The 56,899-nt window shown below is 69.6% G+C and carries 52 protein-coding genes and 7 pseudogenes (1 of these 59 cut by a window edge); 27 read left to right on the plus strand and 32 right to left on the minus strand.

What is annotated here, in order from left to right:
* Window positions 1–148: 148 nt before the first annotated feature.
* A complete protein-coding gene (locus tag CD790_RS22320; protein WP_260867785.1) occupies window positions 149–1,933 on the minus strand; it encodes a replication-relaxation family protein in 1,785 nt (594 codons plus the stop codon).
* On the opposite strand from CD790_RS22320, the gene CD790_RS22325 reads away from it, so the two are divergent.
* Window positions 1,932–2,480: a hypothetical protein gene (locus CD790_RS22325; protein ID WP_260867786.1), complete on the plus strand. Its 549-nt coding sequence runs from the start codon at window positions 1,932–1,934 to the stop codon at window positions 2,478–2,480. The two genes, CD790_RS22320 and CD790_RS22325, sit on opposite strands and share 2 nt — an antisense overlap.
* A gap of 723 nt (window positions 2,481–3,203) precedes the next feature.
* On the opposite strand, the gene CD790_RS22330 is transcribed toward CD790_RS22325, so the two are convergent.
* The 5 genes from CD790_RS22330 to mobF form a co-directional block, all read right to left on the minus strand.
* Window positions 3,204–3,401, minus strand: coding sequence for a hypothetical protein (locus CD790_RS22330; protein ID WP_144385112.1), 198 nt, complete (start codon window positions 3,399–3,401; stop codon window positions 3,204–3,206).
* A gap of 204 nt (window positions 3,402–3,605) precedes the next feature.
* On the minus strand, window positions 3,606–4,337 hold the full coding sequence (locus tag CD790_RS22335) for a hypothetical protein (RefSeq protein WP_260867787.1): 732 nt from the start codon (window positions 4,335–4,337) through the stop codon (window positions 3,606–3,608).
* Between the two features lie 60 nt (window positions 4,338–4,397).
* The gene (locus CD790_RS22340) at window positions 4,398–4,895 is read right to left on the minus strand and encodes a hypothetical protein (protein ID WP_144385113.1); all 498 of its coding nucleotides are present in this window, start codon (window positions 4,893–4,895) and stop codon (window positions 4,398–4,400) included.
* A 204-nt stretch (window positions 4,896–5,099) separates the two neighbouring features.
* A complete protein-coding gene (locus CD790_RS36065) occupies window positions 5,100–5,342 on the minus strand; it encodes a hypothetical protein (RefSeq protein WP_260867788.1) in 243 nt (80 codons plus the stop codon).
* On the minus strand, window positions 5,291–7,003 hold the full coding sequence (gene mobF / locus CD790_RS22345) for a MobF family relaxase (protein WP_260867789.1): 1,713 nt from the start codon (window positions 7,001–7,003) through the stop codon (window positions 5,291–5,293). Before mobF ends, CD790_RS36065 begins: the two co-directional genes overlap by 52 nt.
* A gap of 338 nt (window positions 7,004–7,341) precedes the next feature.
* Between mobF and CD790_RS22350 the strand changes: the two genes are divergently transcribed.
* The 4 genes from CD790_RS22350 (at window position 7,342) to CD790_RS22360 (ending at window position 9,256) form a co-directional block, all read left to right on the plus strand.
* A complete protein-coding gene (locus CD790_RS22350) occupies window positions 7,342–7,632 on the plus strand; it encodes a hypothetical protein (protein WP_144385114.1) in 291 nt (96 codons plus the stop codon).
* 65 nt (window positions 7,633–7,697) lie between these two features.
* A complete protein-coding gene (locus tag CD790_RS34775; RefSeq protein ID WP_186319178.1) occupies window positions 7,698–7,850 on the plus strand; it encodes a hypothetical protein in 153 nt (50 codons plus the stop codon).
* Between the two features lie 357 nt (window positions 7,851–8,207).
* Window positions 8,208–8,393, plus strand: coding sequence for a hypothetical protein (locus CD790_RS22355; RefSeq protein WP_144385115.1), 186 nt, complete (start codon window positions 8,208–8,210; stop codon window positions 8,391–8,393).
* Between the two features lie 248 nt (window positions 8,394–8,641).
* The gene (locus tag CD790_RS22360) at window positions 8,642–9,256 is read left to right on the plus strand and encodes a hypothetical protein (RefSeq protein ID WP_144385116.1); all 615 of its coding nucleotides are present in this window, start codon (window positions 8,642–8,644) and stop codon (window positions 9,254–9,256) included.
* A 41-nt stretch (window positions 9,257–9,297) separates the two neighbouring features.
* Here the strand turns inward: CD790_RS22360 and CD790_RS22365 are convergent, their stop codons facing one another.
* Window positions 9,298–9,618 carry a hypothetical protein gene (locus tag CD790_RS22365; RefSeq protein WP_144385117.1) on the minus strand — a complete coding sequence of 107 codons (321 nt, stop codon included), beginning with the start codon at window positions 9,616–9,618 and terminating at the stop codon, window positions 9,298–9,300.
* A gap of 687 nt (window positions 9,619–10,305) precedes the next feature.
* On the opposite strand from CD790_RS22365, the gene CD790_RS36070 reads away from it, so the two are divergent.
* Window positions 10,306–10,821: a winged helix-turn-helix domain-containing protein gene (locus CD790_RS36070; RefSeq protein ID WP_260867790.1), complete on the plus strand. Its 516-nt coding sequence runs from the start codon at window positions 10,306–10,308 to the stop codon at window positions 10,819–10,821.
* 271 nt (window positions 10,822–11,092) lie between these two features.
* Window positions 11,093–11,440 (plus strand): DUF4190 domain-containing protein, encoded by a 348-nt coding sequence (locus CD790_RS22375; RefSeq protein WP_260867791.1) that lies wholly within the window; start codon window positions 11,093–11,095, stop codon window positions 11,438–11,440.
* A 276-nt stretch (window positions 11,441–11,716) separates the two neighbouring features.
* Here the strand turns inward: CD790_RS22375 and CD790_RS36075 are convergent, their stop codons facing one another.
* The 3 genes and pseudogenes from CD790_RS36075 to CD790_RS36955 all read right to left on the minus strand — a co-directional run.
* Window positions 11,717–11,851 carry a hypothetical protein gene (locus CD790_RS36075; protein ID WP_260867792.1) on the minus strand — a complete coding sequence of 45 codons (135 nt, stop codon included), beginning with the start codon at window positions 11,849–11,851 and terminating at the stop codon, window positions 11,717–11,719.
* A 50-nt stretch (window positions 11,852–11,901) separates the two neighbouring features.
* Window positions 11,902–12,429, minus strand: coding sequence for a kelch repeat-containing protein (locus CD790_RS36080; RefSeq protein ID WP_144385118.1), 528 nt, complete (start codon window positions 12,427–12,429; stop codon window positions 11,902–11,904).
* Window positions 12,396–12,926 (minus strand): annotated as a pseudogene (locus CD790_RS36955) (kelch repeat-containing protein); the annotation flags it as partial. The gene CD790_RS36080 and the pseudogene CD790_RS36955, both read right to left, overlap by 34 nt.
* Before the next feature lie 689 nt (window positions 12,927–13,615).
* Here CD790_RS36955 and CD790_RS22395 point away from each other — a divergent pair.
* A complete protein-coding gene (locus tag CD790_RS22395; protein WP_260867793.1) occupies window positions 13,616–14,500 on the plus strand; it encodes a site-specific integrase in 885 nt (294 codons plus the stop codon).
* Between the two features lie 451 nt (window positions 14,501–14,951).
* On the plus strand, window positions 14,952–15,200 hold the full coding sequence (locus CD790_RS22400; protein ID WP_144385120.1) for a hypothetical protein: 249 nt from the start codon (window positions 14,952–14,954) through the stop codon (window positions 15,198–15,200).
* Between the two features lie 857 nt (window positions 15,201–16,057).
* Here CD790_RS22400 and CD790_RS22410 read toward each other — a convergent pair.
* A complete protein-coding gene (locus CD790_RS22410; RefSeq protein ID WP_144385121.1) occupies window positions 16,058–16,594 on the minus strand; it encodes a hypothetical protein in 537 nt (178 codons plus the stop codon).
* Window positions 16,595–16,915: 321 nt separating this feature from the next.
* On the opposite strand from CD790_RS22410, the gene CD790_RS22415 reads away from it, so the two are divergent.
* Window positions 16,916–17,482 carry a DinB family protein gene (locus CD790_RS22415; protein WP_260867794.1) on the plus strand — a complete coding sequence of 189 codons (567 nt, stop codon included), beginning with the start codon at window positions 16,916–16,918 and terminating at the stop codon, window positions 17,480–17,482.
* A gap of 22 nt (window positions 17,483–17,504) precedes the next feature.
* On the opposite strand, the pseudogene CD790_RS22420 reads toward CD790_RS22415, so the two are convergent.
* From CD790_RS22420 to CD790_RS22435, 3 genes and pseudogenes are all read right to left on the minus strand, one after another.
* Window positions 17,505–18,096: pseudogene (locus CD790_RS22420) on the minus strand (IS5 family transposase); the annotation flags it as partial.
* A gap of 448 nt (window positions 18,097–18,544) precedes the next feature.
* Window positions 18,545–18,793 (minus strand): annotated as a pseudogene (locus CD790_RS22430) (transposase); the annotation flags it as partial.
* A 252-nt stretch (window positions 18,794–19,045) separates the two neighbouring features.
* Window positions 19,046–19,615, minus strand: coding sequence for a hypothetical protein (locus CD790_RS22435; RefSeq protein WP_144385123.1), 570 nt, complete (start codon window positions 19,613–19,615; stop codon window positions 19,046–19,048).
* Window positions 19,616–20,256: 641 nt separating this feature from the next.
* Between CD790_RS22435 and CD790_RS22440 the strand changes: the two are divergent.
* Both CD790_RS22440 and CD790_RS22450 read left to right on the plus strand, forming a co-directional pair.
* Window positions 20,257–21,481: pseudogene (locus CD790_RS22440) on the plus strand (hypothetical protein).
* A gap of 430 nt (window positions 21,482–21,911) precedes the next feature.
* Window positions 21,912–22,712, plus strand: coding sequence for a transposase family protein (locus tag CD790_RS22450; protein WP_399218052.1), 801 nt, complete (start codon window positions 21,912–21,914; stop codon window positions 22,710–22,712).
* Between the two features lie 103 nt (window positions 22,713–22,815).
* Here the strand turns inward: CD790_RS22450 and CD790_RS22455 are convergent, their stop codons facing one another.
* The 5 genes and pseudogenes from CD790_RS22455 to CD790_RS36090 all read right to left on the minus strand — a co-directional run.
* A complete protein-coding gene (locus CD790_RS22455; RefSeq protein WP_144385125.1) occupies window positions 22,816–23,790 on the minus strand; it encodes a CU044_5270 family protein in 975 nt (324 codons plus the stop codon).
* A complete protein-coding gene (locus CD790_RS22460; RefSeq protein WP_144385126.1) occupies window positions 23,783–24,394 on the minus strand; it encodes an RNA polymerase sigma factor in 612 nt (203 codons plus the stop codon). The genes CD790_RS22455 and CD790_RS22460 overlap by 8 nt, the downstream gene beginning before the upstream one ends.
* A 727-nt stretch (window positions 24,395–25,121) precedes the next feature.
* Complete coding sequence (locus tag CD790_RS22470) at window positions 25,122–25,448, minus strand: hypothetical protein (protein ID WP_144385127.1); 327 nt, start codon at window positions 25,446–25,448, stop codon at window positions 25,122–25,124.
* Between the two features lie 14 nt (window positions 25,449–25,462).
* Complete coding sequence (locus tag CD790_RS22475; protein ID WP_144385128.1) at window positions 25,463–25,795, minus strand: hypothetical protein; 333 nt, start codon at window positions 25,793–25,795, stop codon at window positions 25,463–25,465.
* A gap of 488 nt (window positions 25,796–26,283) precedes the next feature.
* Window positions 26,284–26,883, minus strand: a pseudogene (locus CD790_RS36090) (GlxA family transcriptional regulator); the annotation flags it as partial.
* Window positions 26,884–26,954: 71 nt separating this feature from the next.
* On the opposite strand from CD790_RS36090, the gene CD790_RS22485 reads away from it, so the two are divergent.
* The gene (locus CD790_RS22485; protein ID WP_144385129.1) at window positions 26,955–27,911 is read left to right on the plus strand and encodes an NADP-dependent oxidoreductase; all 957 of its coding nucleotides are present in this window, start codon (window positions 26,955–26,957) and stop codon (window positions 27,909–27,911) included.
* Window positions 27,912–27,999: 88 nt separating this feature from the next.
* On the opposite strand, the gene CD790_RS22490 is transcribed toward CD790_RS22485, so the two are convergent.
* On the minus strand, window positions 28,000–29,253 hold the full coding sequence (locus tag CD790_RS22490; protein WP_144385130.1) for a competence protein CoiA family protein: 1,254 nt from the start codon (window positions 29,251–29,253) through the stop codon (window positions 28,000–28,002).
* Between the two features lie 391 nt (window positions 29,254–29,644).
* On the opposite strand from CD790_RS22490, the gene CD790_RS22495 reads away from it, so the two are divergent.
* From CD790_RS22495 to CD790_RS22505, 3 genes and pseudogenes are all read left to right on the plus strand, one after another.
* Window positions 29,645–29,908: a hypothetical protein gene (locus tag CD790_RS22495; RefSeq protein WP_144385131.1), complete on the plus strand. Its 264-nt coding sequence runs from the start codon at window positions 29,645–29,647 to the stop codon at window positions 29,906–29,908.
* A gap of 49 nt (window positions 29,909–29,957) precedes the next feature.
* A pseudogene (locus CD790_RS22500) lies at window positions 29,958–30,107 on the plus strand (IS630 family transposase); the annotation flags it as partial.
* Window positions 30,108–30,253: 146 nt separating this feature from the next.
* Window positions 30,254–30,901: a hypothetical protein gene (locus CD790_RS22505; protein ID WP_144385132.1), complete on the plus strand. Its 648-nt coding sequence runs from the start codon at window positions 30,254–30,256 to the stop codon at window positions 30,899–30,901.
* A 1,499-nt stretch (window positions 30,902–32,400) separates the two neighbouring features.
* On the opposite strand, the gene CD790_RS22515 is transcribed toward CD790_RS22505, so the two are convergent.
* A complete protein-coding gene (locus tag CD790_RS22515) occupies window positions 32,401–33,645 on the minus strand; it encodes an FAD-dependent monooxygenase (RefSeq protein ID WP_313956532.1) in 1,245 nt (414 codons plus the stop codon).
* Window positions 33,646–33,735: 90 nt separating this feature from the next.
* Between CD790_RS22515 and CD790_RS22520 the strand changes: the two genes are divergently transcribed.
* The gene (locus CD790_RS22520; protein WP_144385133.1) at window positions 33,736–34,755 is read left to right on the plus strand and encodes a YafY family protein; all 1,020 of its coding nucleotides are present in this window, start codon (window positions 33,736–33,738) and stop codon (window positions 34,753–34,755) included.
* 432 nt (window positions 34,756–35,187) lie between these two features.
* Window positions 35,188–35,670, plus strand: coding sequence for a hypothetical protein (locus tag CD790_RS22525; protein ID WP_144385134.1), 483 nt, complete (start codon window positions 35,188–35,190; stop codon window positions 35,668–35,670).
* A 466-nt stretch (window positions 35,671–36,136) separates the two neighbouring features.
* Here CD790_RS22525 and CD790_RS22530 read toward each other — a convergent pair whose 3' ends face one another.
* Window positions 36,137–39,271: a CHAT domain-containing protein gene (locus CD790_RS22530; RefSeq protein ID WP_186319180.1), complete on the minus strand. Its 3,135-nt coding sequence runs from the start codon at window positions 39,269–39,271 to the stop codon at window positions 36,137–36,139.
* Between the two features lie 810 nt (window positions 39,272–40,081).
* On the opposite strand from CD790_RS22530, the gene CD790_RS22535 reads away from it, so the two are divergent.
* Window positions 40,082–41,053 carry a hypothetical protein gene (locus CD790_RS22535; RefSeq protein ID WP_144385136.1) on the plus strand — a complete coding sequence of 324 codons (972 nt, stop codon included), beginning with the start codon at window positions 40,082–40,084 and terminating at the stop codon, window positions 41,051–41,053.
* A 719-nt stretch (window positions 41,054–41,772) separates the two neighbouring features.
* Here the strand turns inward: CD790_RS22535 and CD790_RS22550 are convergent.
* The 3 genes and pseudogenes from CD790_RS22550 to CD790_RS22560 all read right to left on the minus strand — a co-directional run bounded on the left by CD790_RS22550 (window position 41,773) and on the right by CD790_RS22560 (window position 43,859).
* Window positions 41,773–42,255, minus strand: coding sequence for a hypothetical protein (locus tag CD790_RS22550; RefSeq protein WP_144385137.1), 483 nt, complete (start codon window positions 42,253–42,255; stop codon window positions 41,773–41,775).
* A gap of 82 nt (window positions 42,256–42,337) precedes the next feature.
* Window positions 42,338–43,024 (minus strand): annotated as a pseudogene (locus CD790_RS22555) (transposase); the annotation flags it as partial.
* Window positions 43,025–43,229: 205 nt separating this feature from the next.
* The gene (locus CD790_RS22560) at window positions 43,230–43,859 is read right to left on the minus strand and encodes a flavin reductase family protein (RefSeq protein WP_144385138.1); all 630 of its coding nucleotides are present in this window, start codon (window positions 43,857–43,859) and stop codon (window positions 43,230–43,232) included.
* Between the two features lie 29 nt (window positions 43,860–43,888).
* On the opposite strand from CD790_RS22560, the gene CD790_RS22565 reads away from it, so the two are divergent.
* Window positions 43,889–44,608: a helix-turn-helix transcriptional regulator gene (locus tag CD790_RS22565; RefSeq protein ID WP_144385139.1), complete on the plus strand. Its 720-nt coding sequence runs from the start codon at window positions 43,889–43,891 to the stop codon at window positions 44,606–44,608.
* Window positions 44,609–44,767: 159 nt separating this feature from the next.
* Here CD790_RS22565 and CD790_RS22570 read toward each other — a convergent pair whose 3' ends face one another.
* Both CD790_RS22570 and CD790_RS22580 read right to left on the minus strand, forming a co-directional pair.
* Window positions 44,768–45,277 carry a hypothetical protein gene (locus tag CD790_RS22570; RefSeq protein WP_144385140.1) on the minus strand — a complete coding sequence of 170 codons (510 nt, stop codon included), beginning with the start codon at window positions 45,275–45,277 and terminating at the stop codon, window positions 44,768–44,770.
* Window positions 45,278–46,083: 806 nt separating this feature from the next.
* Window positions 46,084–47,103, minus strand: coding sequence for a S1 RNA-binding domain-containing protein (locus tag CD790_RS22580; RefSeq protein WP_313956528.1), 1,020 nt, complete (start codon window positions 47,101–47,103; stop codon window positions 46,084–46,086).
* Window positions 47,104–47,506: 403 nt separating this feature from the next.
* Between CD790_RS22580 and CD790_RS22585 the strand changes: the two genes are divergently transcribed.
* Complete coding sequence (locus CD790_RS22585) at window positions 47,507–47,956, plus strand: hypothetical protein (RefSeq protein ID WP_144385141.1); 450 nt, start codon at window positions 47,507–47,509, stop codon at window positions 47,954–47,956.
* A gap of 397 nt (window positions 47,957–48,353) precedes the next feature.
* Here CD790_RS22585 and CD790_RS22590 read toward each other — a convergent pair whose 3' ends face one another.
* Entirely contained in the window at window positions 48,354–48,740 is a 387-nt protein-coding gene (locus CD790_RS22590) for a VOC family protein (RefSeq protein WP_144385142.1), read from the minus strand.
* A gap of 63 nt (window positions 48,741–48,803) precedes the next feature.
* Here CD790_RS22590 and CD790_RS22595 point away from each other — a divergent pair, with 63 nt between their 5' ends.
* From CD790_RS22595 to CD790_RS22605, 3 genes are all read left to right on the plus strand, one after another.
* Window positions 48,804–49,769 carry a YafY family protein gene (locus CD790_RS22595; protein ID WP_144385143.1) on the plus strand — a complete coding sequence of 322 codons (966 nt, stop codon included), beginning with the start codon at window positions 48,804–48,806 and terminating at the stop codon, window positions 49,767–49,769.
* Between the two features lie 272 nt (window positions 49,770–50,041).
* Complete coding sequence (locus CD790_RS36095; protein WP_260867798.1) at window positions 50,042–50,752, plus strand: SDR family NAD(P)-dependent oxidoreductase; 711 nt, start codon at window positions 50,042–50,044, stop codon at window positions 50,750–50,752.
* Between the two features lie 140 nt (window positions 50,753–50,892).
* Window positions 50,893–51,705 carry a phytanoyl-CoA dioxygenase family protein gene (locus tag CD790_RS22605; RefSeq protein ID WP_144385144.1) on the plus strand — a complete coding sequence of 271 codons (813 nt, stop codon included), beginning with the start codon at window positions 50,893–50,895 and terminating at the stop codon, window positions 51,703–51,705.
* A gap of 7 nt (window positions 51,706–51,712) precedes the next feature.
* On the opposite strand, the gene CD790_RS22610 is transcribed toward CD790_RS22605, so the two are convergent.
* From CD790_RS22610 to CD790_RS22620, 3 genes are all read right to left on the minus strand, one after another.
* Window positions 51,713–52,090, minus strand: a complete 378-nt coding sequence (locus CD790_RS22610; protein ID WP_144385145.1) for an ABC transporter ATP-binding protein — start codon at window positions 52,088–52,090, stop codon at window positions 51,713–51,715.
* Between the two features lie 409 nt (window positions 52,091–52,499).
* Window positions 52,500–53,180, minus strand: a complete 681-nt coding sequence (locus CD790_RS22615) for an LLM class flavin-dependent oxidoreductase (RefSeq protein ID WP_186319181.1) — start codon at window positions 53,178–53,180, stop codon at window positions 52,500–52,502.
* Window positions 53,177–53,590, minus strand: a complete 414-nt coding sequence (locus tag CD790_RS22620; RefSeq protein ID WP_144385147.1) for a lasso peptide biosynthesis B2 protein — start codon at window positions 53,588–53,590, stop codon at window positions 53,177–53,179. Before CD790_RS22620 ends, CD790_RS22615 begins: the two co-directional genes overlap by 4 nt.
* Before the next feature lie 4 nt (window positions 53,591–53,594).
* On the opposite strand from CD790_RS22620, the gene CD790_RS22625 reads away from it, so the two are divergent.
* The 3 genes from CD790_RS22625 (at window position 53,595) to CD790_RS22635 (ending at window position 55,983) form a co-directional block, all read left to right on the plus strand.
* Window positions 53,595–53,930, plus strand: a complete 336-nt coding sequence (locus CD790_RS22625; RefSeq protein WP_144385148.1) for a hypothetical protein — start codon at window positions 53,595–53,597, stop codon at window positions 53,928–53,930.
* Window positions 53,931–54,327: 397 nt separating this feature from the next.
* Entirely contained in the window at window positions 54,328–55,308 is a 981-nt protein-coding gene (locus tag CD790_RS22630; protein ID WP_144385149.1) for a helix-turn-helix domain-containing protein, read from the plus strand.
* 303 nt (window positions 55,309–55,611) lie between these two features.
* Window positions 55,612–55,983, plus strand: coding sequence for a hypothetical protein (locus CD790_RS22635; RefSeq protein ID WP_144385150.1), 372 nt, complete (start codon window positions 55,612–55,614; stop codon window positions 55,981–55,983).
* 362 nt (window positions 55,984–56,345) lie between these two features.
* Here CD790_RS22635 and CD790_RS22640 read toward each other — a convergent pair whose 3' ends face one another.
* Window positions 56,346–56,899: the 3' portion of a TIGR03620 family F420-dependent LLM class oxidoreductase gene (locus CD790_RS22640; protein ID WP_144385151.1), read on the minus strand. Its footprint extends 367 nt past the window's final position; only the last 554 of its 921 coding nucleotides appear in the window; the start codon falls outside the window, past its right edge; the stop codon is at window positions 56,346–56,348.

Here is a 56,899-nt window from a genome sequence, read left to right on the forward strand (position 1 = left end):
TCGAACCGCCAACTCCGCCTCTCAACGAACCCACAACACCCCAGGCCACCAACGACCCGGCACACCAACAAACCCCCCTCCGAGCGTTAGGTGCTCATCCTCGCCTCCGGCCAGGCCGCCTGTCCGGCCGGAGGCACAAGACGCCCGGCTACCGGCGGCGCCCGAGGCCGAACTTTCTGCGGGGCTTTCCGGTCGGCGCTTCGGCCGTCGCGCGTTCGGCTTCCTCCGCCTGCCGGCGCGCGACCCGCTCAGCCATGGCGCGGTCGGCGGCCTCCTTCGCGCACGACGCGCACAGGCCGGCCCACGTCCCCGGCCATGAGGACCGCTTCACCGACTGCCAGCGTTCGTCGGTGAACTTCGCTCCGCAGCACGTGCACACCGGCCGTTGCGCCTCCCGCACCGCGGCCTCGCGCTCCGCTTGCCGGCGGTAGGCTTCCTGCCGCTGCACGGCGTACAGGCGGTCGCCGTCCGGGTTGTCCAGGGCCTCGCCCAGCGTCTGCCACTCCTCCCGCCCCAGCCGTCGCCACACCTTCCCGGCCGCCCCGGCCGGGTCGGCACAGATCCGCTCCAGCTCGGTGACGACCACGGGCACCGCCCGGTGGTAGTCGACGGCCGTGATGCCCGCGCCCCTGCCCGGGTACGGCTCCCCGGCGAAGTAGCGGCGGGCGGCCTGCTCCAGCCGCAGCATCCGGCTCTCCCGCTGCGCGGCCGTCTTGCCCGTGAACACGAACGCCACCGGCACGTAGCCCTCGCGGCCGGTCGCCGGATAGATCCGCGACCACAGCCGGAAGTCGTGCACCGCCGCTCCCCGGGCCGCCCGCTCCTTGGCCGCGTCGGACTTCGGCGCCGGGAGCTCGAACCAGTCGTAGTAGCGGCGCAGCTTGTCTACGAGTTCGTCGACGGGCTCGTTGACGCGGTCGACCTCCAGGAGCATCGCGGGCACTCCGGCGTCCGGAGCGCGCATCGTCAGGTCGGCGTATTGGGTGTAGCCGTAAGGCAGCTTGTGGGCGATCTCGGTCTGCCACGACAGCGGGGTGCCGTACCCGGCTCCGGTGAGCACGGCGGCGGTCGAGGTGACGGCGGCGGCGTGCTCGTCGTAGCCGTCGGCTTGGACCGGCCGGCCTTCGTCGTCGAACTCGAGCTTGCGCAGCGCGGAGACCCGTACGTTCTTCGGCAGCAGCAGCTTGGCTTCCTTGTGGCCCTTCTCGGTAAGCACCCACAGCTGATGTCCCGACTGCAGTCGCGTCTCCACCCGGGTCAGGCCCGACTCCTTCAACGCGTTCAGGGTGTCCCTGGTGATCCGGTCATGCCGGTCCGTGGGGCGCAGCATCCGCCAGAGCTGATCGGCGGTAGCCCTCTGGAAGATTCCCAGAGCCCTCAGCACTTCCTTCCTTCGCACTCCGGTCGGCTTCCAGACCTGTGTCGACCTAGGAGGGTTGTCGAACGCGTCCCGGGACCTTGACTTCCCGGGCTGACCTGCGGAGACGCGACGGGCGAGCGAAGTGGCCGTGGAGGGGGCGATGGAGGGGCCCGTGGAGGGGGCCTGCGGGACCTGGCCGACGTCCTCGGAAGGCCGGCGGCCGCGGGCGGCGCGGTCCTCGTGGACGGGGTCGGGCGTGGGCTCGGTGGGCACGGTGTCCTCGGTTTCTCCGGCCTGCGGGCCGGGTCGGCAGTCGTCCGGCCCGCACGCGGATCTGCGCACGGGCCGGAGCCACCGTGTGAAGCCACCCCTTGTCTGCGGTCTGACGGCCACTGACAACAGACGCCCGATTCCTCCTCGGCCACCCCTTGCAGTCCGGATTTGTCCGTGACCGGAGTCACGGCCGCGCCGTGTCCAGGAGCACGGGCTCTGTCCACAGGACCGAGCGCGCACCGTAGGGCGATCGGCCGGGAGCAGCAGGCATCCGGTCAGCGAACAGCAAGGAGCCGTCATGGAGACGACGTCGCCCAAGGTGTCCCAGCTCGCCCCGGAGCAGATCCTGCGGGCCACTGACTACGTGGAGCTGGTCTGGCAGGAGCAGGGCAGCGAGGAGGAGAAGGCCGCGCTGGCGGAGTTCCATGCCGACGGCCCCGAGCTGGCGCGGCTGATTGGTGAGTTCGGTGCGCTGCTGCTGGCCGACTACCTCACCGCCGTGCCCGATGAGCACGCCGACTGCGAGTCCGCGTACGTCGCCGAGAAGCTGGTGACGGTGGCGAGCCGGTACCTCAAGCGGTGGTGCCTCGCGGGCGGCGGCGCACACACCGCGTGGATCGCGGCCAGGACTCCTGATCGAGTGCATGCAGGAGGTCGACCAAGTCCACCAGTTCCTCGCCGACATCCGCGGCGACGTCGGCGCCCGGTACGGGGCGGCCGCGGCCTGAGCCGAGCGGGAGGCCGGCGGCCAGTGGGCGACGCGCGCCACCGCACCGGATGTCCGGTGCGGTGGCGCGCGGGTGCGAACCGGCATGCCGCACGGTGCGTTGAGTTGTGGACGATGTAACGCACTTCCCCACCCGGTGGAGCGCACCGAGTGGACTCCACCCGCATCCGGTGGCCTCCACTCTCCACTCGGTGCGGACGATGTCGTGCGCTTCCACCCGGTGGAACGCACCGCGATGCGGGAGTGCACGGCATCGTCCGCGCCACGCATCGCCCCTACGGACGGTGACGGTGCGGGTGCGCGGGGAGGGAGAGATCTCCCCTCCCGCACCGGGCATCAAGGGCACGGTGCGGGGTGTCTCCGTGGTGGTAGCGGAGTGTGTCAAGGAAAAACGTCGAAGATCACGCGGAAACTCATGGGTGGACAAGGGTTGCTTTCCATCCGATGGGCTGGATGGAATCCGGCGGCCCACCTGGTCAAGGGGGGTGCATCGAGTGCACCGCATCCGATGCACCGTCGCCCTCTGTGGTCGCATCGGGTGGATCGTGCGGGAGTGGCGGCCACTCCGACGCGCGCCGGTGGAGCGTGCGGTGCGGCGCGCCGGTGCGGTGGGTGCGGCGCGCCGGTGCGGTGGTGCGGTGCACCGGTGCGGTGGCGGGAGTGCACGGCATCGTTGGCGGGCGCGCCGGTGCGCCCGATGCACCGCACCGAGCGCACCGGTTGCCGGGATGTTCTGCACTCCCCCACCGGGTGGAGCGCACCGAGTGGACGGCCCGATCCGCACCACCGTGGTCTCCACTCCCCTCCGTGCACGGGGCCCACGGTGGAGTCCACCGTGTCCACTCATCCCCGGCGGCGGCCCCGCGCGGTGCGCCACAGGTTCGGCCGGCCGCCGGGGTACTGCCGTGAGCGGGAGCGGCCCCGGACGGGCGGCGGCTTCGGCGACGGGTACAGCGCCATGCGCAGCCGGGCGGCGTCGGCGAGCTGCTCCAGGCGCTCGCGCTGCTCTGGCGAGAGAGACGGCCGGACCGGTTCAACCATGCGGGCCTCCATAGTCGGGTGTGGTCTTGCACCCTCGCCCCTGGCCGTCACCTCCAGGACGTGCGCGTCGGCCGCGTCCCGGCAGGTGCGCCGGCGACTTCGCCCTGTGTCCCGTGAGGCGGAGCGCGGCCGGTCCGGCCTCCCGGCGTACACGCGGACGCCCCACGGACGGCTGGTCCGTGAGGCGCCCGGATGTGGCGTTGGTCAGCTCCGCATCATGGCCTTGAGGTCGCTGAGCGACAGCTCGTTCGTGCCACGGTCCGCCGCCTTGCTCTGCGTCCAGGCAACGATCGACGGGTGCGCATCCTCGTACTGGGCGCCAGCGGTCGTGTGCTGCCCGTCGGTCGTGGCGACCTGGGTGAGGTAAGCGGCCAGAGCGTGCGGGCCGCCGCCGTTGTACCCGATCTCGTAGCCCAGGCCGTTCCTCCGGGGCAGGAACGACAGAACGCCCTTGTCCGTCCGGGCCCAGAACAGACCGCGACCGGTGTAGAAGCGGCTGAAGACGTCGTCCGGGCGCAGTTCGAGCGGCGCGTACGTCGTGTAGCTCCACTGGTCCGTGCCGCCCTCGCCACGGTGCTTGAAGTGCTCGCCCACGACGGGCAGCCCGAACTCGGGGTCGTAGAAGGTCCGGCGGCACAGGCAACCCGAGCCGCTGATCGCCGACGGGCTGCTGGGGTCCTCCGTGACGCACGGGTGGAACAGGGCCGGGATCTTCTTCGGCTCCACGAGCGTGCAGTGCATCGCGTTCGGCTCGCAGCGCACCAGCCTGCCCAGCCACTCCTGGAAGTGAGGTGTCACGGTCTGCTGCGCCTCGATGTCCAGCACTGCGTTCAGCGATGACGTGGCGGCGCCGCGCTGGGGCTCGGTGTAGAGGACGAAGTTCAGGTAGCCCTTCGTCGGATCGGTCAGGTTCAGATCGCGGGCCTCGTAGGGCAACGTGGCGCTCCAATGCGGGGGCTTGGCGGCCGGGACGCGACCGCGCGTGAATGGGGAGGGTCAGGAGAGGCGGTGTTCGGGGCGCAGGACCAGGCCGCGGTTGAAGAACTGCTCGGTGTCGTCCGGTCCGAGTCCGAGGGCGCGGGCGACGGCCGTGCCTTCCTCGTGGCGGACGAAGGTGAGCAGGACCTTGCGGCTGGCGGGGTCGGCCATGGTCCGGCGGGCTGCTTCGACGGTGTGGGCGACGCAGCCGGTGGTGCCGTCCTCGACGATGTCCCGGCGCGTCCTGTCGTCCCAGACGTTGAGCTGGAGGTTGGCGCCCTCGGTGGAACAGTCCTCCTTGGAGTCCGCACCGAGCACGCACCGCCCGAGCAGCGCGGCGTGGGCGTGGCGCTGGAGGTAGACGGCCGTTTCCAGGAGCCGGTCGACTTCCCTCTCCGTGTTCTCGCGGGCCTGCTCGGGGCTGACGAGTGCGATCTTCGGGTCGCGGGGCTGGACCCGGATCTTCAGCGCCGCCAGGCTGCGGGCGAGGTCGTCGGCGATGCTGAGCACGCTCACCAGGTTGATGTCGCCGCGCTGGCGGGGCGGGCGGGGGCAGTTCGTCGGGGTAACTCTCCAGCGGTTCCAGCGGTTCCAGCGGTTCGTGCAGGTCGGTCAAGGTTCCTCCCGTGCCGGGTACCAACGCCCCGATTCTCAGTCCGGGCCGCGCGGCGTCGCGGGTGAAGTCGCAGATCGGCCATCTCCTGGCCGGTTGGCACCTCCTCACCGGTCGTGGCCGGCTCCCCTGCCCTGGTCGGGCTGCGCCGTGTGGTGCTGCTGCTGCATGTCGGCGGCCGAAGCCTGCTTCGCCTGGTGCGCGTGCTTCGTCTGGTCCGCCTGTTCTTCGATCGTGCGGCCGCGGGCTTCGGATGCGCGGGTGAAGGCGGCGAGGCGAGCGAGGTTCTGCGGCGAGGTCAGCCAGGTCGCGGGGTCCGTCGTGCGGCCTTCCAGGTACTCCTGCGGCATCGCGGCCTGCTGGTGGGCGTGGATGGCGGCGGCTCGCTGTGCCGGAGTCTGAGCGGCATCCCGGCCTGGGGGTCGACGACGTGCGGCGGGGCCTGGTCGTGGTCGCCGGCGAACGGCGCGGTCGGTGCGACCGCGGCCGCGGTCGCGGCCGGCGCTTCGTCCCGTGCGGGCGGGTCAGTGAGGGCAGCGCGGATCGCGTTCTGCAGGGTCAGGCTGGCGACCCGGGCCCGCTCGTACCGGGTCGACTCCCGGGGCGGCTTCCCGTCGGTGCCCGCGATCCACCAACGGGTGGGCCAGGTGAAGTCGGCTGTGTAGGAGAGCTGATCCGGGGCCGGGGCCCGTCGGCCCTTCTGGGGCACGGTGAGCTGACGGCCGTAGCGCTCCAGCGCCCGGTCGGCGATGTGGCTGTCGATGCCGGGCACGTAGGCGCGGCCGCGCAGGGTCTCCAGCAGATGCCGGCGCGCTTCGGCCAGGACGTGGCGGCGGTAGAAGACTCCGCGCACGGTGAAGACGACCGCGGCGACGTCGACCGTGGCGAGTGCGGTGTCCACCCAGGGCCTCACCCTGGCCCGGATCGCCGCCCCGGCCGCCTGGCACCGCTGAAGCAGCCCGTCGACCATCCGCTGACCGAACTTCAGGAGCGCGGAGACACGCCACCACGCGAGCATCTGGTCCAGCGGGCGCGGGGTCTTCTTGTCCGGGCGGGTCTCCTGCGCCGCCCACCACGCCAGACCGTGGCGGGCTCGCTCGCCGGGCAGCCGGCCATGCTTCTTCACGTAGTCGTCGGTGAGGCCCTCGAGGACGTCCTCGATCCGGCGGCGGCGGGTGGAGGACCAGTCGATGAGCTCCTGGTCGACGCCGGCTATCTCCATCACCGGGCGCAGGCCCGGCGTCACCTCCCGGGGCACGGTCGCCAGCCCGAGCTTCTCGCACACCTCGGTGGTCATCTCCAGGGTGTACAGCGTGTCGGCCGCCACGACGTTCTTGTAGAGCCGGACCGTGTCCAGCGCGTACCAGGAGCCGTCCGGGCGCCGCACCCGGTTGGCGATCAGACAGTGCTCATGCAGGAGGGGAAATCCATTCCTGTTGTCGTAGTGCCGGAATGCCGCGACGACCAAGGCCGGGGTCTTCGCACGACCCCGGCCGGATGCCCACCGGGTCTGTGCGACCTCGTCCTCCAGCCAGCGCAGCGTCGTGGCGACAGCCCGCTCGTGCGCCCGCTCGATGATCCGGCGCGTCCGGTCGTCCCCCAGCGCCCACAGCACGACCAGTGATGCCTGCGGCCGGAACACGAAGTCCAGGGCGAGCAGCGGGGTCTGCTTGCGCTGCTCGATCTCCTCGATCGGCTGACCGAGGACGGTGGCCCGCCGTGCCATCTCCGGGTCGACGCCGTCGTCCAGGAGCTCGCGCTCCATGCGGTCGGCGTCCGGGTGCCGACCTTCCCCGAACAACAGCTTCATCTGCCGTTCCGTCACCACCCGCCCGATGGTGAGGCCAAGCGCGGACAGGCCGCGCCCCAACCACCTCCCGGGCGGGAGCCCGGCCATCTCCTGGGCGTCCTTCAACGACTGGCCGACGGGGCGGCGCCCGTCCCCGAACGCGACCCCGCGCACGTAGTACCGCCAGGCATTCCGTCGCTGCACCTTCGCAACACTGATCATCCCGGCAGCGAACACCGGCTCTGACCTGCGAAAAAGAGCGATCCCGTCAGGCGGGAGGGTTCACCGGAACTTCACGGTCGATCCCGCGCAGCGGGCGCCCAGCAACAAGACCGTGCCCGCCCGGTGGACACCACCAGGGCCATGCAAATGCTGCGCGGCACCCAGGCGCTCACGCCTCACACACCCCGAAAACCACCAGCAGACGACTTCACCGTCAACCAGCGCACATCTACGTACCGCTCCCCCACCCGACGGCCAAAGCCGCCACGCCCTGCACCACGTCACTGACTCTCCGCCCCCAGCACCGCCGGGGGCTTCTTGCTGCCTGGAGGACCGACGTGCCGACCTACGAGACCCTGCCCCGCTTCACCAACGACCTGGACCGCCTTACCCCTGAACAGCGCCGCCGCTTCCGCCAGGCCGTAGCCGCCTTCGTCGACGACCTGCGCACCGGACGCTTCCGCGCCGGCCTCCGCGTGAAAGGCGTCCAGCGCGCTCAGGGAGTCTTCGAGCTGACCTGGGACGGTGACGGCCGGGCCACGTGGTCCTACGGCCCACCGATAGTCACCGGCGAGCAGCACATCATCTGGCGCCGCATCGGCGGCCACGACATCTTTGCCGGGCCCTGATTCGACCGTGTGGCGTGCGAATTCGCACGCGACGGTAAGCCGCCGACGTGTGCACAATCCGCCGCATGACTACCGAACTGCTCATCGAGGACCAGGCCGTCGGGCGCGCGGCCGCGTCGGCGAGATCCGGGAAGCGGCTCTGCATGAGGCTGCCGCGGCGGGACTACACCAGCAGCGGGCCAGGCGCCGGCCACGGCGTGAAGACGATCGCCTGGTAGAGCGAGGACGAGGGGTGGTGCTGCGGCACTGGAGCGGCACGAGCCCGGCATGGTCTACCACGGTCAGGACCAGGGGACGAGCGCCAAGCTCGGCCTGGCCGTGCCGCTGCAAGAGCACCCGAGACGGAACCGCTGACGGCACGTGTCACCGATCAGGGGGCGGTGCCCACTGGGACGCGCGCGAGCGCGGGTCGAGCTGCGGCTCACAGAGTTCGCGGCAGCGCAGCCATCGGCCGAGGCCCCTTCGACACCGGTAGCCGTGCCCGATCGCGGGGACACCGGCCAGCCCGTAGACCGGACGTATGGTCCTTCGGCCTCCGAGCATCGCCGCCACCTCGGCGGCGGTCTGAGGGTGGCGTGCAGTCCGTCGTCGGCCACAAATTGGCGGAGGCGGAGCAGATGGCGGCGATCGGCACGTGGATGCGCGTGCGCCGCTCGCTAGGGGTCGGCGGGGTGCCCCACCACCAGCAGGCGATCCGTCCCGCCCATCCATCGGTGTACTGGATGGGCTTCGGCTGCGGGCCGGTCGCACCGCTGCAGTAGAGGGCGGTCGGCCGCTCGGGGTCGCCGCAGTACCAGGTGTCCCACTCACCCATAGCCTTCACGGCGAGTCGCAGGCGCGAGGGCGGCCAGGCGATCGAGCGGTCAGGTAGTGGCATCGAGCGGCACCTCCGGCAAGTTTCGGGCGTTGCTGCTCTAGGTGGTGCGGTAAGCCCCGAGGGAGAGCGTTCTGGGTTCACTCAACGGATGTGCTCGGCGATAGGCTTGGCGCCTTCCTGAAGGGGGTTTTCTTGAGTTCTGCAGCATGGGCGGTGGTCGTCACGGTGGTAGCTGCGTTGATCACTGCCTTCGCCGCGATGCACGGGAAGCGGCAGGACGCAAGGGTGGCCAAGGCCCAGCGGGATCAGGAGCGGGCAGAACGCGAACTGGAGCGCGTGTTAGCACGCGAAGCAGAGGTCGCCGCTCAGCGGGAGGAGAAGAGGAGAACGGCGAATCAGGTACGGCTGACAAGCGGTCTCTGGCTACGCGAATTGGATGAAACTCGCCAAATTCTGGTGCGTTCTGCGCCTGTGGATCCAGATCGTTTCCGTGAGGAAACCCGGGCTCACCGTGAAGCTGTTTACAAGGCGATCGTTGAGGCCGCCGAGTACGGGCTCCTCCCTTCTGGAGGGTACTGGGACCTCAGCGGCGCATATGCCCATTACGTTGCTGATGGGGTCCCGATGCTCGAGGCCATGGGCTCGGCCAGCGCGATGCTCGGAATCCTCACTCGGAACAGCCCCGAAGAGTTGGCTGGCGACGAAGCACAGGCCACGCTCGCCCAAGTCGAGGGATTGCTGGATGAAGCTCGCCGGAACAGGCAGCACGGTTTGAATACCCTCTACAGGTATGCCGACCCCGAGTAGCCACATAGGCCCCAATCGGGAGGAACGCCGAGTCCACGGCCTCAAGCGGCCTCCTCCATAGTCATCGGGATATGGGGCCGCCACAGGGCCTCGGTGGTGCGGATGCAGTAGCGCAGGGCATCCACGCTGTGATCGTCGGCCTTGATCGGCCGGTCCTCGCCGCGCTGGGCAGACTCGTCATTCCAGGAGCATCCTGTGATGAGTCCGATGCAGGAGCGGTCGATGCGCAGTCGGTCGATGGCCAGCAGCGCAGCAAGGATGCCGTCCAGCACAGTACTTTCGGCGGCGGTGACGCCGCTGACACCGTCGCGGCCCAGCTGCTCGATGAAACTGCTCGCAGACGGGAGTCGCTCGCCGCTCATGGTCTGACCCGGCACCGTGTCCACCGGCTCGGGGCCGCGCTGGTAACCGTGACGCTGGACGCACCCGAGGCGCATGCCCTGGCCGTCCTCCTCAGCCGACGCGACGCCCTCCCGCCAAGCGCAGCGGGCCGACACCCGGTGGGGTGCCGGGCCGGCGGAGACCGCTGCCGCCGCGCTCGCCAACGCCCTCCGCGCGCACGGCACCGGCGCGTACGCGCCGGTACTGACCTCCGGTCAGGTGTGCGCCGGTCTCACCTCGCAGACCGCCCAGGAGGTGGTCGCGGCCCTCACCGCTCGGCCTGCCGCCGCATCTTGCGGCAAGCGGCGGGGGCTCGGGTCCGGCTTCAAGGGCATCGCCGCCCGATAGTCGGCGCTGCCGCGCTGGCCTCTCCTGCCGTGTTCCTGCGGGAGACACCGCCCTCGTAGGGCACCGGCCGTCACGACGCGACGCAAGCACGCTGATCTGCTACGTGGCGAACTCTTTCGCCGGGTTCTGACGCACCACCGCCGACCCGCCTGGGTTCGACAGCTGGCCGATGGAAACCGCGAGACGCTGGACGTAGTCACTGACGCACTGGAGGCGTACTACGACATCGCCGTGACACCTTTCACCGACCGCATGCGGGCGACCCTGGACCAGACCGCGCCTGGCGTGTGCACACCATGGCGCGCGCCGGGGTCGGCGCGATGCTGGCCGCGCTGCACCCACAGGTGTACTGGCGCGAACCGGTACTGGAACTCCCCGGTCTGCCAGGACAACGCGATCTTGACTTTCACTTGGAGGGCCGGGGGCTCCTGCTGTGCTCACACATCTTCTGTGGCCCCCGGCCTCGAGCCCTGCTCAACGACGTCGATGCCCCCGTATTGGTCTACGCACCGGCCCGTGACCTGCAGACGAGCGCGCTCACGACCCTGCCATCCCCTTCCCTGCCGGGTGCACCCACCGCCTTGGCAACCCTGCTGGGCCGCACGCGCGCCGCCGTCCTGCAGACCCTGGCGGACCCCTCCGGCCACACCACCAAACAGCTCGCCCAAAGCCTGGGAATCTCCCCCGCATCCGCCTCGGAACGCGCCACTGCCCTACGAGCCGCCGGACTAGTCACCAGCCTCCGACATGCCAACACGGTGCGCCACACCGCCACCCCACTGGGTACGAAACTCCTCTCCACTGCAGCACCAACTGGGTGGCCCGCCTGCCCTTAAGGCTTGCCCAGGCGTCAGGGGGCTTGCCCGGGGGCGGAAGCGGGAGCGCCAGCCGCAGGCTTTCTCGGCCGTCGCGGCGGCCTCCGCCTCCAGCCGGTCGCGCCCGGCCTTGTCCGCTGCCGTGACCGTCTTGGTCTCGCACGGGTCGCGAGCCCCGTACTGCGAGCCGTCGGCGCGTGCTCCCGCAGGGGAGTTTCCGCTCGCCTACTCACGACCATCTAGGTAGTCCTGCTCAAGCGAGGCGCACCGCCCGCCGCCTAACCTCCGGATCATGAGTTCCACACAGCGCGCCGATCCGCTCGACGAAGTGACACTCCCGCAGCCGACGGGCACCTGGTCACTCGCCCTGGGCGCGACTGCTGTCGCGGCGATCGGCTGCCCTTTCCTCCCGGAGTCCATCGTCTCGCCGCAGGTCCGCTTCTTCCCCATCTACTTCATCGTGCCCCTCGGGATCTGCGCGGTCGTCTCGGGAGCTTTCGCCCTGCGACGGATGCGCGGCCATGAAGGAGCCAGCCGTGGCCGGGCGCGGGCCGGGATCACACTCGGATCAGTGGCCCTCGTGGTGGCGCTGACCTTCGTGGTGTGGGCGTGCTGGGCGCTGAACCACGCATACGAGTGAAGAACGAAGCGGTGGGGCGGCCCCGGCGCTGAGGCCGCCCCATCGGGGCATCAGGAGAAGTCACCGCGCACGGCGCGCCGCAGAATGTCGCGCTCTTCCGCTTTGCGTGCGGGCGGAGTCCTCGTGACTGGTGACCTTCAGCTTGTTTAACCTCGGCGCTCGATGAGACGGGCGAGTGATTCTGTGGGCCAGCAGAGCCACTGCAGGAGTGGGTCGGTGACCACGAAGTAGTGGGCGCTGACCCAACCTCTCTCCTTGTCCAGGATCTGCGTGGCCTCATCGGTAGACGTAGCGGAGATAGCGGCGGCGGATCGGCGCTCCTGCTATCAGCAGCACTGGTGAGGCGACAAGGACGGCCAGCGGGACCAGGACTTTCACGACCGTGAGCTTGGCTCTCTCCTCATAGCGCATGCGCTCAGTGTTTGGTGCCCAGCTTGTGGTGGGCGGGACGGCTGCGGCTGTCAGCCACCTACAGGAAGGGCCTCCACGGAGCTGAGGGTCGGGAAGGGGGAGTCGCCGATGCCACCGATGGCGTACACGCAGGTTCGCTGCGGGCCTCGAACGTTCTTGGGGCAGGGGGCGGTCGCGGCCGCCGGCTCGAAGCGGGCGGTGGCCAAATCGGGTAGGGAGCTCCAGGTGTTCGTGCCGGGGCTGAAGACCTCCGCCGTGTTCGTGGCGAAGTCCGTGAACGTCGTGAAGCCGGCAATGGCGTACGCGCAGGTCGACTTCAGGCCCCTGTCCCCCTTGGGGCAGGGTGCGGAGGCCGCGGCCAGAGCGACGCGCGTGGTGCCCATTGAGGCCACGGCCCGCCAGGTGTTCGTAGCCGGGCTGTATGCCTCCACCGTGTCGAGGATCTCGTCGGTGGGGTTGAAGCCGCCGATGGCGTACACGCACGCGCCGCGCAGTCCCTCGACGTCAGGGTCCGCCAGGTGTTCGTTGCGGGGCTGTACGCCTCCACTGTGCCCACGTCGTGCGCGGGGTCGGGCCATACGGTGCCCGTGAAGCCGCCGATGGCGTAGACGCAGATTCCCTTGAGTCCGTCCACACCCTTGGGGCAGGGCGCGGTCGTCGCCGTCAACGCGTAGCGGGCGGTGGGCAAGACAGGCAAGGTCCGCCAGGTGTTCGTAGCGGGGCTGTATGCCTCCACCGTGTCCAAGGTGGGCGAGCCGTTGTGCCCGCCGATGGCGTACACGCACGTGCCCTTCAGGCCTTCCACCTCCTTGGGGCACGGCGCACTCGTGCCCGCGAGGCCGTAGCGGGCGGTGGGTAGGTCTGGCACCGTGAGCCAGCTGCTCTGAGCGTTCGCGGGCGTGGTCGTCAGGACGAGCAGCGGCGTCAGCACCGCGACGAGCAGCCACCGGGTCTGAGCGCACCGCCAACGTGGGCGCCGGGACGGGATTGGCGTATCCATCCCCGACCCGATTCCTGCAAGCGTCAACACTCTCTTCACCGCGTCCCGTCCTTTCACACCGACCACGCCGTCCATGGGGCACCTCACGCCGATTCACCAATAGGTGACAACCGGTCGTTTCATGACTTTAGGTAGCCGTCGGCGTGGGCACACCCGCAGCTGAGGCAAACGGCCGAGCTTGGGGCGCCAGGGGCCGCGCTGTCGACGGTCACTCGCCTCGCATATGTCATGGACGGCTCAGACACAGGCACTCATGTCGGTGGCGGGCTGGGAGCAGACTTCGGCTCCGCATCCGTCCGTCGCCTTGATGAGCGCTGGGGGCTCGTGCCTGGGGGCCAGCACTGGATGAGGTACCACTCCACGACGTCGTCCACCAGGGTGTGGTTTACGGCGGTGTCCCTGCCCCTGGCATGGACTCGGAGCCGGTGGCTGCCCGGGCCGGCTGCCGCCAGGGATGGCAACTCCACTGGGTCGTCCGTCAGCGGGTGAACGACGAGCTCGCCGGAGGGGGACTGCAGGGAGATCTCGGCGTTTCCTCCCAGCCGCCCTGGCCGGCTCCGGCGCCTGCTGGTGCGCCTCGATGGTGAGGTCGACGTCACCGGTGTGGATGCCGGCCTGCACCTCGGTACTGCCCTCGGAGGCCATCACCAGCCCATTGTGCGAGCGGTCCAGATCCTCGGTCACGGGGGCGACACGCGTGTGTCGTGGACGGTCCGCCATGCTGCATCGGTAGGAAGTCACGCGACCCGAATGGAGGGATGCGCGTGGCACTACCGAACGATGTGGAGCGCGACGTCGACGCGATCCGGCTGCCACAGTGGGGCCGGGTGGGTGAGATCGGCGGCGTCGTGCCGTACGAGGTACAGGACACCGACGGCCAGCCGATCGAGCCGGTGCGCCGGTACCTGCGTGACTTCGTCGCCCAGGGCCGCCGTGCCGGAAGTATCCGGAGCTACGCCTACGACCTGTTGCGGTGGTGGCGGTGGCTCCAGGTCGTCGACGTCGAGTGGGACAAGGTGACCTCGGCAGAGGTGCGCGAGTTCGTGCTGTGGCTGCAACGCAGCACGAAGCCACGCCGGACCCCCAGGACGAAGTCGGCCTCCACCGTCGGCACCATCAACTCGATCACCCGCAAACAGTACCCAGGGGACCGGTACGCTGCTCGCACGATCCGTCACAGCAATGCGGTGATCCGCAGCTTCTACGAGTTCTGGATCGAGCGCGGGGACGGACCGCTGGTCAACCCGGTTCCCCAGCAACGCCGCGGTGAACGGCGGCCGAACGCGCACCACAACCCGCTGGAGCCGTTCCGCCCGGAGGGACGGCTGCGCTATAACCCTCCAGTTCCCAAACGCCGACCGCGCGCGATGTCCGACCACCTGTGGGAGGCCCTGTTCGCGGCCATGCGCTCGGACCGCGACCAGGCCCTGGCCTCGCTGGGCGACTGGGTGGCCGATCAGGTCCGCTTCACCGGCGCGTGGGTCCGGGGCGGTGCTGGCCGCCAGGCCGTCGTCGTCCTGGCCCACGCCGTCACCGCGCCGCGCACCAGCTGGCGCACCATGCGCGCCCCGGCCACCGAGACGCCGGCGCCCGCGCCCGTACGGGATCCGGACTGGGTCACCCACCGCACCCGAACAGAGCACGAGTAGACGGAAGGTTACCGACTCCCTTACTGGCAATCGACTCGCTAGACCACCTTCGACAGAGCAAGGCCCGGACCAGGCGTCCGGGCCTTCGTCGTGCCCCGGATCTTTCCCCCGGCCGCTGCTGTCCTGGTCCCGGCTTCCGGACCCAGGGGGTGAAGAAGCCGTGCCCGAGGAGGACGAGACGCAAGCACCTGAGACCTGCCACTGTCCCGCCCGCCATGTCGAACTCACCCCGGACGCAGTACCGATGACCAGCCGCCAGACACCCCGGGCAACACCCGCGCCGATCGCCGCTACGCTGGACACACCCACCCTGGGCCGGGCCGAGACCCCACAGGGACGCTCCCAGGCAGAGAGCCGCAGCAGGACCGCCGACCGCGCGGCGCACACCCCCGCGGACGACACCACGCAGGTGTCCGCCGTTTCTGCTCCTCCGCCTTCTAGGAGAATCCCGATGGCTCGGGACCAGCACTCCCCCGCGTCCGCGCATCCTGACCCGCCCAGCACGCCCGAACCCGCCTCCGCCGTGAAGCCGGCGCTCTTGTCGCAGCGCACCGCCCTGATCCTCTTCATAGCCGTCGTCATCGGCATCGGCATCGGCGTACTGACCTTCTTCGCCGAAAAGTCCTACCCCAAGGCGGTCCTCGCCGGAGTCCTCGCGGCCGGGGCCTGCACGGTAGGGCTGCACAGCCTGATCGACTGACCTGCGGGGTCGGTCAGGAGGAGCCTGCCCGACCCCGCGGCACGGACGTCAGGCGGCGCTGAACTCATGGGCCGAGCCGCCGCGCCACTCCACCCACCGCGAGGCGTCCCAGATGGCCTCCGGGTCGGCGACGCCGGCACCCTCGAGGAGCGGGGCCGGCGCGACTGCGAGGCGGCGAGGCGGCGCTTCCCGGCGCCTTGGAGTCGCTTCCGCTGCTTGCGCAGCTCCGCCTTCTTCGCCGCCTTCGACTACGCAGCTCGGTCAGAGATCACGGTTCCTTGCGCTTCGGCGGGCGCGTCTGGCCGGCGGCCTGGCAGGCCAGCGCGCATGCGGCCCGCTCCCCCGCAGGATACCCCTGGGTCTTTTCGCAGTCGGCGACGATGACGGGCAGCGCATCCCCCCGGCGACCTGTGACGGCGGGTCGACTGCCAGCCGATCAGCCGCCAATCGGGCCCCGGCGATCTCCATCACCGGCCGGCGCCCGGCGCTGACGGTTGCGCGGCTCGGTCGCCACCCCGAGCGTCTCGCCGCACACGCCCTGCCATACCTCGCCCTCCGGCACCGGACGCCCTGCGGGGCTTCGCCGTGCTGTGCACCGTACCGCGTTCCGTACCTCGTCGTCACCGGCCGGGGCGTACCCCGGACCGGTGAGGTGCGTCTGATCAGCCCGCGATCGAGACGGTGAACTTCTCCGTGGCCAGGACGCGCTCGTCCTGGATGAAGTTTCCGTACTTGCCTCCGGCCGACTCGTTTTTCGCCAGCGGGACGTGGCCGCGAACACAGGGCTCGTTGCCCGTGGGCTGCCTGCCGTCGAAGTAGTAGATCTTCCAGCTGCCGTCCTCGAACTTGGGCAGGATCTAAGCACACTGGCCGCCGTCCGTTCCGCCCTCGAAGGTGCCGGCGAACGGGTACTCGTCGCATGAGTCGTCCTGGATGTCGTCCTGCGGGTAGAACGGGATGCTGGTGCCTTCCTCACAGGTCCGATACCGATTGGCCTTAGCTGCGCCCTCGTCCTTGTTCCGGCTGAGCGGATTGCCCGGAGTCCCCCACTGGTCGACCAGGGCAGCCTGGCCGAACCAGTAGGTGGCCGCCGCCTCGCCGTAGCGGGAGAGCGGCATGTCCAGCAGGGCCCGTATCTGGCCGATCACGCAGCCGTAGCCGGACAGCTCCGCGTCCTTCCGCGACGACTCCGGAACCCTCTTCGAGATTCTGCAGCCGCATGCCGCATCACCAGCCGGCTGCCCGGCCGGTGTCGGCGGGGAGAGCGACCTGACCCTCCCCGCCGACACCGGGCCTGCCTCCGGATTCCAGCCGTTGACGCGGCCCCACGCTGCCGACCGGAGCACGGAGAACGCCCACAGATAGCCGGCGTGAATGAGGTGGTCGTTCTCCATCCGCCTGCGGGTGATGCTGGGCTTCTCTCCAAAGGCCCTGGTGATGGGCGAGGCGCGTTTGCGACCGCCTCGGTCAGGTCGTCGGCGGCGCCGCAGGCCGCCGCCGAACTTGTCGATGGGCTCGAGCGTGCGACGACCCACCGAACATGCCTCAATGCCTGGGGCACATGCAGATCTTGATTGAGGTGATCGCTCCCTGCGGCGTGTACGGACTGACGCACAGCCCGCACCGCAACGAGGCAGGCGTCGTCCACGGAGCGAGCAACCATGCCGCCGGATACTCGATTCTCAAGGGCATCGATGTTGTGCGAAGGTCAGCCGGTGACTGCCTTTCGGAACGAACCCGCCCCGCGGTATGTCCTCGAGCTGCTGCGCTGGCAGTTCGACCTGACTTGGTCGCTGTTCGAGTACCACCTGGAGAGGCTCGAACCCGACGACTTCTTGTGGGAGCCCGCCGCAAACTGCTGGACGGTTCGCCGGGCCGATGATGGGACATGGGTGCCAGACTGGGCGGAGAGTGAGCCCGACCCTGTTCCTGTACCGACTATAGGCTGGCTGAGCTGGCACATCGGCTGGTGGTGGAGCGTGACCATCGACCACGCGCATGGCAGAGCACCTCGGGAGCGAAGCGACATCGGCTGGCCGGGCGCGGGCAAGCCGGCCGTCGAGTGGCTGAGCGGTCTCCGTGCGGACTGGCTGGAGGCACTGGACCGGTTCACCGATGCCGATCTGGACTCAACCGCCCCGTTCCCCTGGCAGAACGACCCCCGACACACCGTCGCACACATGGTCGCCTGGGTGAACGCCGAACTGATGAAGAACGCTGCGGAAATCGGCCAGCTCCGTATCCAGCGCGCCGCCAACCAGCCGTCGAGCAGCACGGGTTGACGGCTGGGTTCTGTCTCTTTGGTCAGCGTCGGGTCCAGATGAGGATGCCCGCGAGGTGGAGTGCGGCCTGGTAAGCGGCGGCGAGTTTGTCGGTTCGTGTGACCAGGCGCGCACCACTGCTTGAGTCGGTTGATGCACCGCTCGGCGATGTTCCAGCTTGTAGGGCTCGCGGTCGACGCCGGGCGGGCGGCCACCGAGTCGGCCTCGCCGCAGGCGGTGGCCGACTTGATCGGACGGCTGCGGGATGACCGTACGGATGCCTCGGCGCCGCAGGTGGCTGCGGATGGCACGTGAGGAATACGCGCGGTCACCCAGAACGGCCAGGGGCCGGGTCCGGGGCCTGCCGGGGCCAGTGCGGGGCACGCGGATGCGGGACATCACCGTCTCGAAGGCGGGTGCGTCACCTGCCTGGCCTGCGGTGACGGTGAAGGCGAGGCGTCGTGCGTGGGCGCCTGCGGCCAGGTGGACCTTGGTGCTCAGCCCGCCGCGGGAGCGTCCGAGCACGTGATCGACGGGCTCGCCGCGGTGGGCCACCCCTTTTTGAGTGTTCCGGCGGCGTGCTGGTGCGCCCGGACGACCGTGGAGTCCACTGACACCATCCAGCTGTTTGGATCTCCGATGCGCCTATTCGAGTACCTTCCGGACGTCCCCGGATGAGGTACGCACGGTGGGGGGTATGTCGTTTCGCGTGATGTGACCTTGGGAGCCGTGAGGAGATGAGCCATGTACGCCGTGGTCCGCCGGTATGAAGGGGCGACTGATCCTACCGAGGCAGGACGGCGAGTGGACGAGGGATTCGTGCCTCTCCTCCGCCAGGTCCCGGGCTTCGTGGCCTACTACTGGATTGACGCGGAGGGTGGGGTGATGGTCTCTGTGAGCATCTTTGAAGACCAAGCAGGAGCCGAAGAGTCGATCAAGAAGGCGGCGGACTTCGTACGGGACAACCTCGCGTCACTGCTACCCAACCCTCCCCAGGTCACGGCCGGCCAGGTTGTGGCTGCTGGATAACGGCCTCCGGAGCGGTACTGGATCCACGTACCGTGACCCAGCGGTACACGCCCAGGCCGGAGCGCGCCGGGCGATGTGCGGGGTGATCTGGGACCGGCGGACCTTGTCCCGGTAAATCTCGTGGTCATAGCCGCGGTCGGTGTACAGGCGCTTGGGGCGGCGCAGTAGCTGGCCGCGTTTGCCGCGGATCGGCGGGAGAGCCTGGATCAGCGGGATCAGTTGGGTGACGTCGTCGCGGTTGCCGCCGGTGGTGATCACGGCGAGCGGGACGCCGTACGCCTCGACGATCAGGTGCTGCCTGCTCGGATGCGGTGTACTGCGGCCACGGCGCGGCCCGAGCACGACCTGAGCGCCGATACCTCGGCGAGGGCGTCGAGATCGGCTTCTTCATCCTTTCTCCACGTCCCGCCACCAGGACAGATGTCGCGTATTCGCATCCAATGCCCTGGGCAGCGGTAGTACCAACGAAACGGCCGGTATCGGTGAGATTGATCTCGGCCTTGGAAGCCGACCCGGGCATCCCTCCCCGAGCAAGCGAGGAGCGATGCCTGCCGTCTAGGGGGTGATGACCACCTGGTACGCCTCGCCGTCGAGGATGCGCTCGGACTGAACGTCACGGCCCAGCTGTCCCCCCGCGCCCGTGTTCTCGTCCTTGGGGACATGGGCCCTGATGCAGGGTGCCGCCGGCTCGTCGCGTACGACCGTTACGCTCCACACACCGCCCACGTTGCGGGGGATGATCTCCGTGCACATGGAACCGATCGTGCCGCCCTCGCGGGATTTGGCGAAGGGGAAATCGTCACAGGAATCGTCCCGGACACTGGGGTCCCCCACGAAGGGCCTCGGGGGAGCCTCGCAGCTGTAGTAGCGCCTCTTGTCCGCCATCTTGTCGTCGGCGTCACGCGTGAGCGGCTTCTTCTCGGTGCCGAGCCTGCCGTTGGTCAGGTTGTTCCGCGCCCACTCGTAGGCCACTGCGGCGGCCCCGTAGAGGGACTTGCTGATGGTCGCCTGGGCCCGGTGGCCCGTGACGATGCAGCCGGGGTACAGGCCGACCTGTCCGTCGCAGCGCAGCGAGGGACCCGCCCAGTTCTGGGAGCTGGTGACGGGGTTCGCACCGGTGCTCACCACCTCGGACTGGTAGGAGATCTGTGTGCGCTGACTGAGGCCGCCGCCCCGGACGGTGGAGTCGTAGGACAGCGTCCCGGTGTGGTCCTCGTCGCCCTGGTGCAGCTCGATGTACCCGCCGCCCCAGGCGGACGGGCCACTGGGTGCAGTCCGATCGAAGGGACACTTTCATCGCGGGAATGGTGGGTGACATCGCGCCGGCGAGGACGATGCTCTCCTGCCACCGCGTACTTGTGGGGCTCGGCTCGGACGCGGCCACGACCGTGAGATCGGCGGTGCCGATCACCTGGCCGTCGGGGCTGACGAGCGCGTACACGATGTTGTGCCGCACGCAGTACGCGTGACGGGTGGAGACGACATCCACAGGTTCGGAGGAGGCGCACAGGGCCCCCGCGCCGTCCTGAGGGGCGGCCGTGACGTGGGCGCGGATGCGGGCCAGGTCCTGGGCGGAGACGGGGCCCTGTCGGGTGCAGGTCCACGCCGCGCCGTGGCGTGCGGGCCCGGAGCCGGGGGTGGTGGCCGTGCACGTGCCGTGGCCCTTGGCCGCTACCTTCACCCCCCGACCGGACACGTATGCGAAGAGGGGGAAATGGACGATGCCGCGCCCTATAGGATCCGTCAGCCGCGTCGGCAGATCACTCATGGCGGTGACCGCTACGGCGGCCGCCGCCATGGGTCTTGCCGTCTCCCCAACTGCTGCAACCACCACGACGGCGCAGACGCCCGCGCCCGGCGGCACCTGTACGGCGGCCGATCTCGGTGCCCGCCACCCGTACATCAAGACCAGCGAAGTGTCTCCGACGATCACCCACTTCAAGGGCTGGTACGTCACCCAGGGCACGACCGGCTACCAGAGCGTCACCACCAGCACCCAGACCACCATCTCGGTGTCCGTCGGCCTCAACAGCAACGTCCCGGGCAGTTTCGCCGTCGAGACCCTCGGCACCGTCGGCGCGATGCTGGGCCTGAACGTACAGGTCGCCTACTCCTCCACCAGCAGTGTGTCGAGCACGGTCACGTGGAACTTCAGCCAGCCCGGCTACTACGGCGTCTACAAGGGCACCAAGAAAGTCACCGGTACGTACGGAAGCCGCAACCGCAACCGCGTCCAACAGGGCGACGGCAGCTGGGCGTTGAAGTGGATCGCGGGGCCCGGCAACGGCAGCTTCACCACCTACACCACCCTTGAGGAAGGCGCGGTGCGCTGCCAGGACGAGGTGCCCGCAGGAAGCATCATGGCCAAGGCGCAAGAACTCCTCGACTGCGGCTCGGCCGCCGCGAAGGCCAAGCACCCGTCGGGTGCGGTGGCGCCGACGGCGAAGCAGAAACGGGACCGCCTCGCGCAGCGCCCGGCTCCCACCGGCGGCACGTCCGCCAAACAGCACAAGGCCACCGAGCGTATCGCGCGGGCCGATCTCAACTGCGCGCCCGGCGCCTACAAGATCGCCGTGCCTGACAAACCCCTGTCCTGGGGCGCGCCGCTCTTGGCGGCCGATGGTGTTCGCCTGCGGCCCTCGACGATCTTCGGCGCCCACCTGGACAACTGACGCCTGTGCAACGTGACGGAGAACAACGGGGTCCTTGAGGCGTCCCTGTGGAACTGGGGCAACGGCGGGTGCGCGACCATCGCCGCGGGGAACGCGGCCACCGAACGGGCGGTCGTGCAGACGGCCCCCTGCACGGAGGACGACCTCCAGCGGTTCTACATCTACCGCGACGTACCCGGCAGCTCGAAGATCGGTGTGCAGAACAAGTACACCGGCTCCATGATGGGCCACGATCGGTACGCGGACGGGGAGTTCATACGCCAAGTACTCCAGCGGCAGGCAGGACGGTACGGGTACGTACACCCTGATCGGAGTCTGACGGCCCACACCCCGTGAGCGGCCCCGCACGTGAACCCCGACCTCCCGGTTTCGTGCGGGGCCCTCCGCGTCCCTACTCCGAGCGGCGGGCAATCGAGCCGTCGTGCCAAAACCACCTGCTATGAATCCCAGCTCACGGTCATCAGCCGCCGCATGTCCTGTCGGACGCCGATGTCGCGGGGGTGCAGTGGGCCTACACCGACCAGGCGAGCGACTGGTCGAGCGCCGCGCGCTCGGCGGGCCGCGGATGCCCATCCGTGCCCTGGCTGAGGCCGTGGAGGCCATGGAGCAGGATCCGGAGCTCGCTGAGGACCTACGCGCCCAGCTCCCCAGCAGAGCGGCCATGGCCGCGATCACCACCGCCGTCAGCACGTCGTCCCCACCGGCTCAGGCCGTCAGCCCTGGCATGGGGTCCTTGGCCAGCTCTTTGGATGACGCCCTGGCCGTCCGGCACGGGATGGAGCGCGAGCAACCGCGCTCGACCAAGGTGGCGGAGGCCGAGGGCGCCCCGATCCGCAAGGCGGCCCAGGACTCGTATGGTGAAGGTGGTCCGTGAACGGGGTGGGAACGGTCCGGGCGGTGGCCGGCCCTGGTGCCTGCCGCTTGGGGACCGGGTTCTGCTGGTAGCGGTGTACTACCGCACCAACCTCCCGATACGGCAGCTCGCCCCGCTGTTCGGGATCTCTTCGGTGACGGTCTGCCGGGTCATCCAGCGACTTGGGCCGTTGCTCGCGCTGGAGCCGGCTCCGCGGCCCGTCGCGGGGGTCGAGCGGCTATGGATCGTGGACGGCACGCTGGTCCCGGCTCGCGACCGGCAGGTCGGCGCATCCTCCAGCAACTCCCGTTTCTCAGCGAACGTGCAGGTCATCATCGACGCCGACACCCGCCTGGTCCTCGCCTCGGCCCGGCCGGCGCCCCGGGAACAAGGCCGATGCCCACGTCTGGCGCGAGTCGGACTGCCAGCCGCGGCGGCCGGGACGACGGTGATCGCGGACGGCGCCCACCTGGGCACCGGGCTGATCGTCCCGCACCGCGGAAGGGCCGGACGGCCCCTCCTGCGCGGGCAGGAGGAAGACAACGCCGAACACCGACGGGTCCGTGCCCGCGTAGAGCACACCTTCGCCGGCATGAAGAACTGGAAGATCCTCCGCGGCTGCCGTCAGAAGGGCGACGGCCTCCACCAGGCCGTCCAGGCCGTCGCCACCCTGCACAACCTCGCCCTCACCGGGTGAAACAGCAGGTCAAGCACCACTCCTGCCTGCCCGAGACGCGCCTTCTGCAACACCCTTTAGGCGAAACGGGCACCGGCCGGAACCGGCCGGTGCCCGTCATCCGTCAGTGTGTTTCGCCGGGCTTGTCGACGGCTGCCTCGACCAACGCCGCCACCTCCCAGTCGAACCGCGGATCGGGCCCGAGCCGCGTGGCATCCCAGCCCATCCCCCGGAAGGCATAGGTCTTGGGGTCCAGGAAGAGGTAATCAGCCGTGTCCTTACCGTGGACCCGGTGGACGTACCTGACAGCCAGGCTGCTCCGGCCGGCGCCGTCGTCGACCCGCTGTTCCAGGACCTCGACTCCGGGGACGAGGGCGAGTGCCCGGTACAGGGCCGCGTTCAGCTCGGGCGGCAGGGCGACCCCATAGGAGAGGATGTTGGAGAGCCTTCGGAAATCGAGGGCCTTCGGTGGCCCGTTCTTTCCGTCGACGAAGTTGTCGAGGAGGGTGTCGAAGGACGCGTCAGAGTGGACCCGCGCCAGCAGCTTCCGCGGGTCGGTGGGCAGCTTGACGATGTTGTCATACCACTGTTCGTAGGATTTTGGTCCCTTGACCCCGTCGCCGGCAGGCAGGGTCTCGTCCACGACAACGATCTTGCCGTGGCGGCGGAAGGCGTGCTGCTTCCCGTCGAACCGGTTCCAACCCTCGTCCTCGAAGTAGTGCGGCGCCCGGACCGCCGACTTGTTGTAGATCCACTGGTCGGAACGCGGCCGGGTGACCTTGTGGTCCTGCACCGAGTCGGCGGCCCGCTCCATCACCTGGGCCACATTCACGGTCCCCGCCTGGGGTTCCCCGGTCGCTCCCCGGTCCCCGGGCGTGACGACGAGCAGGCCGGCGACCACGCTCGCCGCCACCGCCGTCGGGATCGCCAGCCGCCAGGGCCGCCCTGACCCGGTCAGCCATCGCGGGGCCCGGCCGCGGTCCGGCCCGTCCGCGGCGGCCGCCGCGGCGAGGAGGTCGCGGCGGCCCTGGGCCAGCCGTGCGACGCCGGGCTCCGGCGCCGATGGGCGCATGTCACGTACTGCCTGCAGTTCATCCATGGGTTGCTACCTCCTGGACAAGAGTGGGGTCGATTCCGCCGAGCGCCTGGCGCATCTTTCTGCGGGCCCGGTTCAGCCGGGACCGCACGGTGCCTACCGGGATCCCGAGCGCCTGGCCGACCTCGTCATAGGTCAGTTCGGCCCAGGCGATGAGCAGCAGCACATGGCGGTCTCCCGCCGACAGCGCGGCGAGTGCCGCGGCGAGCTGCTTGCCGGACGCCTGCGCGCTGACCCGTCCGTCGATCCGGTCGGTGTACGACTCGGCCACCGGGTCCACACCCGTACGGGAGAGAGCCCGGTAGGCGCGCACCTCGGCCCTGCGGTGCTTGCCGATCAGGTTGGCGGTGATGCCGTACAGCCACGGCAGGGCGTCGGGGCGGCTCAGGTCGTAGCCGCCGCGCCGGCGGAAGGCGATGAGAAAGGTGTCGGCGACGATGTCGTCGGCGATGCTCTGGCCGAGACGCCGCGTCACATAGCGGTGGATGGTGGCCGCGTGGCGGTCGTAGAGGGTCGCGAAGACCTCCGGGTCCCCCGCGGACTCTTCGATCAGTGCGGCGTCGTCGGTACGTGCCCGGTCTGGCGCGAGCCGGGAATGGGCGGTCACTGATGCTCCGTTCGTTCCGTCGTCCCGGGACTGAACCCCGCCGAGACGTTCACCCCCTTTTCCCCGAACCCCGGATCCGGGTTCACGGGGGGGGCGTCGGGCCAACTGGAGCGGGCGGCCGCCCGGGTCACGGCGCCAGCTTGAACCCGTCGTGGCTGCGGGCGAAGCCGAGCGAGTCGTAGAAGCGGTGGCCTCGGTGCGGCGCTTGTTGCTGGTGAGCTGGACCAGGATGCAGCCGCAGGCGCGGGCGCGCTCGATGACCCAGCGCAGCAGCTCGCAGTCCAGCCCGCCGCCGCGGCGGTCGGCGCGGATGCGGAGCGCCTCGATCAGGGCGCGCTCCTCGCCGCGGCGGCCCAGGCCCGACTCCCCGCGCCATCACAGGCGGGAGGCGGCGCCCAGCGAAACGGGAAGACCCGGCGCCCGCCGGGCCACCCCGGACGAACAATCCTCCGGTCACCCACACCGCGTGCCGACCACCCTGTGCCTCAACAAGCCGGGAAGGTCAAACAACTGCGAAGTGAGCGAGAAACCACAGACCAGCAAGGGTCCGACCCACGCGCGCGAGTGATCCGCCGGTCTCCGTTTCGCCGGGGCCGCGCTGGGCGGCGTCCGACCCACGCGCGCGAGTGATCCGCCAGCGGAGCAGAGCCCAGCCGAACCATGCGGTTCGGACCCACGCGCGCGGGTGATCCGCGTGGGAATCCCGCTGGAGGCGTGCCCGTGTTCCTTAGCTCGAAGCCACGTCGCCCTCGCGGTGCGAGAAGAATCCCCACCGTTTTGTGAAGGGCGGCTCCGCGTGGCGGGAAGCAGCATCGTCTGCGGCCAGGATTCTTCGCGCCAAATCTTCCGAGAAGGGGAGTCCCAGGCTGAGGCAACGCTCATGCAGATGTTCCCACCCCTTGATCCTCAGTTCGATGAGCGTGCGCAGGGCGTGGACAGCCATGAGCAGTAGGCTGGTTAAGACGATGGTCACGACGCAGCCAGCTGCCAACTCCGGCTGATCCTTCCCCTTCTCTTGGGCTGACCACAGGACGACATCGAGGAGGTAGACCATGGTGAGCAGGAACGTCAGGCCCCACAGAGTGGCCACCGAACGGTCAGGCGTGAAACCTGGGTTAGCCGATGCTCGCGGACTCTGAGGCTCTCACGAATTCGCCAGGCCTCAAAAGAATCGTGAGTGCGGATTCCGAGATGGGCGGCCGTGTGTTCTCGGAGATCGGTAGCGTGGAGTGCTTTGATCCGCTCTCTGCTGCTTTGCACGCCAGCAGCCGCCTTGGCCGCCTCGACCATGGCCACGATAAGAATCGTGGCCAAAATCGTGACGACGAGTGCGGCAAACTCCTGCGACATGGCTAACTTGCCACTGTTTTTCCAGTTCTGTAAGAACTGATAAAAGATCATAGCGTCCTCCCCGTGGCCGTCTGGCGCGTGCAGGTTATCGGGAAGCGAGGTACGGTGCGGCCTCAGCAACACAGATACGGCCGGACCTCCCGCGCTTGCTGGTCGAGCGCCCAGTCCCGGACGATGTGTTGCTGGCCGCCGGTCTCCGTCAGCCAGCGGATCTCCTGTGCGACATCCTGTGAGTTCCCCTGGGCCCCGCTGAGTCCTTGTCCCCGTGGCGGGGTTCTTCATCCTTCGCGCGCTCGGTGGTCTCGTGACGTAGCTTCGGCATCCTTGAAGCGTCCTCGTCTCGTTGGACTGGTCTGCGGTCTGGGTGAAGGCGAGGAGGCTCGGGTGGGCGGCGCCGGGAGTCGTAGGGGGCCTGCGTGAGCACGAGGTGCCCGCCTCGGTGAGCGATCGCCGAGGTGACGGGCCTGCTTGCCCTGTTGCCAGCCGGCGTTGATCCGGTGACTTGGTGGCGGTCCGCGAGAGGTCAGCGGTCGCCCGGGGCCTGAACGGTGCGGCGGTATGCCTGCGGTGAGACGCCGATCGAGGCATGCAGGTGCTGGCGCAGTGACGCGGTTGGCCACCTCGCTGCCGTGGTCCTTGCGCACGAGATGCAGGCATACGTCCACGCCGGACGCGGCCACGGCCGAGGTGAGGACGTCGCCGTCGTCGATGAACAACACGTCCGCATCCAGGGCAACCTGGGGGAACGCATCCCGGAACCGGGCCGCCAGCGCCCAGTGCGTCGTGGCGGGACGCCCGTCTGGCAACTCGGTCGCGGCGAGCGTGAAGGCGCCGGTGCAGATGGACACGACGCGCGCGCCGGCCGGGATCAGCGCGAGCGCCTCCGCCGCTGAAGCCGGGAGCCGCACCGAGGTCGGCGCCGACTCGTACGGCGGGATGACCACCGTGTCCGCGGTGGCCAATGCCTCCGGCGCGTGGTCGGCGATGATCGTGAAGTCCGCGGAGGTGCGCACCGGGCGGCCGTCGACCGTGCAGGTGACCGTCTCCTAGCGGCCGTCCGCGGTGCCGAAGACGCCCCGGGGGATGCCGAACTCGAACGGATAGACCCCGTCGAGCGCCAGGACGACGACACGATGCATGGCATGATCCTATCGGTGAATGGCATTCATGCCACTCCCGTCGGGTGTCCGAGCGCCGCAGGCTGGGGCGCATGAACGACATCACCACCATGCGCGCGATCAGCCAGGACGCCCTCGGCGGCCCCGAGGTGCTCAAGGAAGTCCGGCTACCACGGCCGGCGCCCGGGGCCGGGGAGGTCCTCGTTCGGGTGCACGCCGCAGGGGTCAACCCCACCGATTGGAAGCACCGCAGTGTCCCCGGGCTCTTCCTCGGCGAGCCCCCGTTCGTCCTCGGCTGGGACGTCTCCGGCGTGATCGCGGCGACAGGCGCCGGCGTCACCCTCCTCAAGCCGGGCGACGAGGTCTTCGGCATGCTGCCGTACCCCTACGGAGTGGGCTCGCATGCCGAATACGTCACGGGCCCCGCCCGCGCCTTCGCCCCCAAACCGGCCTCCGTCGATCATGTACAGGCCGGCGCCCTGCCGCTCGCCGCCCTCACCGCCTGGCAGGCCCTCGTCGACACCGCCCGCCTCGAAGCCGGCCAGCGGGTGCTGATCCACGCGGCCGCCGGCGGCGTCGGCCACCTCGCCGTACAGATCGCCAAGGCCCGCGGAGCACACGTGATCGGCACCGCGAGCACCCCCAAGCACGACTTCGTGCGCGCCCTGGGCGCCGACGAGGTCCTCGACTACCGCACCACGGACATCACCGAGGCCGTCCGCGACGCCGACGTCGTCCTGGACTCCCAGGGCAGCGACCACGCCATCCGCTCCCTGCGCAGCCTGCGCCCGGGCGGCATCCTGGTCTCCCTCCGGCTCGATGACGGCAACCCGGCGCTCGCCCGGGAGGCGGCCCGGCTCGGTGTGCGCGCGGGAATCATGCTGGTGGAGGACGACCACGCCGGGATGGCGGCCATCGCCCGACTCGCCGCCGACGGCCGACTGCGCGCCGAGATCGCCGGCACGTTCGAGCTGGCGGACGCGGCGAAGGCGCACGAGCTCGGTGACACCGGCCGCACCGCGGGAAAGCTGGTGCTGACCGTGCGGTGACGAAAGCAGGCGGTCACCGGAGGTGAATGGCCACGGTGACCGCCCGTTGCGTTTGGACTGAGTCCTCCCCCGGCCATCTCCCGACCAGCTACCACGCGTCGACGGGGGACGGCAGCACGCGTTCCTGGTCCATCGCGCCGGTGTCCGGATCGAAGACGTAGACCTGGAACGGTGCCCACGCCCGGCCGGCGAGGACATCGAGATCCGCGTGAGAGGGGACCAACAGGGACAGCTCCTCCGCCCAGGCCCTCAGCCGGCACGGATCAGGGCAGGCCACACCGACCAGCGTCCACTGCTCACCTTCGGGGCCGCTGCGCTCGTACACCGGTCTGCCGTCGCCGTAGCGAGAATCCGGAGCGCCGAAGACCAGACTCCGACCGAAGTACAAGTCCGCCAGGGCCCGGAAGTACCTCCACTGCCGCTGGTCCAGGCCCGTACGGTCCCAGAACGCGGCGTACGCCTGGCGCTTGACCGCCTTCTCCCGCTCCTTCACCGCCCGTTGCCGCGCCGCGGCCTTCTCCTGCGCCTGTCGTCGGCGTGTGGCTTCCGCCTCCTCCTGCGCACGCTCGGCGTCCGATGTCACGTACGAGGGGGTCGTCCACCACATTCGCCACGAGTCGTTCCAGGACCTGGTCCAGCCCTCCGCCCACTCGTACCATTCGTCCTCGTCGGTGACCCGGCTACTGGAGCGGGGGGTGTGCGGCACTATCTGGCCCGTCAGCATCCACGACACCGCGTCGGCCAGCGTCGCACCGACCGGCGACCAGTGCCCGCTCTTCCCGGGTAAGCGGGCCAGGCCGGCGCTCACCGACCAAGGCTGACCCCGGTCGGCCGGGGCCTGGACCAGAAGGGTCGGCACGGTGCCCACCCACGGGCGCGGTCGGAAGCCGAACCAGCACACCCGCACCCCGTCCCGTTCATACAGACCGGTCCGCGCGGCGATCTCCCCCGCCGTGATGGGGGACAGCTGGGCCTCCAGCGCCATCAGCCGGTCACCGTCCGAGTCGAAGACCATCACATCCGCCCTCCACTCCCGAGTCGGCGAACCGACTTCGAGCTCCGCCCGGTAGCCCGCGGCACGCGCACACGTCACCAACTCCAGCTTGAGCAAGTGGTGTTCCAGTGACTCGTTCTCCAACGAGCACGACAGGGGCCGCGTGTGGTGGTAAAGGTGCCGGGTGCCCAACTTGGAGACCCGGGCGAAGACCTGACCCCCACACTCTGGGCACACCAACTCCACGCCCCGCACCCGGTGGATCTCCTCCCACGACCGACCGCAGCCCAGATCGTCCAAGGTGATGTCCACCCTGCCCCACTCGACGTGCTCGGCAGTGAACTGCACCGGCCCGCTCCCCTCTGGTCGCCGTCTCCCGCTGCGAAGCCGTGATCTCCCAGACACTGACACCGGCTCCGCTCCAAGATCATCCCGGTCAGTCCCTACATCCACCAGGTCCTGGCTCCCGGCGCCGGCCGCCATGAGCGTCACCCCCTTCTCCTGGTCGTGGCGGTGAGGCGGGCACGGCGGCTGGTCAGCCGCACCGTGACTCCCGGCTGCGCCTGCACGCTGTCCAGGGGCGGCAAGGACAGGCGCGCGTGCCCCGCACTAGCGGCATCTGCCTCCTGCGCCCACCGGGTGGAGGCCGGAGCCGCGGTGCACACCCGAGCCGCACCCAGTGGCACAACATTCCTCATGCCGCATCAGGCAACGTTTACCCTGCCTGTACGGTCAGGGCATGGATGCCAGCGACCAGCCGACTCTTGATGAGATTGAAGATCGCTTCGTTGAGATTGCCGAGGGTCGGCTGTCCCGGGACAAGGCCGACCGCTGGGCGGCGAGGTGGGTGCTGGAGGACAGGATCGACTGGGACGATCTCTCCTGGTGGGCACTGAACCGCCTTCACGGAATCGATCTCCCCGCGGGTGAGAGCGGCGGCTACCTGCACGACGAGCAGGTACGGGGATGGCTCGCTGAGCTGAGGAAACGCCGAGCGATGTGAAGCGGCCGCAGCGCCTTCCCCAAGTCCCGGCCGTTGCCAGGACGTACGCATGGCCGAACGCGTGCGGGTACGGGAGATCGACGACGATGAGGGCCGACGACTGCTGCGGATCATCCGTAGGGGCACGGGATCGGGAGTGACCTGGCGACGGGCCCAGACGGTGCCGCTGTCTGGACAGGGCCTGGCCGTGGCCGAGATTGTGCGCCGCCACGGCCACGAACCTGTCGTAGTGGGCTGACCCGACCACGTCCCGCGAACGCACGAGGAACGCGCCAGCCCCAGAACCCGCGAGATGCCTCCCACCCCGCACGAGCCTTGTCGGCACCCGCTGCCACCATGAGGCCCATGAGCCACATCATCACGATGACCACCGCTAACCAAAGCCGCGTCGTGTCCTACCTGCAAGGCGAACTCGACGCGACCCAGCAGCGCATGCTCCGCGATCACATACGCAAGGACGCCCACACCGACCAGCTCAGCCTCGAACACCAAGGCATCGATCTGGGCATCAGCATCCCCGAGGCACTCGACCACCTCCTCGCGGGCCATGCCAACGCGGACGGCGAATACGTGGGTCAGGCGTACTACAAGGCGCTCCAGCACATCATCGACTGGAGCGGGTCGGACCCCATCGATTTCGGCGTGTACTCAAAGCCCTCTACGTTCTTCGGGCGCATGGGCGACGAACTGCGGCGCCTCGGCGTCCCCGCCGACCTGTTGCCGCTCGACTTCCTGTTCGCTGGGCCGCCCGACGAGATCCCCTTCCACGTTCCGTCGCCCGTGGACGGGTATCCGGCCATCGGCCGTCTGCCGCTGGCCAAGGCCAAGCCACTCGCCGACGCCTACGCCGCAGTCCTGGACCGCATCGACAACGCCTTCACCCACGAGGCCCAGAGGCTCATCGACAAGATGCGGGTCGAGCACCACGAATGGCAGAGCGCTCTCCAGTACGGACACACCATGGACACGCTGTTCTTCTCCATTCAGGGCTGACCGGCTCCCGCCCCTCACCGGTCGCCGCGCAGCCCTCCCACCCTCACGCCGCCTCGAGGGTCTCTTCGGCCCGCCGGCAGGACAGCCGGGCTCGATCAGTCTCCGGGCAGACGTCCAGCGTCGGCGTGCCGGCGGGAGCCCTGCGGCCGGTGAGGACCAGCGGGCCGCGACCTCACTGCGGCGGAGCGGGAGGAGTACCTCGCAGGCCAGCCGCAGGGTGAGCCGCGAGCGGTTCCTTCAGGTCCTGTCTGGTCGGAGGGAGCAATCGGTCATGTGATGTGGGCATTCCGGGCTATGAGGATGAGGGTGGCAAGCAACAACAGGAACGGGATGATGATTACCCCTGCGCATCCACAACCCACCAACCCAAGCACTGAGGTGTCAGGCCTCTCACTGTCGTTCATGCACCAGACGCTACGAGCTGCCTATCTCGCACGGATCCGTGCCGATGCTCACCAGACTAGGTAGGACTACCTACAGCACCCTTGTTCGGCGGCGCGGTGAGCCCGTCCCCACCGCCCTACCCGGACCGACCCAGCGCCCCGAAGCCGAGCCACCCCGAGCAGCTACTCGCCGTCTCAAGCCGCAGGAGCAGCGAGTACGACGTGGCCCTCCAGGCCGAGATGCTGGAGAGCCACCGTGTCGCACGGACCCCGGCCATCCGCGGTGAGGGAGCCGGAGGACCGGGGCCGGTCGCCCTACGGTCCGCCCGGCACCTCAGACGACTCAGGAGTCGCCCGGATCGTCCAGCCAGGACCGTTATCCGTCTACGGGTGACCGTCAGGCCGAAGGGGCTGTGGTCGGGCTCGCCATGCCCAGCCACCCGGTGTGCGGGCCGCTCGATCGCCGCCCTCAGCAGTTGCTACAGGCGCGACCGTGGAGACCGGAGCCGGGCTCGACCGCGGAGTCGGCGCGCACCAGCTGAGACTGAGGCTGGGGCCGTTTCGCCGTTCGACGGGCAGGGCCAGGCGCGCGCCAGTGCGAGTAGTTCGTCGAGGCCCTCCGCTCCCGCGTGCTTTTCGAATTCCGGAACCAGTTCTCGGATGAGAGTGGCGCAGCTCGGGACTCCGATGCGGTTAGCCAGGAGGAGTGACTCCTTCTCTGCTGCTGCGGCGTGGTCGGCCTCGCTGGCCTGGAGGAAGCTTCCGGCCTCGTAGGTGAGGAACACTGCTCGGACCTTGTTGCGGGCGCCGGGAAGGAGCTGCGTACCCTCGCCGATCAGCTGGTGCTTGGAGCCGGCCCGGACCCGCTCGACTGGCGATGGGCCCAGCGACGGCATGCGCGTCGAGCTCACGCCCGGGGTGCGGCAGACAAGCGCCCCGTGTCATACGCGATGATCACCGGCGCTTCAGCGGGCACAACGTCATGCGTCGGCCTCCGAACTGGGCTGGTCTCGGGGAAACGGCGTGGTGGCCTGGGCGGGTCGGTAGCGTCGCGGCCAGGCCGAGCGCCGATGAGCCGCCGCTGAATGAGCCGACGGCGTGCGCCGACAGTGATCGTCAATGACGCAGCCGGACGGCAGCGGCCAGGATCGGGGTGGTCACGGCAGTAGCGGCGGCGCCGAATGTGGTGTCGGTGGCCAGGATCAAGCGGACCGTTCTCATGGCCAGGGTGAGGATCTCGCTGCCGCGCTGGCGCATGCCAGCCTCGAATCGGTTCACGGCCTCGGCCAGCGTGGTACCGCCGTCAGCGACGTCGTCCAGGTGCCGAAGCAGGGCGGCGGCGTCGCGGATTGCCGCGCCGGCCCCCATTCCGGCGGTGGGTGGCGTCGCGTGGACGGCGTCACCAAGCGCGGTGATACGACCCGTGGGCCATGGCGCGAGTTCGGTGGCGCGAGTCGAAGCGGCGTTGAAGCGGTACGCGGCCACGCTGTGCGGGTCGGCACGGCCGATGACCTCCAGCGTGTGCTCGGCCCAGCCCTGCTCGCGGAACCGCCTCAGCAGCGCGAACTGCAACTCGCCGTCGCGCAGGTCGCGTAGGGATTCGGTCGCGGCGGACTCGGTGAACATGGCGCCCCAGATGTAGGTAGGGCCGGTGGTGACGGACATCCGCAGCTCGGGGGCGTCGAGCGCGGCGTTGCCGACCGGGTCGAGGAAGCCCACGTACAGCGCTGCGCCCCGTGGGCCGATCGCCAGCCCTGATCGCAGGCCGAGCCGTTGCTGTTCACCGGGACTCAGGTCCCTGTGGAGGGTGCGGCCGGAAAACCCGATGATGCCCGCCGGGCTGTTCGTCGGACCTCCCGCCAGGTGCTGGGCGACCAGGGAGTGGGCACCGTCCGCCCCCACCACCAGATCCGCCGAGACCGGTCCCCCGTCGGTGAACAGCACGTGGGGTGCGCCGTCGTCGCCATAGCCGACGTCGGACACGGTCCGCCCCAGATGCAGGTCATCGCCGACCGCCTCCGCCAGCAGCAGGCGCAGAGTGATGCGATCGACATCGACGCTCGAATCACCGGTGAGATCCGGGCCGCGGCCGAGCAGCCGGCCGCGACGGTCCCAGAACGCATCACGGTTGCGCAGCCGCAGCGCCGAGGCCGACGCCAGCAGCCGCTGTACGATCTCCGGCGCCACCAACTCCCGCAACGCCGACTGCGCCCGCTCGTCCACAGTGATGTGGTAGCCCCCTGTCGCCGCCACATCGATGTCGCGGTCGAACACCGCCACCTCGAACCCCCGACGGCGCAACCCCGCCCCCAGCGCGAGTCCACCGATCCCACCACCGACCACGACAACACGCATACCCATCGGTCCTTCCGCCACGGTTTACCTGCTCAGGCACTCGACACTGGCAGCGGTAGTGGCCACCGAGTGGCCACTACCGGGCATGATGGGACGATGGCGAACACCTCGCGACGGGCATTGCGGCTCCTGTCCCTGCTCGGATCGCGCCGCCAGTGGCCACTGCGCGAGCTCGCCACCAAGCTCGAGGCCAGTGAGCGCACCGTCCGCCGTGACATCGAGACCCTGCGCCAGCTCGGATACCCGATCACCACCGTCCACGGCCCCGATGGCGGTTATCGGCTCGGCGCGGGGCACACCCTCCCCCCACTGGTGTTCGACCACGATCAGGCCCTTGCCGTGGCGGTAGCCCTGCAGACCGCGCCCAGCACGGTGTTCGGCCTGAGAGACGATGCGGCGCGGGCGCTGATCACTCTGGAACAAGCCATGCCCGCTGAGCTGCGGGCAGGTATGAAAGCCCTTCACCTGACCAGGCTGCGGAACTACTGGGAGTTCCCGGCACCCCCCATCGACTCGACCGCCCTCACCGCCGTGGGAGCCGCGGTGCGCCACCGCCACGTACTGGTCACCGAAACGCTGCGCGCCGACGGCTCACGCCCCGAAACCGGCGACGACGACTTCCTGCCCGCCCGCCGCATCGAGCCGCACCATCTGGTCATCTGGGCGGGCCGGTGGTATCTGGTCGCCTACGACCTTGGTGACCACCGGTGGCGAGTGCACCGTGTCGACCGGCTCCGCCCCCGCCCCACGACGCACCGCTTCAGCCCGCGCAAGCTTCCCGCAGACGACCTCGCTCACTTCGTCATGAGCAGTCACGACCGCGGCGACACCCTCGACGCCTGGCAGTGCATTGGCAACGCCCGACTCAACCTGCCGGCCGACATCGTCGCTCGCTGGGCACCAGGCGGCTCGGTCGTCGAACACCTCGACGCCGAGCACTGCCGGCTCACCCTCGGGGCCTGGTCCTGGGCTGGCATCGCCGGGATCCTCGCCACCTTCGATACCGAACTCGCCGACCTCCACCCGCCCGAACTCGCGCATGCGTGCCGACGACTCGCCCACCGATTGGCCACCACCACGGACACTGGAAGCAGGCCGCCCCGCGATGCCGGGTGACATAGGAAGTCACTGCCATTGATCACGACGCTCGTCGCAGAACGACCCAAGACGCCTCGAAACGACTCCCCCGAGAAACCGGCACAGCCACCGGGTACTCGCAACCGCGCGCGGCCGTCGCGCTGTTGACCCTCCCTGCGGCTTCACCGAGTACACGCTGAACATCCGCAGCCGCTCCGGCCCGCCCAGCGCCGCGATCCGCTCGTCCAATCCGATCGACGACGTCACCGCCACCGGCACGCTCGCCCCCGCCAAACCGTGTGCCGGCTCCGACAGCGGAGCCACCCCCACGCTCGCGTCTGCCGCGTCATACGGAGTCTGAATCCAGTCACAGTGGGCCGCCGGTCTGGCCTATGCCTGCCGATGCGGCCATGGTCTTGTCGTGCGTACGTCGTGCAGGAACCGCAACGGCACTGGTCTGAGGGGGAGATCGTGCTTCTCGGCCTCCTCGACGCCCTCGGCTGGTACGACCAGATCCGCGAACGCGTCCAGCGCGGCGAACAGCTCCACCCCACCCAGCACCAGAAGGTCACCGACGCCCTCCGCTCCGGCAGCCGCACCCCCCTGTGGAAGGAATCCGGGAAAGAACTCAAGCCCCAGTTCTTCCCCGACCAGCTCGCCACCTGGCTCGGCCTGACCCTGGCCACCGAAGGACACGCCGCCCGCCTCCTCTTCCCCCAGATCACCCGCGGCGCCGAACCCGCCCCCCTCGACGAAGACCGCACCGTACGGGGCACCGACTTCTTCACCGCCGGCACCGAAGACCGCTACCCCGACGTCTTCGGCCTCCTCCCAGCCGACCTGCCCGGCACCGAGCCCCTGCTCGAACTCCTCGGCGAACTTCCCCGCCATGCGATGATGCTCGGGCACGACGTGAAGGCCAACACCGCCTTCCTCCAGCAGATCACCACCTGACCAGGCTGGGGCCGGGCGACCCGAAGAGGGGTGCCCGGCCCATCAGCGGCCTCCTGTGAACCGTCTGTGCGGTGACGGCCTGTGCCCCCAGTCGGCCGGGCGGCACGCTCGGCAGGGGCCCGGCGCAGCGCGGCCACACGGGACAGCCCTGCGGCGGCGCTGGCGGCGACCGGCCTGGCGTCCGGGGCCGGCTGTGGGAAGGCGCGGTGGCGCCCGCGCATCGTTTTCGTCTGCTGCTCCGCGGCTTCCGCGAGCGCGGGGGGCGATGCGGCTGGGAGGCGCGAACACCTGGTCTGCGGCGAGGGCGTCCTTGAACCCGGTTCGGACACAGTCCGGCCTCGCAGGACGCGGCCAAGATACGCCCCTCGTTTCTGCCACCGCCGTGGGCGCTCACCTCTGGCTTGCTGCCGTCGGTCAGGGGCGACCGTCCCCTCCGGCCTTGGGTCTGGCCTCTCTCTGGCCCGGGTCAGGCACCGGCGTGGAGGTAGGCGGCCCACAGGAAGGGGGCCTGGGTCCGGTCGTACTGGCCGGGCAGATCGTGGCCGTCGCGCAGGCCGCGCACGGCCTGGTGCAGGGCCCAGGCCGCGCGGCCGGTATCGAGGGCCCCGGCGGGGGTGCGCAGGTGGGTGTAGAAGGCGTCGGCGACCGTGACGGCGGTCTGGTCATCGATCTCCCATAGAGTGCCCACCACGTGGGGGAATCCGGCCAGCTGGAAGGCGGAGGTCAGGTGAATGGCCTCGTCGGCTAGGTCGGCCGTGTCGATGGCTGCGGTGCGGCAGGCCGACAGGTAGGCCAGCTGGGCGTGATCGAGGCGGACGGGGGCGAGGCTGGCGACGGTGAGTGGGTCGCTGGCGTGGTCGTGGAGCAGCAGCCGGCTCATTGAAGGGTCGGTGGGGTCGCTGGCGCCGTGGCAGGCGAAGTGCACGATCGAGCAGTCGGGCAGGTGATCCAGAACGTTGTCCTTCGTCGGCGTGTGGGCCGAGAAGCCGACGGCACCGCCGTTGGAGGGGTCAGGCTCCAGAAGCACGGTGGGTTCGGGGAGGTGCTGGTACAGCTTGGCTACTTCCGAGCCAACGTATGGCAGGCGGCCCTGATCAGGCAGACCGGGGGTGGTGGGCATCGCGATGACCAGCCCTCGGGCGGGCGCTGCCGGGACCGGGGTGTGTTGGCGGGCGTGGCGCAGGGCGCGGACGGTGGGAGTGTGGGAGGAGACGACCCGGTCCATGACGGTGCGCCGGTGCGGGTCGTCGGCCGGGTCGGTGTGATAGCCGGCGGCAGGCAAGGGCAGCAGTCCCAGCAGCCCGCCCGGCACCCACCACACCCGTGGCCAGTCAGCGGCTGACGGCGGCTGGCGGTGGTGGCCCAGCGCCTCCAGCACGGGCCCGGCGGCGGTATCCCACAACCACTGCAGGACTCTGGCCATGACGGCCTGCGCCTGGCGCCGCTGCTCTCTGCTCTCGCCCGAGGTGGCGGTGTGCAGCGCCTGCTGGAAGGAGGTGACCGTCTCGGCCAGGGCCTCGGCGGTGAGGTGGGGGAGCTCCACGTGGGTGATGCCGCCGGTGGTGAGCAGCAGGGCATCGCTACGGTAGGAGCTGATGTTGAACACCACGACCGGGCCCTGACCCGCCTCGCTGAGGAGTTCCTCGGCAGTGGGCGGGAGGGCAAACGAGGCGAACCCCTTCAGACTGCGGATCTCGGTCAGGGTCTGGGCGAAATCGCGGGCCAACTGGTGCCGGTCGCGCACGAGACGCTGCTGCCGCCCCCGGAGGGCGTCGATGTCCTCGTCCCCGCCAGCGGCCGGTGCGGAAGTGTCTGCGGGTTGGTCGAGCCGGTCGCGCAGGTGGACGAACCGCGCGGCCAGATCGGGGCGCTGCCCCCTCAGGTCGGTGAGATCGCTGCGGGCATCGAGCGCCTGGCTGAGCAGCACCGCCCGTCCCGCCTCCAGCAGCCGCAGCGCTCGGACCGCCCGCTCTTGGCGGGTCCCCCGGGGATCGGCCAGAGCCAGTGCGGCGGCATCGCCGGCCAGCCCGGCGAAGCTGCCGAGTGCATGCTGCTGATCGCCTCGCTCTAGCTGGCGCACGGCCACCTGGGGCAGCAGCCGCACCGCTGCCTCCGCCGCGTCCGCCGCCCGCCTCGCCTCAAACCGCGCGAGCAGCCCAGCTGCTGCCCACGCTGCCCGGATCCTGCCCGAAGGCGCCGCCGAGACCACCTCCCACGCCTCTTCGTAAGCGGACACCGCCCCGTCTAGGTCCGCCTGGTGCCCGGTGCGCTGGAACCGGGTGTGCAGCGCGTTCCCCAGCCCGGACAGGCGCCCCGCCCGTTGGGGGTGGTCTGCTGGGGTGCCCCGCACCGCGTCGCGATGACGGTCGATGGCCTCGTCCAGATCTGCTCGGTCCTCGGTGCGCTGGAACCGGAGCTGCAGCGCGTTTCCCAGATTCGACAGCATCGCCCGCCGTTCGGGGTGGTCTGCTGGGGTGGCCCGCACCGCGTCGCGATGACGGTCGATGGCCTCGTCCAGGCCCGCCTCATCCCCGGTGCGCCGGAACCGGTCCGCCAGCGCGAGCCCGAGAGTGGACAGGTACACCGGACGGCTGGGGTGGTCTGCGGGGGTGGCCCGCACCGCGTCTCGTCCGGTGGTGATGGCCGCGTCCAGGTCCGCCTCATCCCCGGTGCGCCGGAACCGGAGCTGCAGGGTGTTTCCCAGGTTGGACAGCATCGCCGGCCGGTCGGGGTGGTCTGCGGGAGTAGCCCGCACCGCGTCATGGTGACGGTCGATGGCCTCGTCCAGGTCTCCCCTGTCGCCGGTGCGCTCGAATCGGAGCTGCAGCGCGTTCGCCAGGTTGGTCAGGCGCCCAGCCCGGTCGGGGTGGTCTGCGGGAGTGGTGTGTACCGCGGCCTGGATGTGGTCGATTGCTTGGTCCTGGTCTGCCTGGTCCCCGCCATGCTCGAACCGGGTCGCCAGCGAGATTGCCAGGTTGGACAGCATCGCTGGCCGGTTGGGGTGGTCTGCGGGAGTGGCCTGCACCGCCTCTCGTCCGGTGGTGATGGCCGCGTCCAGGTCCGCCCTGTCCCCAGTGCGCCAGAAGCGCTCCCGCAGCGCGAGCCCCAGGTTGGAGAGGTATGTCGGCCGGCCGGGGTGGTCTGCAGGCGTGGACCGCACCGCGTCCTGATAGTGGTCGATGGCCTCGTCCAAGTCCGCTTGGTCCCCAGTGCGCCCGAAACGGTCCCGCAGCGCGTCCCCCAGGCTGGACAGCGGTATCGCCCGGTTGGGGTGATCGGCAGGGGCGGCCTGCACCGCATCCCGTCCGGTGGTGATGGCCGCGTCCAGGTCCGCCCCGTGCCCGGTGCGCCCGAACCGGAGCTGCAGCGCGAGCCCCAGGTTGGACAGGTACCACGACCGGCGGAGGTCGGTGGTGGGGGCGGCCTGCACGATGCGCTGCCACAGGTCCACGCCAGAGGAGAACAGAGCGGGGTCAGTAGAGACAAGCGCCTGCTGCAGCAGTTCGAGGGCGTGCGGTGCCGCCGCCTCGGCGAGCAGTGGCAGCAGGGGCTGGGGCAGGCCATCGGCATCCGCGAGGAAGCAGGGGGTGAACGCCTCCACCGCCGAGTCCAGGGCCGTATGGCATTGATTTTCGGGGAGCGCTTGGAACCGGAACCAGTGAATCCAGCCGAGCGTATGGCAGAGCTCGAAGTCGCCGGTGTTGTTTGGAAGGAGTTCGGCGAGCTGCTCAGCATCAGCGAGCGCTGGCGGTTCGAGCGCAAGGGAGAGATCGCCAGTCTCGCTGATCCGCTGTAGCCGGGCCCTCACCGCGGCCAGCCGTTCCTCACGCACCTTGGCCCTCCTCTGTCCGCCTTCGCCGTGTGATGGTATTCGCATTTCCTATGCAGCGAAGGGGAGTTGCTTCGATACGCTCGCCACGCCGAGGTCGGGCGCTACCGCACCGCACAGGAGCAGCAGGGCGGCTGCGGACCAATAACGCAACCAGCGGGGGGGGATCCATGGCCGATGGGCCCGAGAGAGAGGCGGGGGTCGTGGCGGAAAGGCTGGCAGCGGTCTGCGCGCATCTAGGCGAAATCCGCAGGGACCTGCAGGAGGGGCCGGGCGGGGACGACGCGCCCGTGGATCGGCTGCTGGCCGCCGCACGGGGCGGCGGGGACATAGCGGGCCCGCTGGCTGCACTGCATGCGGTCCTGCAGGCAGGCGGGGACCCGCAGGGGCTGGACGGCTACGCCGGCGCCGGGGCTGCCACCCGCGGCGTTCGGCCGGTCGGGATCAGCGATCGGCCAGCCGAGAGCGTGTACCTGTGCCCGACTGGCCGGTGCGCGCGCTACTGGTGGCCCCAGGCCACCGCCCCGGTGCCGCGCTGCGCGATCACCAGCGCCGTCCTGCGCTGGGAAAGGCTGTAGGTCGGTGGGCGGCCTGCTGTCGGAGCTGGGCAAGAAACTCGCCGAGCGGTGGCTGTCTCTGCTGGTCCTGCCCGGTGCCCTCTACCTGGCTGTCGCCGCAACCGCCACTGTCCTCGGTCACACCCATCCCTTCGACCTGCCCCGCCTCACCGGACAGATCACCGCCTGGGCCAACCACGCCGCCGCGGGCACGGTCGGCGGCCAAGTGGTGGTGCTGGCCGCGGTGTTGGCCGGCGCTGCCGCAGCGGGCCTGGCCGCCCAGACCCTGGGCTCCCTGACCGAACGGCTGGGCCTGGCGGCCGACTGGCCCACCTGGACACCCCCATTCCGCCACCTGGCTGCCTGGCGCACCGCCCGCCGCCGCCATCGCTGGAGGACCGCCGCTCGCACCTGGCACGACCACCGCGAGCGCGCCGCCCTCGCCCGGACTCGCGGCCAGCGGACCGATCCGGCCGCCCGGCACGCCGCCCACCAGGCCATGATCCGCATCGCCCTGGAGGAGCCCCAGCGGCCCACCTGGAGCGGGGACCGCATCAACGCCGCAGTCACCCGTCTTGAGCGCGACCTCCACCTCGACCTACTCGCCCTCTGGCCGCACCTATGGCTGACCCTGCCCGAGGAGACCCGCACCGAGATCACCACCGCCCGCCAAAACCTCACCCGTGCCACCACCCTGACCGCCTGGGCTCTGCTCTACCTCCCCCTCACCGTTTGGTGGTGGCCCGCCGCCCTCATCACCGCCATCCTCGCCCTCACCGGCAGGGCCCGAACCCACAACGCCACCGACACCTACGCCCTACTGCTGGAAGCCACCACCCGTCTCCACGCCCGCCATCTCGCCCACCACCTCGGCCTCACCCCCACAGACCTCACCGACCCCACCACCCCCGCCGGAGCCCTCACCCCAGAGACCGGCGACACCCTCACCCGCCACCTGACACCCAGCCCAGCCCCACCCCCACCGGCCACCGGATAACGGCCACCACCCGGCACAGCTGACCTGCTCCAGGGCGCGCCTTCGTCGCCCAGGCCATCGACTCCGGGCACACGGTGAGCCAGCCTGAGTCCGAGTCGTAGCCGACGGGGGCGAGGCGCCCGGCGAGGTCGGGGGCGATGGCTGCCCACCGCTCACGCAAAGAAGCGTCGGCGGCGGCCGGGAGCTCAGGCCCGGTCCGCCATCAGCCCGGCCAGCACGGCGACGAACCCGCTGGGCTCTCGCCTGTCCCGCTTCACGGCGGTCGCACGTCCCGCTTCACGGCGGCGGGGCGGCGGCGCGGGGCGCGGGCCTCGCCGCCGTTTTCTTCGCGGCCAGGCGGGCCTGCCGCAGGGCGACCCGGGCGAGGTCGACGCCGGAAGGCTCCGGGGGCCGTCGCCGCCGGTGGTCTGCTCGGTCACGTCGGGCTCCTACCGGTGTCCGCAGGTCATCAGCAAGCTGCGGAAGCCACTCTCAAGCTGGAAGGAACGGCGTACCAGGCGCTCGCCGTAGACGCGCTCCGCGCCCCGCGTCCCATGGCGTCGACGGCCGGTGCACCGAAATCGTCCAGGCCCGGCCCCGGCAGGCCGCCCGGCTCGAAGAACCGACACCCCGCCACCCCGCCACGACGTCGGCCGGGTCCTCGCCAAAGGCCAGTCCTACAGCCGCCCACCCACCACAGAAACGGGACCAAACCTCGACGCACAGGATGAAGTGCAGCCTCAGCGCAGGGGAAACTGTGCAAGGCGCTGGTCCCATTCCTCCGCTGCCCGCATCAGCTCGGCTCGGTCTGTCTCGACCTCGATCACGTACTGATACAGGTCCAGGTTCTCGTCGTGCTGCCGTCGCGGAGGCGCGGCTTCAAGCGAGAGGTGGATCCGCAGCACTCCCGTGCCGTCGCGCCAACGGACCTGGCTGAAGGCGAGCACCGGTTCGAGGAAGGAAAGGTCCGGGACGAGGTGCCCTTCACAGTCCGGCTTCGCGTCCGGCCTCCTCCCGTCTGCAACGGCACGCAGCCATGCGGACAACTCACGAGCCTCGTCCACCAGCAAACACGAGTCCGTGAAGGACCAGCCGGCCGCCGGAGTGGTGACTTCGGCTCCAATGATGAGCCAGTTGTCGTCCCAGCGGTCACCACTGGCCGCTGGAAACTGGTAACGGAGCGGCCGCAGGTCGATGCCGCCTGCTCGATCGGTAAGTCGCACTGCCGAAGGATGCCATGCCCCCAGGACCCGCCGGACGTTAAACGACAAGCCGTCCGCCCTGCGGCGGCGAGATCCACGGCTTGGGGACGGGCTTGCGCATCGCTCGGTCCGAGCGCGGTCGGCCGAGCACCTCGACCGGCAGCCCGTCGAGCAGGTAGGCCATGCGCGGGGCGTCGTATCCGGCGTCGAAGACGATCAGGATGTCCGCGTCGCCGCTGCGCACAGCCCGCAGCAGATCAGGTCCTCCACGACGCGGCGGACCTGGACGGCGGTGACCTCGGCGACGTCGTCCTCCGGGCCTAGACGGACGGCATCGAGGAGCTGGTACCAGGAGGTGCGGCCTGTCGCCAGGGCGGCGACGAACGAGTACGGCCAGCCCGGGATCACCAGGTGCTGGTCGCGGCCTCGGCCGTAGGTGTGGCAGAACAGCCGCTCCGCGCTGGTGGGGGCATCCGGCCGCAGCCAGTTGCTGACGTCGACGGCCAGGACGAGCCGGTTGTCGGCCGCCTTCGGCTGCGGCAGCGCGGCACGGGTCCGCCGCAGCCGTTCGGCGTCGACGCGGCCGCGGTTGAGCGCGTCGTACAGTGCGCCGTGACCACGGCGGTGCTCGGGCAGCATGTCAGGTCCACCGGGCCGTCCGCACACAACAAGGCGTCGGTGAGCTCGAACAGTTCGTCACGCCGGGCGGTCAGGCACGCGTAGAAGTCATCCCGGAAGTGTGACGCCAAGTGAATGGCTCCCGCCGGACATCGTGATGCATCAGACTCATCCCTACGGCCTTCGTGCTGGTCAGGTGTGTCCTTAATCGGAGCACCGGATCAGCCGAAGGCCGCCTTCATGTCCGGCGATTACTCGTCCGGGCGATCATGTCCGGGGCATCGTTCGAAGCTGTCACGACCCTCTTTCCGCGGTCGCGGCGTTCCTGAAGTACGGTCGCGGCTCTGCTTGCCGTTCGGTTGGACGCCGAGGGGCTGTCATGCAGCACGGGTCGTTGTGTTCACCGTTTCTGAGCGGAAGCCGTGTCCGACCTCCGGTGCCAGACCGTGATAGTGGCGGAAGTTGTAGATGAGCGGGCTCCAGAGAGCGGGGTCGATGTGGTGCGTGCCCGGCACGACGATGCGTTCGTCGGCGTGGACGCGCAGCACATCGCACTCGACGCTGAAGAAGAGACCCGCCCCGCCCGGCGTCAGTGCACGGGCCCGTGCCTCAAACTGCAGCGCGCACTCGGCGACCCGCGGCGGCTTCACGATGTGGGAGTCGGCCGGGGTGAGCCCGGACGCGGAGAACTTGTCGGGCTCGTACCGGTACACCGCCTGCTTGCTCTCGGGCACCGGGTCGACCCCGGTGAGCGGAGCCAGGCGCTCCACCTGCTCCCACAGCTCCGGCGAGGCAACGTTGATCACCAGCTCGGAGCGCGCCGCAAGGTTGCGCGCGGTCTGACTCTCACTGCCCAGGCCCAGGACGATGTGCTGTCCCAGCGCCCAGGCGGAGGAGATCGGGGCAAGGTTGAACGTGCCGTCATCGTTCTCGGTGGTCAGCAGGACCACGGGCGTGCCGAAGTAGAGGATGCTCGGCCGGACCACTCGGTGGGCGTCAGTCGTCATGCCTCAAACGCTAGGGGCGGGACGTTTCGATGTGCGTCGAAGCATCGGCTGACGACAATGGCGCTGTGATCAGCCCCGATATCTACGCCAAGGAACCGGACCTCGCCGCCCTGGGGGCGCTGCTGGCCGACCGCACCCGCGCCGCCTTCTGCCTCGCGCTGCTCGACGGCCGCGCATGGACAGCGACGGAACTGGCACAGCTCGCGGGGATCGCACGGTCCACAGCGACCAGCCACCTGAACCGGCTGGTGACCGGCGGCCTGCTGGCCGAGGAGCGCAAGGGCCGGCACCGCTATGTGCGCCTGGCGGACCCCGCCATCGCCGAGATGATCGAAGCCCTTGCCGCCCGGGCACCGCAACAGCTCGTCCCGGTCCGCTCGCTCGTTGCCGCCCGCCAGCACCGTGCCGTGGCCTTCGCCCGCATCTGCTACGACCATCTCGGCGGCTCCTTGTCCGTGGCGATCACCGACGCGATGACCGAACAGGGATTTTTGGACTGGGAGTTCGGCCCGGTCCTCACTCCCTCGGGCGCCGCATGGCTCACGGACACGGGCATCACCCAGGAAACGGCACCACACGTACGCACGTGCCTGGACTGGACGGAGCGGCGCTTGCATCTGGCGGGCGCGGTCGCCGCAGCCGTATTCCACCATGCGGTTCAGGAGTCCTGGCTCGTGCCGGCCGGAGGCTCCCGCGTCGTGCGGCTGACGGACCAGGGGCGCGACGCCTTCCGACGGCACCTGGCCTGACTGACGAGGCACTCACGCCTCGCTGAGCTTTGTTCTTCATGTCCGGCGATGACCCGTCCGGGCGATCATCTTCGGGGCATCGTTCGAAGCCGGAGCATAAAGAACAAGCTGAACTTGTCGTTTAACGTCAGACATGGAACGCAGGTCGAACTTCTGCGGTCAGTCGTCTTCGGCTTGGAGGAGCAACGCGAAGTGCGTGCCGTTCGTGCCGGCGACCAGCAGATCGAACGTGACTGGCGTCAGGCCGTTCACCCACGTCTCTTCACGGTTCGACCACCAGATGGCTTCGGGCCCCAGCGCGGCGACGATCTCGACGGCAGTCTTCCGCGCGACGCTGGGGTTCATGAGGGTTTTGGGGGACCACGCGAGACTCACCGCGGCGGTCTCGGCCAGTAACTCCACCGCGTCATCGTGGGTTTCGAGGGGGAAGATCGACAGGTCGACCATCTGTAGATACCCCATCGACCGGACGGGCCGACCTTGGGTGTAGTAGGCGAACAGGTCACCGGCTTCCTCGTCCACGACCCGTTCGACGAACGCGCAGATCGCGTCGACGAACTCCGGCATGTCCGCACCCGGCGCCGTAAACGTCCCCGACGAGGCAAAAACGTGGCGCGGGTGCGTCAGCGAAGCGAGAAGCTGCTCAAGACGGCTGGCTATGTCGGACACAGCACCAGTGTGCCCTCTTACTAGCTGTGCTTACTGAGGTTGTAGGCGTGGTGTCGTCAGTGGGAGTCCGGTGGCGACGAGGAATCCGTCGATGATGTGGCTGCGGTACGGGATCTGTCGGCGGCGTGTCGTAGCCGGCGCGTGAGGCCCCTCGCCCTCGCGGAGGGAAGGCGGCTTGCCAGGGCGAGCCCACGTCGAGCACCTCCCAGATGGCACCACCCACCGCACTGGAGGTGCGGATCGCCAACCAGAAATCCGGCGCAGCACCTGTCTTTCGGAGACCGGCGCCTGGCTACACGGAGTGGGCGACTCCGGCATAGGACATGCCCAGCGTCGCGGTGAGCTGCTTGATGTCAATCTCGGCGGCGAGTGTGAGCGGCCGTGTCGAACGCAGGAGGTGGGGCAACAGGCCGACGGGGGCCAGGCTGTCGCGGACGTTGCGGCGCCCGCCGGATCGGTGGTGGTTCTGGTCAGGCGGGTCACCAGCGGGTCGTGCGCGGCCAGAAGGCGGAGGCGTACCTGCTCCGGGTCGCTGAGCAGCACCAGGGCATGGATACGGGCAGGTGGCCTACCAGCGGGAGAAGGCGTCCCCGCGGATCAGGGGCGATTATGCGCCCAGGCACCACACCCAGCTCGCCATGGCCGCGCTGGAAGCATCCCGCCCGAGGCGATCCACGCCCACGGCTGGCCGGGCTGGCTCCTGCCGGTGTTGTGACCGCGTAGGTTCGCCGGGTTAAGGCATGGCCCTGCCCCGAGGGCACGGAGCACTCGTGTAGGGGAACCCTTGCGACGGTGACGTGCAGGTGTCACCGCGAGTCAGGTGGCACCTGCCGTCGGGAGAGGGTCAGCCTGCGCCGCTCTCGGTCGACGTCCGTGACGACGACCGTCACCTCGTCGCCGGCCTCAACGACGTCCGATGGAGTCGCTACGGGCGTCGAGGTGAGCTCATGAAGACGGACCAGTCCCTCAATGCCGTCGGCAACCTGGACGAAGACGCCGAACGAGACCAGTTTGGTGACCTTTCCCTGCAGCGTTTGGCCAACCGCGACGCTGTGGGCGAATGTCTGGAAGGGGTCCGGCTGTGTCGCTTTCAGGGACAGCCTGGCCTCTCCGTTCCATGTGTCGAACTGGAGGAACTCGCACGAGACGCGCTGCCCGACCTGAACGACGTCCGAGACTGCTTCGATGTGCCGCCAGGACAGTTCGGGAATCGTGATGAACCCGACGCCGGGGAAGACCGGATGGTCGGGGCCGTCATCCAGCGCCACGAACACCCCGAACCGTTCGATGGCCGTGATCGTGCCGGAAAGGATCTCGCCCCGGTGACGTGCCTTCAGGAAGGCCCATAGTTCCGGGCTCTGGGTGGCGGTCATAGCCAGCCGGGCGTGGCCCTCATCCAGATCAATGGCGATCACCTCGGCGGTGATCCGCTGGCCGACCTTCACGGCCGTAGACTGATTCCAACTCCAGGAGATGTCCAAAGGCCAGACGGTCCCCAGCGGGCGTGCGGAGAATCCGTCCAGGGTGACCGTCACCCCTTGAGACCGTGTGACCTCTGCGACAGTCCCGCTGCAGAGGTCTCCGATGCGGATTCGTGCCAGGAATTCCCGAGGATCCTGATCGCCCGACGCTGCCCCCATGCCGTCCAGCCTCTCATGGAGAGCTGCGCGCTGGCTTGGCGAGTGTGTGGTCATGCCGCGGCCTTGACGGCGGGCAGCGCCGACCGGCTTCAGCGCGGCCAGCGTGTTCCCGGCACCCCCGGACACCATGGTGCGGTAGTAGGTGGCCGGCAGCCGGCCGAAGTAGCCAGTGAGTAGGTGGGGCACCAGACGACGGGGCGGCGTTTCGGCACGTCGTCCAATGGGCGAGCGAGGTTTCAGCGGCGCAGAGCCCCGGCTGCGGGTCCGTGAACAAGGTCTACCGCTGGGCAGGCTTGGGGTCGACATGGATCACCGCGGTCGGGGCACTCGCAGGGCACCGTGCAGGTAAGGCCGAGGATCGGCCAGCTCCTGATCCCCGTCCTCCCGGCAATGCAGTTCACGGAATGAATCGTTCGCTCACCCGCATCACTGAGGCCTTCCTATCCGCCCCCTCCCCGACCAAGATGAAATGCAGTCGACGCGGCCGGACCAGCCGCGGCGGTCAAGCGCTATGCCGCGCTAACCAGGAAGGTCGTCAGGCGATATCCCCGGATGACGGGGATCGTCTGGCCACAACGGTAGGGAAGACATGAGTACGAAGATCGTGCAGTGGAGCCGACGCGGCGGCATCATGGCGGGCGCTGTCGCGCTGACCATTCTGGGGGCGGGGCCCGCGTCGGCAGCCGGCCCTCACTACACCCTCTTCACGTCAGACGACAACCCCGGCGGCGCCGTCGAGTTCTTCACCGACGGCGACATGGTTCGGCTCACCGACACTCAGGCGGACGGCAAGGATGTCGAGGTCGATGTGTGGGACGTGACCCCGGAGCCCGACGTGTACAAGTTCGGGTTCTACAACCGCCACGGCCACCGGGAACAGCCGGTGGTGAGCGATGCGAGCGACGGCGCGCCGTACGACCTCGCAGAGGGGCACTGCATCAAGTTCCGTATCCGTCTTGTCGACGACGGGAGCTCCACGGTGGTGCCCGGCTCGACGAACTGGGGACGGTTCCGCAACGGCAGTTACGAAAACTGCTGACGAGGAGACAAGAAACGGAGCGCCCGGCCACAGGGGCAGGCCAGCACACCACGCTCGAAGGTTTGTCGGACGCCTTCCCAACCCCTCTTGGCCGTCGGCGCCGCGGATACGAGCAGGCACGGAGTCGAACCGAGGCGAGCCACCACGCCGCCCGGCCGTGATCACGACGGACATAGGCCGCTGCCTCTGCTCCACCGCCCGGTGCAGCTTGGTTGACAGCCCGCAGGCCAGCGCCCAAGCCCGTGGTCGGCCGACGGCACCTGAGGGGTGCTTCACCAGCACGTCCAGGATGCAGTTGACGCCCGCGGCGACACCCCTCCGCGCCCCCGGCCGGGCAGCGCGAGTTCGCTGCGCCTGCCCGGGTGCGCGATCGTCGTCATCGGTTTGCGGCTCGTGCTCAGACCAAGGTGGAGATGCAGAACGGGTGACCAGCGGGGTCCAGCAGGACCCGCCACCGGTCGGGGTCCGGCTGGAATTCGGGCTTGACCGCCCCCAGGGCGAGGAGCCGGGCCTGGGCGGCATCCAAGTCATCGACACCCAGTTCGATGTGGGCCTGCTTTTCCTGGGATGGGTCCGGCCAGGTGGGACGGCGATAGTCGGCCAACCGGTTGAATCCCAGTCCGGCTGTGCCCTCCTGGCCCAGCAGGACGAAGTGGTCGGTGGAGAAGGCGGTGGGCAGGCCGAGGACCTCGCCGTAGAAGCGGGCCAGTTCGGCGGGGTCCGGGCAGTCGAAGGTGACGGCCGAGTAGCGGAACGTGGGAGCGGAGGTGTTATCCGTGTTCATGGAGAAGACGCTACGGCGGGACCAGGACAGATTCGGTCCTGGTCATGTGGAACACTTCACCATGTGATCAGCGCATCCGCCCGCCTGCTGAGATTGGTCTCCCTGCTGGTCGCCCGGCCGTTGTGGACCTGCGCTGAGCTGGCCGACCGGATGGCGGTCACCGAGCGCACGGTGCGGCGGGACATCGCCAAGCTCCGGGAACTCGGCTACGCCGTCGAGTCCGAGCCTGGGCCATGGGGTGGTTATCGCCTCCGTGCCGGATCCCGGGTGCCGCCGCTGATCCTCGATGACGAAGAGGCACTCGCCGTGGCTGTCGGGCTGCGCGAGGCGGCGCTGAGCGGTGCTCTCGGCGGCGACCAGGCCGCACTGTCGGCGCTGCTGAAACTGCGACAGGTTCTGCCGCAGCGGATCGCGGACCGGCTGGGGGAGATGGACGCCGCCTTCGTGCACACCCCCAGACCCGACGAGCCGCAGATCACACCCGGCACGCTGCTGGAACTGGCCGCCGCATGCCGCCAGGGTGAGCGCGCCCGCCTGTCGTACCGCGACTGGGAAGGAAGGGCCACGATCCGGGATGTCGACCCGTACCGCCTCGTCCACACCGGACGCCGGTGGTACTTCGTCGCCCGGGACGTGGCGCAGGGCCAATGGCGGACCTTCCGGGCCGACAGGGTCGACCGACTACAGCCGACCGGGCACCCGGTGGAACTCATCGACCCGCCCGACCCGGCGCTGCTCGTCTCCCGCTCCGTCGCCACCGGCCCCTACCCGCTCACTGCGACCATCCGCCTCCCGGTTTCCCTGGACCAAGCACTGCGGCTGATCCCATCGACAGTCGGTACCCACCGTGCCGAAGGCCCCGACGCCACGATCGTCGACGTCGGCGGTCCCGACGCGGACGGGCTCGCCAGGTACCTCCTCAGCCTGGCCACACCCCTGCGAGTCCTCTCACCGGAGGCTGTACGGCAAGCCCTGCTGCGCCGCACCCGGGAACTCTTCGAGGACAACGCGCATGGTGAGCCCCGGTAGCGACGCTGCGTGAGAACGAGCTCGGAGCCCACATGACGAGAACAACAAGCTACTGATCGAAGTTCCTTCCCTGACGGCCGGACCTAGTCACAGCGAACCGCGAGGTCATCGGGCCCAGGCCGCTTCTTCTGGATCACCTTGCTGACCCCGGCGACCATGGATGCAGGAGCTGGTGCCTGCACGCCGACCTGCTTCTGCCCGCCGGAACGCACGGTGACTACCGGTGCGACAACCGCGCGCTGGACGGTGTGCCGGAGGAGCTGACCGCCGCCGTGGGACCCGCTGGCCACGGCTGGACGGACGCCCATTCCACCGAGCGCCCCGTCATCGTTCGGCTCGACCAGCATGCGACCGGCCTGGTAACCCCGCCGCCCGGGGCGAGCGTCAGTACACCGGTCACCATCCTCAAGCTGATCAGCCTCGGCTACACCGTCTACGGAGCAGCCCGCCGCACCGACCGCCTGCAGAAGCTCGCCGAACGCGGCCTCCGCCCGCTAGCGATGGACATCACCGACGACGACTCCATGCGCAGCGGAGTCGACCGCGTCATCTTCGAGACCGGCCGCATCGACGTCCTGGTCAACAACGCCGGATACGGCTCGTACGGCGCCCTGGAGGACGTCTCGCAGCACGAGGCCCGCCGCCAGTTCGAGGTCAACGTCTTCGGCGCCGTCCGCCTGACCCAGATCGCCCTGCCTCACATGCGGCCCGGCGCAGCGGGACGGTCGTCAACATCACTTCGATGGGCGAGAAGATCTACACCTCGGTGCGCACCCGGTGCGCCTGACGATCGTGTAGTGCGCACCGGGGACGACGGTGGTGCGCCCCGCGCGCATCGGGTGCCCACCACACACCGGGCGGTGCATCGCGCCGCGCGCATCGTGCACCGCACCAGGCATCACGGTGCGCGCCACCGCATCGCACCCAGGTGCGCGGCTCGCGGCGGCGGACCCGTATCACACACCTCTCTGTCCGCGACCTGATCGACGGCCGAAACCAGGGCTTGCGGGCACAGGCTCAAGCGGGCGGCGTGTCCGGGGACCACACGCCCACCCTCATACCCGACAAAGGCGGTGCGGGGAATGTCGGGTGATCGGGGCCGGTGTCGCCGCACGATGGGGGCATGGATGACACGACCTTGGTATCCCGTTTCCTCCACGACGGCTTCGTGAAGTTGGAGGGTGCCGTCGCGCCGCGCGTGGCCGCGGACTGCGCGCGGCTGCTGTGGCGAGAGACGGGCTGCGACCCGGACGACCCGTCAACGTGGACGCAGCCCGTGCACTGGGTGGGCGGCATGGCGCAGGGGCCGTTCGCCGCCGCGCCCAACTCCCCATCTCTGCATCGCGCCTACGACCTGCTCGTCGGCGAGGGACGCTGGGAGCCGAGCTACTCGCTGGGCACGTTCCCCCTGCGCTTCCCGCACGAGGAGGAGCCGGACGACGCGGGCTGGCACATCGAGGGGAGCTATCTGCCGGAGGGCGAGAGCTGGTACTTCACGAATCTGCGCTCCCAGGGCCGGGCGCTGCTGATGCTGTTCCTGTTCAGCGAGGTCGGTGAGGAGGACGCCCCGACCCGGATCCGGGTCGGCTCACATCTCGACGTGCCGAAGGTGCTGGAGAAGTACGGGGAGGACGGGGCGAGCGGGCTGACCCTCGCCCCCGATCTGGTGGCGGCCTCCGACCACCGGCCACTCGCCCTCGCCACCGGGTCCCCGGGCGACGTCTTCCTGTGCCATCCGTTCCTGGTACACACGGCACAACCGCACCACGGGGTGCGGCCGCGCTTTATGGCCCAGCCGCCGCTGATGCCGGCCGCGCCGCACGAACTGGAGCGGGCCGACGGCGCGTACTCACCCGTGGAGATCGCGATCCGCCGGGGCCTGGGACAGGACACCCCCGGTCCGGATGGGAACGGCAACGACCACAGCGCCGGGTAGACATGCTTCACGACGATCGCTGGCAAGGTGGTCGTAGAGAGGAGCGGCGATCGCCGAGGCCGCGCTGTCCGTCGGTGCGTTCCAGCACGTACCGACCCAGCGTCTGGACGACGGTGCCAAGCAGGATCAGGGCGCTGAGCAGGCCCAGCACCGCGGTGATCGACTCGTCGTTCTCCAACGCGTCGACCATGGCCGTGGTGACGAGCGGCTGGGCCAGGGTCATCGCCGACCCGAGCAGACCGAGCAGACCACCCAGCGTGATGAGCGCGCGGTGCGGCCGGATGTGGATGCTCAGCGCCCGCCACGTCTCCCGTGCGCTGAGCTTGGGATCGGTGGGCGGGCCGGTGGGCTTCGGGGTGGTCGATGCGTCCCACGCGTGGGTCACTGGGGCCTCCGGGCGGACGTGACAGCGTCGCTCGACAACTGCGCGCGGACGGCGGGCAGCATTTCGGTGGCGAGCCGCCGAAGGTTGCGGAGCGCATCGTCGAGGGTCGGCGACCTGCTCCACCTGGAAGAGGGCACGCGAGCAGCCCGATGTGCGGAGGTGATGGAGCACGTTCCGGACACGGGTGTCGACGTCGCCCACCGCCTGGGTCTCCAGAAGGGCGTTCGGCGGCCGCATGGATCAGGGACTCGCCCTGGTGTTCCGCCTCCTGGTCCGCCACGGCCGGCTTCCCTTCCGGCACCGAGGCCGGTACTGGGCGCCGGAGGAGACACCGGGCCCGTTCGACCATCAGATCAAGCGCCCGCGACGGAGAGTCGGTGATGTGGGCGAAAAGGAGGAAGGCGTGTCGCTAGCCGTCGGCCGGACGACCCGCGTCGGCGGCCAACTTGGCATGCAGGGCTATCATCTCGACCTTGGCTTCGGCGTTCTCGTCGAAGAACAGCAGCATGGGCAGCCCACTGGAGGCGGCGTCTTCGATCGTCGCCGGAGATCCGGCGGCGATGTACACCGGCGGCCCCGACCGGGTGAGAGGGGCGAGGGTCGGGGTGACCGCGGGGAACGCGTACGCCTCAGAGGAGGCACTCACCTCTCCGGCCCAGGCCGCGTGGATCAGGTCGAGGGCTTCCGCCGGTCCTCGCCGCCAGTCGCCGATTCCGCGTCCGATGACCTCGTACTCGGTGGTGCTGTGTCCGCGTCCGACCCCCAGCACGGAGCGGCCGCCGGAGAGCTGGTCGAGGAGCGCCGCCTGTTCGGCGACGTGGATCGGATGGTGCAGCGGGAGGAGGGTGACCGCGGTCCCCACCGTGCTGCGCTTGGTGTGGCCGAGCAGGAAGGCGGCCAGTGCCAAGGCGGAAGAGCCGATCGCCGCATCGCCGAGATGATGCTCGGTGACCCACAGCTCGTCCAGCCCCAGAGCCTCCGCACGGGTGGCCAGCGTGAGAGTGTCGCGGAACACGTCACCGTCCGTCCGACCCGGGCTTCGATGGGTGCCGAGCAGGATTCCGAAGCAGGCATCGTCTGCGAGGGTCACGATGGGGAGCCTGCCTCCCACTTGAGCGCGGGCGCGCGGTGGCGCCTGCACCGCACGGACAGGATGATGCGATGCCGACGGATGTCGTCGGACTCTCCGACGGGTTCCCCGTCGCCCTCCACCCAGGCATGGGCCAGGAACGGATTCGTGCGGATCCCGGTACACCAGTCCGGCCAGGTGCCGGCGAGCCGGCACAACAGTGCCGTGGCGACGGAGCGCTGCAGGCAACCCTGGCCGGCACAGGTCACGCTGACCGCGACGACGGCATGGCGAGCGTCGCGGATATCCAGCGGGAGTTGGGCGAGCGGGTCGCGACCGCCGCGGCGCACGAGGACCCCTGGGAGCAGTCGCGCGCGGGCGGCCGGGCCTTCCTGGCCGCCGACGTCCGACCCCGCCGTACGGCGAATCATGCTGGTGGACGCGGTGACGGAGCTCGGCGGGGACGAGTGGCGGGCGATGGACGAGGAGTCGTCCGCCCACCACCTCACCGAGGCCCTGACCTCTCTGGTGACGGCCGGGATCATCGCCGACCAGCCGGCGGAGCCCCTGGCCCGGCTTCTGCCGGGCGCGATGAACGAGGCCGCACCGTGGCTGGCCCGCAGCGGCCAGCCGGAGGCGCTGGAGGACCAGACCGTCCGCGCGCTGGACCGGCTGCTGGCCGGCCTGCGCACGGAAGCGGGGTCCAAGAGCGGGTGCGCAGTCGACCGAGATCGTGAGACTGGGGCCCTTACAGTCTCCGCGTGTTGCTGAACGTCGACCGGCCGCCTTTCACACCCCGCGCCTCGCAACGTCTCCGCAGTGCTCGGTGCCACGGCTCCGCGGCTCCGCGGCTGATCCCGTGCCAGAATCGACAAGCACCGTGCACGGATGGTCAAGGACTTCGACCGTGCCTCTCAGCATCCTCGTGCATGGGCATTCGCCGATCTCCAGCGAGTGCCCTCAACGGCCGAGACAGCGATACGCACTGTTCAGCCCGTGGAACCGGTGAGCCGCCCAGCAGCGCCGCCGCCGGTACGGGCGCGGTCGTCATGCCGTCGGCAGCGGCGGGGAGCGTGCACATCAGGGAAACGCAGGTGTTCATACGGCGGCCACCCGGGCACCATACTCGGTGCCACGGAGTGCGCCGGACCAGACGGGGGTTGGGGTCATGTTCGTAAAGGAGTTCCGCACCCAGGCGGAAACGGAGGAGGATCGGTTCGCCCAATGGCTGGACTTCACCTCACAGTCGGTGAAGAGAGTCGGGCGGCCCGCAGACCGAGCGGCGGGCTTCCACGCTTCGGTGCGGGTGCTGGACCTGGGCAACGGCGTGGGAGTGGCCTCGGCTTCCATTCCTTCCATGCAAGAGGAGCGGACACCGAAGGCCATCCGACAGTCCGACCCGGAGGCATACCTCTTCGACTTCGTGGTCAGCGGCCGCTGCGGGTACTCCCATGCCGGGCGAGAGTCGGTGCTCAGGCCGGGAAACCTCCTCATGTGTGACAGCAGCCGCCCGTTCCGTTACAGCTCATCGCAGACCACGTCGGGCATCGCGCTCCATGTGTCCCACGGCCTGCTGCCCCTCCCTCCGAGCGCCATCGAATCGCTCCTGGCCGTTCCCATCTCCACCCACCGCGGGTTGGCGGCGCTGTTCGTCCGCTGGCTGGCCGACATCATCGGCCGCGCCGAGGAATTCACCCCGGCCGACATGTCCACCCTGACCACGACCATCGTGGATCTGCTCGGCGCGGTGCTGGCCGCGCAGACGGCCTCCGGTCACGCGCTGACACCGGAGTCTCACCAACGCGCCCTGCAACTCCAGATCCGCGAGTTCATCCGACATCACCTCGGTGACCCGAGTCTCTCGCCCAAGACCGTCGCCGCGGCTCACAACATCTCCTTGCGCCAGCTGCACAAGGTGTTCGATGAAGGGGACTCGACGGTGGCGGCGTGGATACGCCGCTGCCGCCTGGAACGCTGCCGCCATGAGCTGGCCAACCCCCGCTGCTCGTCCCACCTCGTCCATGTCATCGGCGGCCGTTGGGGATTCGCCGACCCGGCGCACTTCAGCCGTGCGTTCCGGGCGGCGTACGGCATGTCCCCCACGGAGTACCGAGATTCGGCCTTGCGGCGGGTCCGGCGGAACTCCTGATCGCCCCGTGGCCCGTGCCACACACACCCCGAGCCATCCCCACCATCAGCTGGCCGCACACCCTCGGCGAACGGGACGATGTCGGGCCCCTTCCGCCCCGACGGGTACAGCGCGGAGAAGCGGATCTGCGCCCACCGTCCAGCAGTCACCAGCCACAGCGCTCCGTCTCGAGAGTGGAGCCCACCGTCCGCTGATGCACACGGGAATGGAGCCCACTGATCACGCTGCCGTCTGCCCGGCGACACGGCCGCTGCGTCCAGCGGATATCGTGGGATCACCATGATCACGACTGGGGGAGGACGCGTGACGAGCGCGAAGGATGACGACGCGAAGTTCCTGGATCGGGCCGAGCGGCAGCAGCTGGTGGGCGGGCTACTGCTCACCATCGCGGCCGGCCTGTGGCTCTGGTTCGCCTGGCTCCTGGCCGTGCCGTACGAGGTCGATGACAACAAGTGCGAGGCGTTGCTCTTCGCCGAACCCCGCTGGGAGAGCTGCGAGGAAGCCCGCCCGTGGTGGGAGATGCTCGCCATCCTCGGGGTGTCCGTGCCCGTCGCGATCGTGGGCACGGCCCTGTGTGTCGCCGGCCACACCAACGTGGCGATCAGCCGCCACTGGCGGTCGGCCGCGTCCTTGGAGGCCGAGGCGGGCAAGGATAAGTCCGCTCAGGAAGACTGAGACGCTGAATCTCGCGGCCTAGTCTTGCTCGTCATGGTCACCCCGGCCGCCGTCGCCGACCGGAACGCTGCCAAGGAAGTCCTCTTCCGGCTCGATCTGATGCACCCGAGATCGCGACCGTCTGGCCGACTCCAACTATGCAACAGCCCCGGGCCGTCTCCACCCCGATGCCAGCCACCGCCTGACCACGACCGACAGCATTCTCAGCGCTGATGCTCTCGGGGTGCTACCGCGTCACGCGGGCGATCGTCCCGGCCAACGGCCCCAGGTCACACAGCTCAGGCTGAGCTTCTTCCTCGCCGTCGGCGTCCGGCTCGCTGTCCGTCACCCTTCCTTCCTCAAGGGTGTCCGGTGGGTCACCGTCAGCCGCGCGGAAGCAGCGCCGGGGCCAGCTCTCGCCACTGCGGCATCGGCATCGCCGCCGGGTCGGCGGTCAGCACCTGCAGGCAGACGTGGTCGGCGCCGGCGTCGAGATGGTGCTGGACGCGTTCACGCACCGCGTCGATGTCCCCGTAGGCGGTGATGGCGTCGACCAGCCGTCTGCTCGGGCCGCCGATGATGTCGTCGTCGCCGAAGCCGAGGCGACGCACGTTCGCCTCCTGGTGGGGTGCCGAGGAGACGTACCCGGCGACGTGCGCGGTGGCCAGTTCGCGGGCCCGCGCGCGGTCGGTGTCCAGGACCACGGCCTGCTCGACGCCGAGGAAGGCGTCCGGGCCCATGATCTCGCGGGCCCGGGCGGTGTGTTCGACCGACACGAAGTACGGGTGGGCGCCCCAGGTGCGTTCGCCGGCGAGCCGCAGCATCTTGGGGCCCAGTGCGGCCAGTACCCGGCGCGGCGTCGGGTCGGGGACGGGGCTGTGGGCCGGGACCGCGTCCATCGCGTCCAGATATCCGCGCATGGTGGTCACCGCCCTGC

The sequence above is a fragment of the Streptomyces sp. SAJ15 genome, assembly GCF_007595705.1.
Lineage (GTDB): Bacteria > Actinomycetota > Actinomycetes > Streptomycetales > Streptomycetaceae > Streptomyces.

Coding starts and splice junctions, on each gene's coding strand:
- CD790_RS22630 (WP_144385149.1), top strand. CDS start 54,328: ATGTTCGTAAAGGAGTTCCGCACCCAGGCGGAAACGGAGGAGGATCGG.
- CD790_RS22505 (WP_144385132.1), top strand. CDS start 30,254: ATGAGCCACATCATCACGATGACCACCGCTAACCAAAGCCGCGTCGTG.
- CD790_RS22520 (WP_144385133.1), top strand. CDS start 33,736: ATGGCGAACACCTCGCGACGGGCATTGCGGCTCCTGTCCCTGCTCGGA.
- CD790_RS36065 (WP_260867788.1), bottom strand. CDS start 5,342: ATGCCGCAGGAGTACCTGGAAGGCCGCACGACGGACCCCGCGACCTGG.
- CD790_RS36070 (WP_260867790.1), top strand. CDS start 10,306: ATGCTGGCCGCGCTGCACCCACAGGTGTACTGGCGCGAACCGGTACTG.
- CD790_RS22560 (WP_144385138.1), bottom strand. CDS start 43,859: ATGACGACTGACGCCCACCGAGTGGTCCGGCCGAGCATCCTCTACTTC.
- CD790_RS22565 (WP_144385139.1), top strand. CDS start 43,889: ATGTGCGTCGAAGCATCGGCTGACGACAATGGCGCTGTGATCAGCCCC.
- CD790_RS22620 (WP_144385147.1), bottom strand. CDS start 53,590: ATGATTCGCCGTACGGCGGGGTCGGACGTCGGCGGCCAGGAAGGCCCG.
- CD790_RS22590 (WP_144385142.1), bottom strand. CDS start 48,740: ATGAACACGGATAACACCTCCGCTCCCACGTTCCGCTACTCGGCCGTC.
- CD790_RS22400 (WP_144385120.1), top strand. CDS start 14,952: ATGGCTCGGGACCAGCACTCCCCCGCGTCCGCGCATCCTGACCCGCCC.
- CD790_RS22410 (WP_144385121.1), bottom strand. CDS start 16,594: ATGGAGAACGACCACCTCATTCACGCCGGCTATCTGTGGGCGTTCTCC.
- CD790_RS22605 (WP_144385144.1), top strand. CDS start 50,893: ATGGATGACACGACCTTGGTATCCCGTTTCCTCCACGACGGCTTCGTG.
- CD790_RS22485 (WP_144385129.1), top strand. CDS start 26,955: ATGAACGACATCACCACCATGCGCGCGATCAGCCAGGACGCCCTCGGC.
- CD790_RS22475 (WP_144385128.1), bottom strand. CDS start 25,795: ATGATCTTTTATCAGTTCTTACAGAACTGGAAAAACAGTGGCAAGTTA.
- CD790_RS22585 (WP_144385141.1), top strand. CDS start 47,507: ATGAGTACGAAGATCGTGCAGTGGAGCCGACGCGGCGGCATCATGGCG.
- CD790_RS22375 (WP_260867791.1), top strand. CDS start 11,093: ATGAGTTCCACACAGCGCGCCGATCCGCTCGACGAAGTGACACTCCCG.
- CD790_RS36080 (WP_144385118.1), bottom strand. CDS start 12,429: ATGGCCCGACCCCGCGCACGACGTGGGCACAGTGGAGGCGTACAGCCC.
- CD790_RS36075 (WP_260867792.1), bottom strand. CDS start 11,851: ATGCGCTATGAGGAGAGAGCCAAGCTCACGGTCGTGAAAGTCCTGGTC.
- CD790_RS22330 (WP_144385112.1), bottom strand. CDS start 3,401: ATGGTTGAACCGGTCCGGCCGTCTCTCTCGCCAGAGCAGCGCGAGCGC.
- CD790_RS22470 (WP_144385127.1), bottom strand. CDS start 25,448: ATGGTCTACCTCCTCGATGTCGTCCTGTGGTCAGCCCAAGAGAAGGGG.
- mobF (WP_260867789.1), bottom strand. CDS start 7,003: ATGATCAGTGTTGCGAAGGTGCAGCGACGGAATGCCTGGCGGTACTAC.
- CD790_RS22455 (WP_144385125.1), bottom strand. CDS start 23,790: ATGGATGAACTGCAGGCAGTACGTGACATGCGCCCATCGGCGCCGGAG.
- CD790_RS22325 (WP_260867786.1), top strand. CDS start 1,932: ATGGAGACGACGTCGCCCAAGGTGTCCCAGCTCGCCCCGGAGCAGATC.
- CD790_RS22450 (WP_399218052.1), top strand. CDS start 21,912: ATGACGCCCTGGCCGTCCGGCACGGGATGGAGCGCGAGCAACCGCGCT.
- CD790_RS34775 (WP_186319178.1), top strand. CDS start 7,698: ATGACTACCGAACTGCTCATCGAGGACCAGGCCGTCGGGCGCGCGGCC.
- CD790_RS22365 (WP_144385117.1), bottom strand. CDS start 9,618: ATGAGCGGCGAGCGACTCCCGTCTGCGAGCAGTTTCATCGAGCAGCTG.
- CD790_RS22515 (WP_313956532.1), bottom strand. CDS start 33,645: ATGGGTATGCGTGTTGTCGTGGTCGGTGGTGGGATCGGTGGACTCGCG.
- CD790_RS22495 (WP_144385131.1), top strand. CDS start 29,645: ATGGATGCCAGCGACCAGCCGACTCTTGATGAGATTGAAGATCGCTTC.
- CD790_RS22320 (WP_260867785.1), bottom strand. CDS start 1,933: ATGACGGCTCCTTGCTGTTCGCTGACCGGATGCCTGCTGCTCCCGGCC.